45 protein-coding genes and 1 riboswitch are annotated in these 57,671 nt (G+C 71.7%); of the genes, 32 read left to right on the plus strand and 13 right to left on the minus strand.

Translation table 11 applies throughout. From position 1 onward, the window contains the following. Positions 1–115 precede the first annotated feature (115 nt). The gene (locus ACFWRV_RS26800; protein ID WP_384338292.1) at positions 116–757 is read right to left on the minus strand and encodes a hypothetical protein; all 642 of its coding nucleotides are present in this window, start codon (positions 755–757) and stop codon (positions 116–118) included. A gap of 216 nt (positions 758–973) precedes the next feature. Then, the gene (locus ACFWRV_RS26805; RefSeq protein WP_384338293.1) at positions 974–3,145 is read right to left on the minus strand and encodes a RecQ family ATP-dependent DNA helicase; all 2,172 of its coding nucleotides are present in this window, start codon (positions 3,143–3,145) and stop codon (positions 974–976) included. A 110-nt stretch (positions 3,146–3,255) separates the two neighbouring features. Here ACFWRV_RS26805 and ACFWRV_RS26810 point away from each other — a divergent pair, with 110 nt between their 5' ends. From ACFWRV_RS26810 to ACFWRV_RS26835, 6 genes are all read left to right on the plus strand, one after another. Then, a complete protein-coding gene (locus tag ACFWRV_RS26810; RefSeq protein ID WP_384338294.1) occupies positions 3,256–4,629 on the plus strand; it encodes a DUF4192 domain-containing protein in 1,374 nt (457 codons plus the stop codon). A 206-nt stretch (positions 4,630–4,835) separates the two neighbouring features. Next, complete coding sequence (locus ACFWRV_RS26815; protein ID WP_384338295.1) at positions 4,836–5,594, plus strand: NUDIX domain-containing protein; 759 nt, start codon at positions 4,836–4,838, stop codon at positions 5,592–5,594. A gap of 145 nt (positions 5,595–5,739) precedes the next feature. Continuing rightward, positions 5,740–7,476 (plus strand): ATP-binding cassette domain-containing protein, encoded by a 1,737-nt coding sequence (locus tag ACFWRV_RS26820; RefSeq protein ID WP_384338296.1) that lies wholly within the window; start codon positions 5,740–5,742, stop codon positions 7,474–7,476. A gap of 181 nt (positions 7,477–7,657) precedes the next feature. After that, the gene (locus tag ACFWRV_RS26825; RefSeq protein WP_384338337.1) at positions 7,658–8,524 is read left to right on the plus strand and encodes a FadR/GntR family transcriptional regulator; all 867 of its coding nucleotides are present in this window, start codon (positions 7,658–7,660) and stop codon (positions 8,522–8,524) included. A gap of 324 nt (positions 8,525–8,848) precedes the next feature. Then, on the plus strand, positions 8,849–10,396 hold the full coding sequence (locus ACFWRV_RS26830) for an RNA polymerase sigma factor (protein ID WP_384338297.1): 1,548 nt from the start codon (positions 8,849–8,851) through the stop codon (positions 10,394–10,396). A 165-nt stretch (positions 10,397–10,561) separates the two neighbouring features. After that, positions 10,562–11,392 carry a S1 family peptidase gene (locus ACFWRV_RS26835; RefSeq protein WP_384338298.1) on the plus strand — a complete coding sequence of 277 codons (831 nt, stop codon included), beginning with the start codon at positions 10,562–10,564 and terminating at the stop codon, positions 11,390–11,392. Between the two features lie 132 nt (positions 11,393–11,524). On the opposite strand, the gene ACFWRV_RS26840 is transcribed toward ACFWRV_RS26835, so the two are convergent. Continuing rightward, positions 11,525–11,758 carry a hypothetical protein gene (locus ACFWRV_RS26840; RefSeq protein ID WP_006128079.1) on the minus strand — a complete coding sequence of 78 codons (234 nt, stop codon included), beginning with the start codon at positions 11,756–11,758 and terminating at the stop codon, positions 11,525–11,527. A gap of 448 nt (positions 11,759–12,206) precedes the next feature. Between ACFWRV_RS26840 and ACFWRV_RS26845 the strand changes: the two genes are divergently transcribed. From ACFWRV_RS26845 to ACFWRV_RS26855, 3 genes are all read left to right on the plus strand, one after another. Further along, positions 12,207–14,333, plus strand: coding sequence for a type IIA DNA topoisomerase subunit B (locus ACFWRV_RS26845; RefSeq protein WP_384338299.1), 2,127 nt, complete (start codon positions 12,207–12,209; stop codon positions 14,331–14,333). A gap of 197 nt (positions 14,334–14,530) precedes the next feature. After that, entirely contained in the window at positions 14,531–15,007 is a 477-nt protein-coding gene (locus ACFWRV_RS26850; protein WP_384338300.1) for a DUF485 domain-containing protein, read from the plus strand. Continuing rightward, a complete protein-coding gene (locus ACFWRV_RS26855; protein WP_384338301.1) occupies positions 15,004–16,596 on the plus strand; it encodes a cation acetate symporter in 1,593 nt (530 codons plus the stop codon). The genes ACFWRV_RS26850 and ACFWRV_RS26855 overlap by 4 nt, the downstream gene beginning before the upstream one ends. Positions 16,597–16,609: 13 nt before the next feature. Here ACFWRV_RS26855 and ACFWRV_RS26860 read toward each other — a convergent pair whose 3' ends face one another. After that, on the minus strand, positions 16,610–17,281 hold the full coding sequence (locus ACFWRV_RS26860; RefSeq protein ID WP_384338302.1) for a response regulator: 672 nt from the start codon (positions 17,279–17,281) through the stop codon (positions 16,610–16,612). Then, positions 17,278–18,960, minus strand: a complete 1,683-nt coding sequence (locus ACFWRV_RS26865; RefSeq protein ID WP_384338303.1) for an ATP-binding protein — start codon at positions 18,958–18,960, stop codon at positions 17,278–17,280. The genes ACFWRV_RS26860 and ACFWRV_RS26865 overlap by 4 nt, the downstream gene beginning before the upstream one ends. Before the next feature lie 227 nt (positions 18,961–19,187). On the opposite strand from ACFWRV_RS26865, the gene ACFWRV_RS26870 reads away from it, so the two are divergent. Continuing rightward, positions 19,188–20,207: a LacI family DNA-binding transcriptional regulator gene (locus ACFWRV_RS26870; protein WP_384338304.1), complete on the plus strand. Its 1,020-nt coding sequence runs from the start codon at positions 19,188–19,190 to the stop codon at positions 20,205–20,207. Positions 20,208–20,255: 48 nt separating this feature from the next. Here the strand turns inward: ACFWRV_RS26870 and ACFWRV_RS26875 are convergent, their stop codons facing one another. Continuing rightward, positions 20,256–21,503, minus strand: a complete 1,248-nt coding sequence (locus tag ACFWRV_RS26875; RefSeq protein ID WP_384338305.1) for a citrate synthase — start codon at positions 21,501–21,503, stop codon at positions 20,256–20,258. A 124-nt stretch (positions 21,504–21,627) separates the two neighbouring features. Here ACFWRV_RS26875 and ACFWRV_RS26880 point away from each other — a divergent pair, with 124 nt between their 5' ends. Next, entirely contained in the window at positions 21,628–22,779 is a 1,152-nt protein-coding gene (locus ACFWRV_RS26880) for a citrate synthase/methylcitrate synthase (protein ID WP_384338306.1), read from the plus strand. Positions 22,780–22,802: 23 nt separating this feature from the next. Continuing rightward, the gene (locus ACFWRV_RS26885) at positions 22,803–24,017 is read left to right on the plus strand and encodes a CobW family GTP-binding protein (RefSeq protein ID WP_384338307.1); all 1,215 of its coding nucleotides are present in this window, start codon (positions 22,803–22,805) and stop codon (positions 24,015–24,017) included. Positions 24,018–24,054: 37 nt separating this feature from the next. Here the strand turns inward: ACFWRV_RS26885 and ACFWRV_RS26890 are convergent, their stop codons facing one another. Beyond that, the gene (locus ACFWRV_RS26890) at positions 24,055–26,508 is read right to left on the minus strand and encodes a DNA topoisomerase (ATP-hydrolyzing) subunit A (RefSeq protein WP_384338308.1); all 2,454 of its coding nucleotides are present in this window, start codon (positions 26,506–26,508) and stop codon (positions 24,055–24,057) included. 281 nt (positions 26,509–26,789) lie between these two features. Between ACFWRV_RS26890 and ACFWRV_RS26895 the strand changes: the two genes are divergently transcribed. The 4 genes from ACFWRV_RS26895 (at position 26,790) to ACFWRV_RS26910 (ending at position 31,675) form a co-directional block, all read left to right on the plus strand. After that, positions 26,790–28,172, plus strand: a complete 1,383-nt coding sequence (locus ACFWRV_RS26895) for a M16 family metallopeptidase (protein WP_384338309.1) — start codon at positions 26,790–26,792, stop codon at positions 28,170–28,172. 26 nt (positions 28,173–28,198) lie between these two features. Further along, on the plus strand, positions 28,199–29,569 hold the full coding sequence (locus ACFWRV_RS26900) for a M16 family metallopeptidase (protein WP_384338310.1): 1,371 nt from the start codon (positions 28,199–28,201) through the stop codon (positions 29,567–29,569). 243 nt (positions 29,570–29,812) lie between these two features. Beyond that, positions 29,813–29,980, plus strand: a riboswitch (cyclic di-AMP (ydaO/yuaA leader). 14 nt (positions 29,981–29,994) lie between these two features. After that, a complete protein-coding gene (locus ACFWRV_RS26905; RefSeq protein ID WP_384338311.1) occupies positions 29,995–30,789 on the plus strand; it encodes a M23 family metallopeptidase in 795 nt (264 codons plus the stop codon). 178 nt (positions 30,790–30,967) lie between these two features. Then, the gene (locus tag ACFWRV_RS26910) at positions 30,968–31,675 is read left to right on the plus strand and encodes a GntR family transcriptional regulator (RefSeq protein WP_384338312.1); all 708 of its coding nucleotides are present in this window, start codon (positions 30,968–30,970) and stop codon (positions 31,673–31,675) included. Between the two features lie 204 nt (positions 31,676–31,879). On the opposite strand, the gene ACFWRV_RS26915 is transcribed toward ACFWRV_RS26910, so the two are convergent. Beyond that, on the minus strand, positions 31,880–32,161 hold the full coding sequence (locus ACFWRV_RS26915; protein ID WP_007449776.1) for an HPr family phosphocarrier protein: 282 nt from the start codon (positions 32,159–32,161) through the stop codon (positions 31,880–31,882). Positions 32,162–32,319: 158 nt separating this feature from the next. Between ACFWRV_RS26915 and ACFWRV_RS26920 the strand changes: the two genes are divergently transcribed. The 10 genes from ACFWRV_RS26920 to ACFWRV_RS26965 all read left to right on the plus strand — a co-directional run bounded on the left by ACFWRV_RS26920 (position 32,320) and on the right by ACFWRV_RS26965 (position 45,595). After that, entirely contained in the window at positions 32,320–35,358 is a 3,039-nt protein-coding gene (locus ACFWRV_RS26920; protein ID WP_384338313.1) for a GNAT family N-acetyltransferase, read from the plus strand. Positions 35,359–35,427: 69 nt separating this feature from the next. Next, complete coding sequence (locus ACFWRV_RS26925) at positions 35,428–36,024, plus strand: DUF5998 family protein (protein ID WP_384338314.1); 597 nt, start codon at positions 35,428–35,430, stop codon at positions 36,022–36,024. After that, positions 36,024–37,211: an alkaline phosphatase family protein gene (locus ACFWRV_RS26930; RefSeq protein ID WP_384338315.1), complete on the plus strand. Its 1,188-nt coding sequence runs from the start codon at positions 36,024–36,026 to the stop codon at positions 37,209–37,211. Before ACFWRV_RS26925 ends, ACFWRV_RS26930 begins: the two co-directional genes overlap by 1 nt. A 42-nt stretch (positions 37,212–37,253) precedes the next feature. After that, a complete protein-coding gene (locus tag ACFWRV_RS26935) occupies positions 37,254–37,904 on the plus strand; it encodes a thymidine kinase (RefSeq protein WP_384338316.1) in 651 nt (216 codons plus the stop codon). A 158-nt stretch (positions 37,905–38,062) separates the two neighbouring features. Beyond that, positions 38,063–38,476, plus strand: a complete 414-nt coding sequence (locus ACFWRV_RS26940) for a hypothetical protein (RefSeq protein WP_384338317.1) — start codon at positions 38,063–38,065, stop codon at positions 38,474–38,476. Then, positions 38,476–39,042, plus strand: coding sequence for a hypothetical protein (locus tag ACFWRV_RS26945; RefSeq protein WP_384338318.1), 567 nt, complete (start codon positions 38,476–38,478; stop codon positions 39,040–39,042). The genes ACFWRV_RS26940 and ACFWRV_RS26945 overlap by 1 nt, the downstream gene beginning before the upstream one ends. Continuing rightward, complete coding sequence (locus ACFWRV_RS26950) at positions 39,042–43,667, plus strand: putative T7SS-secreted protein (protein ID WP_384338319.1); 4,626 nt, start codon at positions 39,042–39,044, stop codon at positions 43,665–43,667. Before ACFWRV_RS26945 ends, ACFWRV_RS26950 begins: the two co-directional genes overlap by 1 nt. A gap of 12 nt (positions 43,668–43,679) precedes the next feature. Continuing rightward, a complete protein-coding gene (locus ACFWRV_RS26955) occupies positions 43,680–44,246 on the plus strand; it encodes a hypothetical protein (protein ID WP_384338320.1) in 567 nt (188 codons plus the stop codon). After that, positions 44,243–44,872: a DUF4291 domain-containing protein gene (locus ACFWRV_RS26960; RefSeq protein ID WP_384338321.1), complete on the plus strand. Its 630-nt coding sequence runs from the start codon at positions 44,243–44,245 to the stop codon at positions 44,870–44,872. The genes ACFWRV_RS26955 and ACFWRV_RS26960 overlap by 4 nt, the downstream gene beginning before the upstream one ends. A gap of 282 nt (positions 44,873–45,154) precedes the next feature. Continuing rightward, positions 45,155–45,595: a hypothetical protein gene (locus ACFWRV_RS26965; RefSeq protein WP_384338322.1), complete on the plus strand. Its 441-nt coding sequence runs from the start codon at positions 45,155–45,157 to the stop codon at positions 45,593–45,595. Between the two features lie 14 nt (positions 45,596–45,609). Here ACFWRV_RS26965 and ACFWRV_RS26970 read toward each other — a convergent pair whose 3' ends face one another. Then, positions 45,610–46,404 (minus strand): VOC family protein, encoded by a 795-nt coding sequence (locus ACFWRV_RS26970; RefSeq protein WP_384338323.1) that lies wholly within the window; start codon positions 46,402–46,404, stop codon positions 45,610–45,612. Between the two features lie 236 nt (positions 46,405–46,640). Between ACFWRV_RS26970 and ACFWRV_RS26975 the strand changes: the two genes are divergently transcribed. Then, positions 46,641–47,471: a sulfurtransferase gene (locus ACFWRV_RS26975; RefSeq protein ID WP_384338324.1), complete on the plus strand. Its 831-nt coding sequence runs from the start codon at positions 46,641–46,643 to the stop codon at positions 47,469–47,471. An 87-nt stretch (positions 47,472–47,558) separates the two neighbouring features. Here the strand turns inward: ACFWRV_RS26975 and sepH are convergent, their stop codons facing one another. After that, entirely contained in the window at positions 47,559–48,656 is a 1,098-nt protein-coding gene (gene sepH / locus ACFWRV_RS26980) for a septation protein SepH (protein WP_384338325.1), read from the minus strand. A gap of 576 nt (positions 48,657–49,232) precedes the next feature. Here sepH and ACFWRV_RS26985 point away from each other — a divergent pair. Continuing rightward, positions 49,233–50,300 carry a hypothetical protein gene (locus tag ACFWRV_RS26985; RefSeq protein ID WP_384338326.1) on the plus strand — a complete coding sequence of 356 codons (1,068 nt, stop codon included), beginning with the start codon at positions 49,233–49,235 and terminating at the stop codon, positions 50,298–50,300. Between the two features lie 90 nt (positions 50,301–50,390). Here ACFWRV_RS26985 and ACFWRV_RS26990 read toward each other — a convergent pair whose 3' ends face one another. Both ACFWRV_RS26990 and ACFWRV_RS26995 read right to left on the minus strand, forming a co-directional pair. Then, positions 50,391–51,710 (minus strand): D-arabinono-1,4-lactone oxidase, encoded by a 1,320-nt coding sequence (locus ACFWRV_RS26990; protein ID WP_384338327.1) that lies wholly within the window; start codon positions 51,708–51,710, stop codon positions 50,391–50,393. Then, positions 51,670–52,914 (minus strand): MFS transporter, encoded by a 1,245-nt coding sequence (locus ACFWRV_RS26995; protein WP_384338328.1) that lies wholly within the window; start codon positions 52,912–52,914, stop codon positions 51,670–51,672. The genes ACFWRV_RS26990 and ACFWRV_RS26995 overlap by 41 nt, the downstream gene beginning before the upstream one ends. Positions 52,915–53,110: 196 nt before the next feature. Between ACFWRV_RS26995 and ACFWRV_RS27000 the strand changes: the two genes are divergently transcribed. Further along, positions 53,111–54,238, plus strand: a complete 1,128-nt coding sequence (locus ACFWRV_RS27000; RefSeq protein ID WP_384338329.1) for a ferrochelatase — start codon at positions 53,111–53,113, stop codon at positions 54,236–54,238. Positions 54,239–54,283: 45 nt separating this feature from the next. Further along, the gene (locus tag ACFWRV_RS27005) at positions 54,284–55,084 is read left to right on the plus strand and encodes an inositol monophosphatase family protein (protein ID WP_164614773.1); all 801 of its coding nucleotides are present in this window, start codon (positions 54,284–54,286) and stop codon (positions 55,082–55,084) included. A gap of 90 nt (positions 55,085–55,174) precedes the next feature. Here ACFWRV_RS27005 and ACFWRV_RS27010 read toward each other — a convergent pair whose 3' ends face one another. Next, the gene (locus tag ACFWRV_RS27010) at positions 55,175–55,348 is read right to left on the minus strand and encodes a hypothetical protein (RefSeq protein WP_384338330.1); all 174 of its coding nucleotides are present in this window, start codon (positions 55,346–55,348) and stop codon (positions 55,175–55,177) included. A gap of 382 nt (positions 55,349–55,730) precedes the next feature. Between ACFWRV_RS27010 and ACFWRV_RS27015 the strand changes: the two genes are divergently transcribed. Beyond that, positions 55,731–56,384, plus strand: coding sequence for a response regulator transcription factor (locus ACFWRV_RS27015; RefSeq protein ID WP_006128158.1), 654 nt, complete (start codon positions 55,731–55,733; stop codon positions 56,382–56,384). 5 nt (positions 56,385–56,389) lie between these two features. Next, complete coding sequence (locus tag ACFWRV_RS27020; RefSeq protein WP_384338331.1) at positions 56,390–57,634, plus strand: sensor histidine kinase; 1,245 nt, start codon at positions 56,390–56,392, stop codon at positions 57,632–57,634. Positions 57,635–57,671 lie beyond the last annotated feature (37 nt).

Here is a 57,671-nt window from a genome sequence, read left to right on the forward strand (position 1 = left end):
CACCACCGGTGCCGTCCGTCGCGGCCGTGACCGGGCCGATCGGTGGACGATCCGCGTCGTCCGGCAGTCGACCGCCTGGCGATCCAGCGCCGTCCGGCAGCCGACCCGCGCATGCTCAGCGGGCCGCCGTGCGACGCAGCGCCTCCACCGCACCGCCGCCCGACCGGGTCGGAGTGGTCAGGTGGTCGGCGACGGCGTCGGCCAGGAGCGAGGGCTCCGACAGCGAACTGGGCCGCCGCCCGCCCCTCCCCTCACCGAGCACCTGCCAGCCCCCGCGGGTGAGCGTGATGTAGGCGCCGCAGCGCAGGCCGTGCAGGGTGCAGGCGTCCCGGAGGCCCCACATCCACGCGCCGTCCTCCTCGGTCCACCGTTCGTCGCCGTCACGGCAGTAGAGAAGTACGGCCGTACGGACCGGAGTACGGCGGCGCAGGTCGTGCGGGATGACCCGCCGCAGTTGCGCCAGCAGGGCGTTGCGGAACTCCCAGCCGTCCGCCGCCACCGACGCCCGGCGGGCGAACGAGGCGCTCGCCGTGAGCCGTTCCTCATGATCGAGGACCGCGACCACGGCGGTGGCCGGAGTCGGCCGGTGGCGGGAGTGCAGCCCGCTGACGACCTCCCGGGGACTGCGGAGCAGGGGTATGCCCGCCGAGGCCCACTCCGCTGGTTCGAGCATCCGGGCAAGGCGGTTGTCGGAGTCTGCGGAAACCGAGGACGCCGCTGTCGAAGTGGCTGTGGACGGGGCGAATCCGAAGGTCACGGTCCTCCCTTCGCTACGCGCCCACGGTGCGGGCAGGGTCGAGTGAGGGCGCGCCGCGACACAGCCCTTCCGGGCCCGATGAGGAACTGTGCGGGGGCAGCTCCAATTCTCCCTGGCCTACCGGCAAGCGGCAACGAGCAATTGCTGTGGCTGACGGGAATCAGCCGGAATGACACTGATATCCCTGCCCAGACCCACCCTGGATGACTCCCTCTGTCACCCCTGAACCGCGAGGACCAGCGGAAACACTCCCTCTGCTCCGGCCCGTCGCAGCAGGCGCCCCGCCACGGCCAGGGTCCAGCCGGTGTCCGACAGGTCGTCCACCAGCAGAACGGGGCCGCCCGCGGCCGCCAACACCGCCGCCGGTTCCGGCTCCACGACCAGGCTCTCGTGCAACGCCCGCACCCGCTGCGCGCTGTTGGTCTGGGACATCCGCACCTCCTCGGAGCCCGGCGCGTAGGAGACCGTTCCGAGCAGCGGCATCCGGCCGATCTCGGAGATGCGCCGGCCGAGCGACTCGACCAGTTGCGGCCTGCGGCGCGAGGCGATAGTCACCACGCCGACCGGCCGCGGAGCCGCGTCCGCCGCCCCGGAGGCCCAACCGCCCGGCCCTTTCGCCCAGTCGGCGAGGACGGTGACCACGGCGTCCGTGACATCGTCGGGCACCGGTCCGTCCGGGGCCTGCGCCGCGAGCATGGGGCGCAGCCGGTTGCCCCAGCCGATGTCGGAGAGCCGGCCGAGCGCCCGTCCGGTGAAGGACAGTTCGCCCGCGGGGATACGCCCCTTGAGATCGATCCCCACGGCGGGCAGGCCGGTGGGCCACATCTTGCGGGGCTCCACCTCGACACCGGGCCGGCCCAGCTCGGTGCGCGCTCCGTCCAGGGCGGCGGTGGAGACCTTGTCGTCGAAGCGGGAGCCCGCGCAGTTGTCGCAGCGACCGCAGGGCGCGGCCTCCTCGTCGTCCAGGCGCAGCCGCAGGAACTCCATCCGGCACGCCGTCGTCGAGGCGTAGTCGCGCATGGCCTGCTGCTCGGCCTCCCGCTGGCGGGCGACCCAGGCGTAGCGCTCGGCGTCGTAGACCCAAGGGGAGCCCGTGGAGATCCAGCCGCCCTTGACGCGCTTCACCGCACCGTCGACGTCCAGCACCTTGAGCATCGTCTCCAGCCGGGTCCGGCGCAGATCGACCAGGGGCTCCAGAGCGGGGAGCGACAGGGGCCGCTCCGCGTGCGCCAGAACGTCCAGGGTGCGCCGCACCTGCTCCTCGGGAGGGAAGGCGACGGAGGCGAAGTACTGCCAGATCGCCTCGTCCTCCTTCCCGGGCAGCAGCAGCACCTCGGCGTGCTCCACTCCGCGCCCCGCACGCCCGACCTGCTGGTAGTAGGCGATGGGGGAGGAGGGCGAGCCCAGGTGCACGACGAAGCCGAGGTCGGGCTTGTCGAACCCCATGCCCAGCGCGGACGTGGCGACCAGGGCCTTGACCCGGTTGGCCAGCAGATCGTCCTCGGCCTGCTGCCGGTCGGCGTTCTCGGTCCGCCCGGTGTACGAGGCCACCGGGTGCCCGTTCTGGCGCAGATAGGCGGTGACCTCCTCGGCCGCCGCCACCGTCAGCGTATAGATGATCCCGGAGCCGGGAAGCTCGCCGAGATGGTCGCCCAGCCAGGCCAGCCGGTGCGCCGCCCCCGGCAGTCGCAGCACGCTCAGGCTCAGGCTCTCCCGGTCCAGCGGCCCGCGCAGGACCAGCGCGTCCGTGCCGGCGCCGGTGCCCAACTGCTCCGCGACGTCCGCCGTCACGCGGGCGTTGGCCGTGGCGGTGGTGGCGAGCACCGGGACGCCGGTCGGCAGATCGGCGAGCATCGTCCGCAGCCGCCGGTAGTCGGGCCGGAAGTCGTGGCCCCAGTCGGAGATGCAGTGGGCCTCGTCGACCACCAGGAGCCCGGTCGCCGCAGCCAGCTTCGGCAGCACCTGGTCGCGGAAGTCGGGGTTGTTGAGCCGCTCGGGGCTCACCAGCAGGACGTCGACCTCGCCGGCCGCCACCTCGGCCTGGACGCTCTCCCACTCCTCCGTGTTGGACGAATTGATCGTGCGGGCGCTGATCCCGGCCCGTGCCGCCGCCGCGACCTGGTTGCGCATCAGCGCCAGCAGCGGTGAGACGATCACGGTCGGGCCGCTGCCCTGCGCGCGGAGCAGCGACGTCGCCACGAAGTAGACGGCGGACTTGCCCCAGCCGGTGCGCTGCACGACCAGGGCTCTGCGCTTGTCGGCGACGAGCGCTTCGATGGCCACCCACTGGTCCTCGCGCAGCACGGCCGTACCGGTGGCATCGCCCACCAGGCGGGCGAGGACGGAATCGGCCGAAGCCCTGAGCGCTGCACGATCTGCGTTGGTCATGCCCCCATGCAACCCGATGACTACGACAAACCGCGAACGACGACGCGAGCCTGTGGATAACGTTATCCACAGGGGTCGCGGGATGCGCCGGGCTACGGGACCGTCGAGCCATGAACAAGCACCACGAATCCACCGGCCCCGCCGGGGAGCAGCAGATCACCCTGCGCGGCCCCGCCGAGCTCGCCGACGCCCTGCCGTATCTCATGGGCTTCTATCCCAACGACAGCGTCGTGATGGTCGCCCTGCACGGCGGCCGGGGACGGTTCGGCGGCCGGCTCCGCCTCGGAATTCCGCAGGCGCCCGGAGAATGGGGGCCGGTCGCCGATCAGCTGGCGGAGTGCCTGGTCTCGGGGAGCGAGCGTCGTGAAGGGCGGCCCGACGCGATCGTGCTCTTCCTCTGCCAGGACTCGCCGGACGGCGCGGGCGGCCGGCAGACCATGGAGCGGCTCAGGCCGTTCGCGCAGCGTCTGCGCACGGCGTGCGGAGCGCTCGACGTTCCCGTCCTCGAAGCCCTCTGCATCTCCGACGGCCGCTACTGGTCCTACTGCTGTCCCGACCCCCGCTGCTGCCCCGACCAGGGAAATCCCCTGGCCATGCCCGGCACCACGGTGATGGCCGCGGCCGCCACCTACGCGGGCGTCCACGTCCGGGGCACGCTGCGCGACATGGAAGCGCGGCTCCAACCCCTACGGACACCGGCAGCCGTGAGGGCGCAGGAGAAGGCCCTGGACAGGGTCGGACCGGCGCTGCTGCCGAGGCTTCTCGACGAGCGGGCCAGGCGGGAGGTCGCGGCGGAGACCCTCCGGCTGGCGCGCACGCTCATGGACCGCATCGAGGAGGCACAGCCCGCGCCGCCCGCGCTCTCGGACGCCGGGGACGACCAGTTGATCGACTCCGACGAGGCCGCCGCCGTCATCCTCGGGCTCCAGGACCGCGAGACCCGGGACAGGGCCGCCGCCTGGATGGAAGGGCCGGAAGCCCAAGCGGCCCTGCGGCTGTGGCGGACGCTGGCACGGCGCTGCGTCGGACCGTTCGGGGAGCACGCCGCGGCTCCGCTCACCCTGGCGGGCTGGGTCTCCTGGTCCACCGGCGACGAGCCGGGCGCGCGGGTCGCCCTGGCCCTGGCGCTGCGCGCCGATCCTGACTACACGTTCGCCCAACTGCTGCACCGGGCCTGCAACGAAGGGCTCGATCCGGAGGCCCTGCGCCGTTGCCTGCGCGAGGCGATCGACGACGACGCGGGCACCGGCGCCGAAGCCGCGGAGGCGGAGACCGCAGGGGACCGGGGCGCCGCCCCCCTGCACGTCCGCAAGGTCCGCCCGCTGCCCGACGGGCGCCGACGGCGAGCGCGCGCTTCCCGGCCTCCGGGCGCCGAGCGCGGGAAGGCGTCCCCCGGCTCGCCCCGTCCCCGTACCCCGGTGCCCGGGCGGCGGACGCGCGACGCCCGCCGGTACGGCCGACGCGGCAGCAGGACGCGCCGATGACCCGGGCGCGCGCCGAGGAGCCGGCCGAGGGACCGGCGAAGGCCGCTCGGCCGCCCGGTCCAGAAGGGACGCGGTTCCACTGACCGCCCGCTCCAACCCGACCGCTGCGTCCTGCGCCACGACGCGTCCCGAACCGTGAGAGACGGACTGATCACGAGCATGCTGAAGGGAGTGTTTATCGTCAGGCAGACGACTATGATCGCGGCATGCCGCCCTACGACCCGTCGACCTTCCCGCCCTTCGCAGTCACCGTCGACCTGGTCGTGCTCACGGTGCGCCGTCACGCGCTCTGCGCGCTGGTCGTCCGCCGCGGAGAGACCCCGTTCCAGGGCCGATGGGCGCTGCCCGGAGGTTTCGTCAGGCTGGACGAGGACCTGGAGTCCGCGGCAGCGCGGGAACTGGTCGAGGAGACCGGCCTCTGCGCGCACGATCCGGCGAAACCGACCGCCGGCAACGGCGCACATCTGGAGCAGCTGGCCACGTACGGCGATCCGGCACGCGATCCCCGGATGCGCGTGGTCAGCGTCGCCCACCTCGCCCTCGCACCGGACCTTCCCGCGCCCCGGGCGGGCGGCGATGCCAACAGTGCGCGCTGGGCGCCGGTCGAGGACCTGCTGCACCCCGGCACCGGGCGGGAGGGCGAGCAGGCGGCTCCGCTGGCCTTCGACCACGCGCGGATCCTGGCCGACGGGGTGGAGCGCGCCCGCTCCAAGATCGAATACTCCTCCCTGGCCACGGCGTTCTGCCCGCCGGAGTTCACGGTCGGCGAGCTGCGCCGGGTGTACGAAGCGGTGTGGGGCGTGGTCCTCGATCCCCGCAACTTCCACCGCAAGGTCACCGGAACGCCCGGATTCCTGGTGCCTTCCGGCGGGACGACCACGCGGCAGGGCGGCCGGCCGGCGCAGCTGTTCCGGGCCGGGGCGGCCACGGTGCTCAATCCGCCGATGCTGCGACCCGAGGTCTGAGTCACCGGGCGTTCCACCGCGATGGCCCCGCGGAACGCCTGTCGGCCTGCCCCTGCACCAAAAGTCTGAAATGTCGCGTTATGTTGCTGCCGTACCCCCTTGCCGCCGAGCGGTCTCACCTTCCGCGAGAGACGCGAGAGAAGCGATGCTCCAGGCCATCGGACTCACCAGCACCCCCCGTCGCGACGCTCCGCCCGCCGTGAACGATCTGACCTTCGAGGCTCCTCCCGGCCGTGTCACGGCCCTGCTGGGCGCCCCCCGCTCGGGCAAGACCACGGCCCTGCGGCTGATGCTCGAACTGGACGCCGGTCGGGGCGTCGCCTACTTCCGGGGGCGGCCACTCCACCGCATCGCCCACCCGGCACGGGAAGTGGGCGTACTGCTCGGCGACGTACCGGGGCATCCCTCCCGGACCGCCCGAGGTCAGCTCCGTATGCTCTGCGCGGCCGCGGGCGTGCCCGCCACCCGGGCCGACGAGGTGCTGGAGGTCGTCGGTCTCGCCGGGCTCGGAGACCAGCGCCTGGGCACCCTCTCGGTGGGCATGGACCGTCGGCTCGGCCTCGCCTCCGCCCTCCTCGGAGACCCGCACACCCTGATCCTGGACGAACCGGCGGAGGGGCTGTCCCCGCGGGAGAACAGCTGGCTGTACGGGCTGCTCCGTGCGCACGCGGCCCAGGGCGGCACCGTCCTCTACGCCACCGACGACCCCAAGGAGGCGGCCCGCAGCGCCGATCGCGTCGTCACCATCGGCGGCGGGCGCCTCGTCGCCGACCAGGACGTCGCCGACTTCGCCCGCACCCGGCTCCGGGCCCGGGTCGCCGTCCGCACCCCGCACGCGGCCCGGCTGGCGGCTGTGGTCAGCCGGGAGTCCCGAGCCGCCCGGCGCTCCGTCGAGGTGGTCGAGGAGGCGAGTGGCCGGCTGACGGTGTACGGCAGCAGTTGCGCGGAGATCGGCGACACCGCGTACCGGCACGGCGTCCCCGTGCACCAGCTCGCCGACGAGATCGGCGACACCGGACCCGCCACCCCGGCGGAGGCCGGGGCCGGGGAGCGCGGCGATTCGGCCGCCGCCCTGTCCGAGCTGCCGCCCCCGATCCGGGTGCGTCCCGCGCGCGGTCCCCTGCGCCCCCTCCGGTACGAACTGCGACGCTCGCTCGGCGTCAGGACGACGACCCTGATCATGGCGGCCGTTCTCTTGGTGTCCGCCGTGGTGTCCGTCCTGCTCGCCCGTACCGACGGCACCGCCCTTCCCCGCGTGCTCGCCGCCTGGCCCGCTCTGCTGCCTCTCCCGCCCGCCGCGCTCGGTGCGGGCCTGCTCGGTGCGCTGTCCTTCGGGGACGAGTTCCGTTATCCCGCGCTCGCCGCCGCTCGCGGCACCGTGCCCCGGCGGCTGGGGCTGCTGCTGGCCAAGCTCACCGTGACCGCGAGCTTCGCCCTGTTGCTCGCGGGCCTCGCCGTGGTGGGCGGGGCGCAGAGCCTCCGGCTCGTGTACGGACCGGACTTGATCGAGATCCCTTCGAACGTCATCGCGCTGAGCGTGAGTTGGGCGGGGCTGACGGTCGGCTGCGCCTGGGCGGGACTGCTGGCCGCCGGCGTCTTCCGGGTGGCCGGGGCGGGCATCGCCGCGGTGCTGGCCGTACCCGTGCTCATCGTTCCGCTGGTGCGGAAGATCTTCGCGGTGCCGTCCGCGCGTTCGGTCGCCGGGCTCCCGGGCCGACTGCGCGAACTGGCCGGGTGGCAGCTGCCGCAGGAGGCGGACCACTGGGTCCTGGCCGTCGCGCGGGTGGTGGCACAGCCCGTCGGGACCGCACTCGCCCTGTCGTTGTCAGCCCTGATCTGCGCGTATCTGTTCACCAGCCTTCGCGGAAAGGCACGTTGGTGATCGCCGCCGCCCCGCTTCGAGGGAAGGGGCCCGCAACTCCCTGAGAAATGAGTGGTTTGTGCGGATATGGCGTCAATTGCGGAGCGAGCGCCGATCACCCTTTCGTGTGCTTTTCACCAAAGACCTCAAGGGGTGGGCGAGCCGCGCCGACAAAGGATGCGTGAGTACCCTTGCGCACACCATGATGACCGCCGCCCGCACCGCCGACTCCGGCCTGGCCGGCTCGGGCGAACTCGACCGCTACCCCTATACGGAGGCGCCGGCCGGCGAGCGTGCCGCCACCCGTGCCTGGGGCGGTACCGATTCCGAGCTGGGACGGGCGAGCCGACGGGGGTCGGCCAGTCGGGGGCGCGGTCTGCACGGCCAACTCGTCCAGCAGCTGGGCCAGATGATCGTTTCCGGTGACCTCGGCGCGGACCGCCCCCTCGTTCCCGAGGAGATCGGCCAGCGGTTCGAGGTCTCCCGCACCGTCGTACGCGAATCCCTGCGTGTCCTCGAAGCCAAGGGGCTGGTCAGCGCGCGCCCCAATGTGGGTACGAGGGTCCGCCCGGTCAGCGACTGGAACCTGCTGGACCCCGACATCATCGAATGGCGGGCCTTCGGTCCGCAGCGCGACGACCAGCGTCGTGAGCTGGCCGAGCTCCGCTGGACCATCGAACCGCTCGCGGCCCGCCTCGCGGCCGGGCACGGCCGGGACGACATCCAGCAGCGGCTCGGCGACATGGTGGAGATCATGGGGCACGCGATGGGGCAGGGCGACGCGATCACCTTCTCCCGCGCCGACGCGGAGTTCCACGCCCTGCTCATCCAGGCCGCCGGCAACCGGATGCTCGAACACCTCTCCGGCATCGTCTCGGCCGCCCTCCATGTCTCCGGTGGTCCCGTCACCGGTTGTGACCGTCCCGGCGAGACCTCGCTCGCCCACCACGCGCGCATCGCCGACGCCCTGGCGTCGGGCGACGCCGGGGCCGCCGAGACGGCCATGCGTCAACTGCTCGTCGTCCACCCCGACGTCGAGCGGGTGGTCCCCGCGCCGCGCGAGCACTGACCGGGCGGATGCCGGGGTGCGCGGGCCCGATGCCGCCGGGCCGCACGGGCCCGGCGGCACAATGGAGGGGGATACAACTTTTGGTCCCGTTCGTCGCGAATGAGGTGTGACTCGGGCCACGCGGATTGGCCGTAACACTCCTCGAAGCAGCGCGATGACCTAAGAGGTGAGCGCAGCGGAAGGAATACAGCAGCCCTTGGGTGCGCTGTTTCAGTTCTGAGGCCAAACCCGCGCCGTCGACGACATCCCCAGTCGGCGGTCGTCGGTTCCAGCCCTCTCCAGGGCGGGGCCGGAAGCCGTTTCCATCGTTCCGAGAGGTTGTTCGTGTCGGCCAGCACATCCCGTACGCTCCCGCCGGAGATCGCCGAGTCCGAGTCTGTGATGGCGCTCATCGAGCGGGGAAAGGCTGATGGGCAGATCGCCGGCGATGACGTGCGTCGGGCCTTCGAGGCTGACCAGATTCCGCCAACCCAGTGGAAGAACGTTCTGCGCAGCCTCAACCAGATCCTCGAGGAAGAGGGTGTGACGCTGATGGTCAGTGCCGCGGAGTCGCCGAAGCGCGCCCGCAAGAGCGTCGCAGCGAAGAGCCCGGTCAAGCGCACCGCCACCAAGACCGTCGCGGCGAAGACCACCGTGACCAGGACCGTCGCGGCCACCCCCGCCCCGGCGGTCGAGAGTGCGGACGCGGTGGCCGACGACGCCGTCGCGGCCGCTCCCGCCAAGAAGGCAGCGGCCAAGAAGACCGCCGCCAAGAAGACCGCCGCGAAGAAGACGGCGGCCAAGAAGACCGCCACGAAGAAGTCCGGCAAGCAGGACGACGAGATCCTCGACGGCGACGAGCCGGTCGAGGAGGTCAAGGCCGGCAAGGGTGAGGAAGAGGAGGGCGAGGGCGAGAACAAGGGCTTCGTCCTCTCCGACGACGACGAGGACGACGCACCTGCCCAGCAGGTCGCCGTCGCCGGCGCGACCGCCGACCCGGTCAAGGACTACCTGAAGCAGATCGGCAAGGTTCCCCTCCTCAACGCCGAGCAGGAGGTCGAGCTCGCCAAGCGCATCGAGGCCGGTCTCTTCGCCGAGGACAAGCTGGCGAACGCCGACAAGCTCGCACCGAAGCTCAAGCGCGAGCTGGAGATCATCGCCGAGGACGGCCGACGGGCCAAGAACCACCTCCTGGAGGCCAACCTCCGCCTGGTGGTCTCCCTGGCCAAGCGCTACACCGGCCGCGGCATGCTCTTCCTGGACCTGATCCAGGAGGGCAACCTCGGTCTGATCCGCGCGGTCGAGAAGTTCGACTACACCAAGGGCTACAAGTTCTCCACGTACGCCACCTGGTGGATCCGTCAGGCGATCACCCGCGCGATGGCCGACCAGGCCCGCACCATCCGTATCCCGGTGCACATGGTCGAGGTCATCAACAAGCTCGCGCGTGTACAGCGTCAGATGCTCCAGGACCTGGGCCGCGAGCCCACCCCGGAGGAGCTGGCCAAGGAACTCGACATGACCCCCGAGAAGGTCATCGAGGTCCAGAAGTACGGTCGCGAGCCGATCTCGCTGCACACCCCGCTCGGTGAGGACGGCGACAGCGAGTTCGGCGACCTGATCGAGGACTCCGAGGCCGTCGTCCCGGCGGACGCGGTCAGCTTCACGCTCCTCCAGGAGCAGCTCCACTCGGTGCTCGACACGCTCTCCGAGCGTGAGGCCGGCGTGGTCTCGATGCGCTTCGGTCTCACCGACGGTCAGCCGAAGACGCTCGACGAGATCGGCAAGGTCTACGGGGTGACGCGTGAGCGCATCCGTCAGATCGAGTCGAAGACGATGTCGAAGCTTCGTCACCCGTCGCGCTCCCAGGTGCTGCGCGACTATCTCGACTAGATCGCCGAAGTCCGGATCGCTGAATACCGGATCGCGGAAGTTTCACCGGCCGAGGGCCCGGAACCCCCAGGGGATCCGGGCCCTCCGGCGTGTCCTCGGGGGCGGACGCGGACCGGCTGGATCACGCTGGGTGAAACGTTTATCGCCTCAGCGTCAGGAGCCTCCATGCCCCGTCCCGTCGTCCGTGCCCTGACCGGGGTGCTCGCCCTGACCGCCGCCGCGGCCGTGCTGCCCCTCGCCGCGCCCTCCGCCGCGGTCGCGGACAGCATCGTCGTCGGCGGACAGCCCGCCCCCGTGGCGGACAGCCCCTGGGCCGTGGCGCTCTCCAGCCGGGACCGGTTCGGAGGGGCGCGCTCGGGGCAGTTCTGCGGTGGCGTGGCCGTGGCGCCCACGAAGATCCTGACGGCCGCCCACTGTCTGAGTGACGAGGCGCTCGGCGGACCGGCGAAGCGGGTGAAGGACCTGCTGGTCATCGCCGGCCGCGAACGGCTGAGCGATTCCGGCGGCCGGGAGATCCCGGTCCGGTCCATCTGGGTGAACCCGGCGTACGACCCCGTCTCCAACGCCGGCGACCTCGCGGTGCTGACCCTGTCCCGCGCCCTGCCGAAGGGGGGGACCATCCCGATGGCCAGGGGAGGGGACGCCGCCTACCGGGCCGGGACCGCCGCGGACGTCTACGGGTGGGGCGACACCACGGGAAGCGGCACCTACGCCTCCGTGCTGCGCTCCGCGCGGATCCAGGTCCTGCCGGACAGCGACTGCGCGCGGGCCTACCCGGGCGGCAGGGAAGGTACGTACAGGGCCTCGGCGATGCTCTGTGCGGGCGATCCGGCCGGCGGGCGGGATGCGTGCCAGGGCGACAGCGGCGGGCCGCTGGTCGCCCGTGGGCGGGTCATCGGCCTGGTGTCCTGGGGCAGCGGCTGCGGGCGCCCGGGCAGCCCAGGGGTGTACACACGGGTGTCCGCCGCCCTGGGATGGGCCGAGGGCCGCGTCTGAGCGAGGCCGGGGCTGCGCGCGTGCCCACGCGAGCCCGGCGGCCGCGGACGAGAACGGGCGGCTCCCCCCGGTGGGGGAGCCGCCCGTCGGCCGGTCCTGGACCGGCCCTTGGCTCGTCGTGGATGCGAGGTGTCAGTGTTGGTCCTCGTCGGCAGCAGCCGTCTGCACGGCGGTGAGCCGATCCGTCTCATCCTGTATTTCCGCGGCGATCTTCTTGAGTTCCGGCTCGAACTTGCGCCCGTGGTGGGCACAGAAGAGCAGTTCACCGCCGCTGATCAGGACGACGCGCAGATAGGCCTGGGCGCCGCAACGGTCACAGCGGTCTGCTGCGGTCAGCGGGCTCGCGGGGGTCAGAACAGTAGTCACGTCGCCTCTTCTCTAGCTCGACGAGCTGTCGTACCAGGGTCAACATCCAACCAGGCCGAAAACGTTCCCGCTCGTGGCTTTTCTTCGAAACTTCTTCTCGGTGTGGCTGTCTGTTGCCGGTTGGCGGCGAATGTGCCGTATGCGGAGCGCTACGGTTTCGCATTGCTTGTCTTAGGGGTGTGTCCCGCCGGCCGGCTTGCCGGTTTGTTCATGAGGACGTGCCCGGAGCCTAAATGGTTCATGCGTCGAAGGGAACGTGATGTGCACGTCACTCCATCGAATGATCGAACATCCATGCGAGCCCGGATGAAGCTCGACTAGCATGAGGATTCCCCGAGGGTGGCGTTACAACCGCTCTACCAGGCCTCTGTAGGCTCTCAGCGGCAACCGAAGTCCGGCCCCCCTACCCACAGGGCCCCAGATGAAATTCAGCGAGGAGCGAACCCGCGTGACCGCCGAAACGTCCGTGCCGTCCACCGCGATGCTGGCCGCGGCCGGCGGCGACCGGGACAGCTCCAACTACACCGCGCGGCACCTTCTCGTCCTCGAAGGACTGGAGGCGGTCCGCAAGCGCCCCGGCATGTACATCGGGTCCACCGACAGCCGCGGCCTGATGCACTGCCTCTGGGAGATCATCGACAACTCCGTCGACGAGGCCCTCGGCGGCTACTGCGACCAGATCGAGGTCATCCTCCACGACGACGCCTCCGTGGAGGTCCGGGACAACGGCCGTGGCATCCCGGTCGACGTCGAGCCCAAGACGGGCCTCTCCGGCATCGAGGTCGTCATGACCAAGCTGCACGCCGGAGGCAAGTTCGGCGGCGGCTCCTACGCTGCCTCGGGCGGCCTCCACGGCGTCGGCGCCTCCGTCGTCAACGCCCTCTCCGCCCGCCTGGACGTCGAGGTCGACCGGAACAGCGCGACCCACTCCATCAGCTTCCGGCGCGGTGTCCCCGGCATGTTCACCGAGCAGGGGCCGGACAGCCCCTTCGACCCGGCCAACGGCCTGCGCAAGGGCAAGCGCGTCCCCAAGACCCGTACCGGTACCCGGGTGCGGTACTGGGCGGACCGGCAGATCTTCCTGAAGGACGCCAAGCTCAACCTGGACACGCTCTACCAGCGGGCCCGCCAGACGGCCTTCCTCGTCCCCGGCCTCACGATCATCGTCCGCGACGAGCGGGGGCTGGACGGCGAGGGCAAGACCGAGGAGACGTTCCGCTTCGACGGCGGCATCAGCGAGTTCTGCGAGTACCTGGCCCAGGACAAGGCCGTGTGCGACGTCCAGCGCCTCAGCGGCACGGGCACCTTCAAGGAGACCGTGCCCGTCCTCGACGACCGCGGCCACATGACCGCCACCGAGGTCACCCGCGAGCTGGCCGTCGACATCGCCCTGCGCTGGGGCACCGGCTACGACACGACCGTACGGTCGTTCGTGAACATCATCGCCACCCCCAAGGGCGGCACCCACGTCAGCGGCTTCGAGCGCTCCCTGACCAGGACCGTGAACGAGGCGCTCCGTTCCGCCAAGATGCTCCGGGTCGCCGAGGACGACGTCGTCAAGGACGACGCCCTGGAAGGCCTCACCGCCGTCGTCACCGTACGGCTCGCCGAGCCGCAGTTCGAGGGGCAGACCAAGGAGGTGCTCGGCACCTCGGCGGCCAACCGGATCGTCGCCAATGTGGTCGCCAAGGAGCTCAAGGCCTTCCTGACCTCGACGAAGCGGGACGCCAAGGCCCAGGCCAGGGCGGTGCTGGAGAAGGCCGTGGCCGCCGCCCGCACCCGGATCGCGGCCCGCCAGCACAAGGACGCCCAGCGCCGCAAGACGGCGCTGGAGTCCTCCTCCCTGCCCGCCAAGCTGGCCGACTGCCGCAGCGACGACGTCGACCGCAGCGAGTTGTTCATCGTCGAGGGCGACTCGGCGCTCGGCACCGCCAAGCTGGCCCGGAACAGCGAGTTCCAGGCGTTGCTGCCGATCCGCGGCAAGATCCTCAACGTTCAGAAGTCTTCCGTCTCCGACATGCTGAAGAACGCCGAGTGCGGCGCGATCATCCAGGTCATAGGAGCCGGGTCCGGGCGGACCTTCGACATCGACGCCGCGCGCTACGGGAAGATCGTCCTGCTGGTGGACGCCGATGTCGACGGCGCCCACATCCGCTGCCTGCTGCTGACCCTCTTCCAGCGCTACATGCGCCCGATGGTCGAGGCGGGGCGGGTCTTCGCCGCGGTTCCGCCGCTGCACCGGATCGAGCTGGTCCAGCCCAAGAAGGGCCAGGACAAGTACGTCTACACCTACTCCGACAGCGAGCTGCGCCAGACCCTCCTGGAGTTCCAGCGCAAGAACGTCCGGATCAAGGAGTCCATCCAGCGCTACAAGGGCCTGGGCGAGATGGACGCCGATCAGCTGGCCGAGACGACGATGGACCCGCGCCACCGCACGCTGCGGCGCATCAACATCGGCGACCTGGAATCCTCCGAGCAGGTCTTCGACCTGCTGATGGGCAACGAGGTCGCGCCCCGCAAGGAGTTCATCACCAGCTCCGCGGCCACCCTGGACCGCTCACGCATCGACGCCTGATCCCGGGCCCCCGCGCGGCCCCCGCTCCGGTCCCACCGGAGCGGGGGCCGCGTACGTTGCGCGGGGTTCGCGCAGCCGTCCGGGACTTCTGTCACCTGAAGGGGTGAAGTCGGGCGAATGACGCGCCCGGGATCCTCCCGAACCGCCCATGGTTGGCCGTGCGGCCGAAAAGGTCCGCGGATCAGGGGAGTTGTTCGGTGGAGAAGGAAGCAGGGCCGGAGACCGCGGGAGTGCGGCTCGACGACCCGTGGGACGACGTGCCGGTCTCCGGCTGGGGCGACCAGGACGGTACGGGAGGCGCCGCGACCCTCGACGCGTCCGGGGCGGCGGGGCCGGACCCCGCACCCGGCGCGGCCGAGATCTATCTGGAAGTGCACCGCAGCGACGCCTTCCGCGAAGTGCGCCGCCGCTACCGCCGCTTCGTGGCTCCCGCCGCCCTCGCCTTCCTCCTCTGGTATCTCGCCTACGTCGTCGCCGCGACCACCGCGCCCGAGCTGATGGCCCGCCCGGTCGCCGGAGCGGTCAATGTCGCGATGGTGGCGGGGCTCGGCCAGTTCCTCACCACGTTCCTGCTCACCTGGGCGTACGCCCGGCACGCGCGGCTGCGCAGGGACCGGGCGGCGCTCGATCTGCGCTGGGACACCCAGGAGATGACGAGAGGGCTCGGACGGTGAAAGGCGACCACCAGACCCTCGCCCTGCTGCTGTTCAGCGCGTTCATCGCGGTGACGCTCTTCATCACCACCTGGGTCGGCCGCAACCGGCAGGGCTCCGCCGAGGAGTTCTACGCCGGCGGACGCCTCTTCTCGCCCATGGAGAACGGATTCGCCATCGCCGGCGACTACATGTCGGCGGCCTCCTTCCTCGGGATCTCCGGGCTGATCGCGCTCTTCGGCTACGACGGCATGCTCTATTCCGTCGGCTTCCTGGTCGCCTGGCTGGTCGTCCTGCTGCTCGTCGCCGAACTCGTCCGCAACTGCGGCCGGTTCACGCTGGCCGACGTGGTCGCCGCGCGGATGGCGGAGCGCCCGGTGCGCACCGCGGTCGGCACCTCGTCCGTCACCGTGTGCGTGCTCTACCTGGTCGCCCAGATGGTCGGCGCGGGCAGCCTCGTGGCCCTGCTGCTCGGCGGTACGAGCGATGCCGCCCGGTCCTGGACCGTCGTCGGCGTCGGCGCGCTCATGGTGATCTACGTGTCCTTCGGCGGCATGCGCGCCACCACCTGGATCCAGATCGTCAAGGCCGTCCTGCTGATGGCCGGGGCCGTCGCGCTCACCGTGCTCGTCCTGGTCCACTTCCACGGCAACGTCAACGACCTGCTCAACGCCGCCGCCGAACGCAGCGGCCACGGCAAGGACTTCCTCGCCCCCGGCCTGCGCTACGGCGGGGACTGGACCTCACGCTTCGACTTCATCAGCCTGGGCGTGGCCCTGGTCCTCGGCACCGCGGGGCTGCCGCACATCCTGTCGCGCTTCTACACCGTGCCCACCGCCCGCGCCGCGCGCCGCTCGGTCGTCTGGTCCATCGGCCTGATCGGCAGCTTCTACCTGATGACGATCGTGCTCGGGTTCGGCGCCGCCGCCCTCGTCGGCTCCGCCGAGGTCCGCGCCTCGAACGCGGCGGGCAACACCGCGGTCCCGCTGCTGGCGCTCAACCTGGGCGGCGGCGAGGGGTCCACCGGTGGAACGATTCTCTTCGCCGTGGTCGCCGCCATCGCCTTCGCCACCATCCTGGCCGTCGTCGCGGGCATCACGCTCGCCTCGTCCGCGTCGGTCGCCCACGACCTCTACGCCTCGCTCCGCCGCCCCGGCCGCAAGAAGTACGGCGAGGTCGCCGTGGCGCGTACGGCCGCCGCCGGGATCGGTGTGGTCGCGATCGGCCTCGGGCTGCTGGCCCAGGACCTCAACGTCGCCTTCCTGGTGGGCCTCGCCTTCGCCGTCGCCGCGTCGGCGAACCTCCCGGCCCTGCTCTACTCGCTGTTCTGGCGCAACTTCACCACCCGGGGCGCGGTCTGGGCGGTGTACGGAGGCCTGATTCCGGCGGTCGTCCTGGTGCTGGTCTCGCCCGTCGTCTCGGGCAGCCCCACGTCCCTGTTCCCCGGCGTCGACTTCCAGCTCTTCCCCCTGGAGAACCCGGGCCTGGTCTCGATCCCCCTCGGCTTCCTGGCCGGCTGGATCGGTACGGTCACCTCAACCGAGCCGCCCGACGAGGCCAAGCACGCCGAGGTCGAGGTGCGGGCGCTGACAGGGGCCGGGGCGGCCTAGGGGGTGTCCGGGCTCAGGAGCCGGTCCAGGCGTAACGGTGCTCCGGGCGGCCCGTCTCGCCGTAGCGCAGCGTCAGCCGGACCTTGCCGGTGCGCTCCAGCAGCTTCAGATAGCGCTGGGCCGTCTGCCGGCTCATCCCCGCGCTGTCCGCGATCTCCTGGGCGGAGAGCGGGCCCTCGGCTCCGCGCAGGGCTCCCCGGACGAGCTCGGCGGTGGTGGGGGAGTGGCCCTTGGGAAGGTCGGGCTCGCCCGCCCACAGCGCGCCGAAGAGCCGGTCCACCTGTGCCTGCTCGGCCTCCCCGCCCCCGTCGAGCGTCTGCCGCAGGGCCGCGTACGCCTCCAGCTTCGAGCGCAGACCCGCGTACGTGAACGGCTTCACCAGGTACTGGAGCGCGCCGTGCCGCATCGCGTCCTGCACGGTCGCGACGTCCCGGGCGGCCGTCACCATGATCACGTCGACCTGGCGGCCGAGGCGGCGCAGTTCCCGCACGACGGCGAGGCCGTTGCGGTCGGGCAGGTAGTGGTCCAGCAGGATCAGGTCGACCGGCACCTCCTCGACCGTCGCCAGCGCTCCGGCCGCCGAGTGGGCCTGCGCGACCACCCGGAATCCGGGGACCTTGGCGACGTACGCCGCGTTGATCTGCGCCACGCGGACGTCGTCGTCCACGATCAGGACCTGGATCACCGTTGCTCTCCCGTCGTGGCCGGATGCGTGGACGGCGGCGTACCGTCCGGGGAGCCCGCGGGGGGCTCCGCCAGCGCCTCCGGCAGTACGACCGTGAACACCGCGCCGCCCCCGTCCGCCCCGGACACCGTCGCACTGCCCCCCTGGCGCTCCGCGAGCCTCCGTACGAGGGCGAGCCCGAGGCCGCGTTTGCCGTGTGCCGGGAGGTCCTTGGTGGACCAGCCCTCCGTGAAGATCGACGCGTGCTGGTCCGGCGGGACGCCGGGGCCGCTGTCGCGCACGCCCAGGATCACCGTACGGCCCTCGGTGCGCAGCCCGACCTCGATCCGCGCCCCGTCCGATCCGGCCGCCGCGTCCGTGGCGTTGTCGACGAGGTTGCCCACCACGGTGACCAGGCCCCGGGGGTCGACCACCCGGTCCGGCAGGAGGGTGCCGGGAGCCAGCCGCAGCGAGACACCGCGCTCGGCGGCGACCGTCGTCTTGCCGACGAGGAGGGCGGCCAGCAGCGGGTCCTGGACCTTCTCGGTGACCTGCTCGGCCGTCGCCCGGTGGACGCCCACCACCTCCGTGACGAACTCCATCGCGTCCTCGTGCATCTCCAGCTCCAGCAGCCCCAGCAGAGTGTGCAGCCGGTTCGCGTGCTCGTGGTCCTGGGCGCGCAGGGCGTCGATCAGCCCCGTGGTGGAGTCGAGCTCGCGGCCCAGGTGCTCCAGCTCGGTCCGGTCGCGCAGGGTCACCACGGCTCCGCCGTCGTCCGTGGGCATCCGGTTGGCCAGCAGCACCCGGCTGCCCCGTACCGCCAGCAGGTCGTCGCCGACCACTCGCCCGGCCAGCACATCCGTGGTCCGCCCGTCGCCCAGCACCTCCTCCAGCGGCCGGCCCGCCGCCTCCGGGCCCAGACCCAGCAGCCGTTGCGCCTCGTCGTTCAGCAGCCGGACGCGGCCGGCCCCGTCGAGGGCGACGACCCCTTCGCGGATGCCGTGCAGCATGGCCTCACGCTCGGTCAGCAGCGCGGAGATGTCGGAGAACGCCAGGTCATGGGTCTGCCGCTGGAGCCGGCGGGAGATCAGGTACGCGGCGAGCGCCCCGACGGCCAGGGCCCCGCCCGCGTACGCGAGCAGCCCCGGGATGGCCGCGAGGAGCCGGGCGCGGACGCTGTCGTAGGCGATGCCCACCGACACCGCGCCGATCACCTCGCCGGACGGGCCGAACAGCGGCACCTTGCCCCGCGCCGAGCGGCCGAGGGTGCCGCTGTCGATCTCCATCACCTCACGGCCGTGCAGCGCCTCACCGGGGTCGGTGGAGACGATCGCGCCGATCCGGTGGGTGTCGGGGTGCGACCAGCGCACCCCGCGTTGGTTCATGACGACGACGTACTCCGCTCCGGTGGCCCGCCGGACCCGCTCGGCGGCCGACTGGACGGGGCCCTCGTCCGACGGGTCCGTGCTGCTCAGGTCCACCACGATCCCCGGCTGGGCGGCGGTGGACTGGGCGATGGCCAGGGCGCGGCGCATCGCCTGGTCGTCCAGCTGGTCGCTGAGGGGGGCCAGGAACAGACCGGTGACCAGGATCGTCACACCCGTGATGATGGCCAGCTGCATCAGCAGGACCTGGGAGAAGACCCGCTGGGGCCAGCCGAACCGGCGCGGTCCCCTGCCGGGGGTCGGTGGGGCGTTCATCGTAGAGACGGTAAGGGTCGGGCGGCCGGGGCGGAAATTCGGCAGCGTATCGCCGCGTTTCCGGGCCTCCGCCGTACGCACCTCTTGCTTCACGGCGCTGTGTCTGTGAGCGTTCCGGCTGTGCCGCTCAGCGTTCTCCGCGAGCGTTCGGGCCGTGTCGGTCTGCGTTCCGGGAGAGTTCGCCTGCAACGCAATCTTCTTGCACTTCTTGCGCTAATCTTGCGCTCATGACGCGACGACTTGCTCAAGTGGCCCAGAAGGTGGGAGTCAGCGAGGCGACGGTCAGCCGGGTGCTGAACGGCAAGCCGGGTGTCTCCGACGCCACCAGGCAGGCCGTTCTCTCCGCGCTGGACGTCCTCGGCTACGAGCGCCCGACGCAACTGCGCGGCGAACGGGCCCGGCTGGTCGGTCTGGTCCTGCCCGAGCTGCAGAACCCGATCTTCCCGGCCTTCGCCGAAGTGGTCGGCGGCGCGCTCGCGCAGCAGGGGCTGACCCCGGTGCTCTGCACCCAGACCAAGGGCGGCGTCTCCGAGGCCGACTACGTCGAGCTGCTGCTCCAGCAGCAGGTCTCCGGCGTGGTCTTCGCGGGCGGCCTGTACCACCAGGCCGACGCCCCGCACGACCACTACAAGGTGCTCGCGGACCGCAAGATCCCCGTCGTGCTGATCAACGCGGCCATCGGGCATCTCGGCTTCCCCGGCGTCTCCTGCGACGACTCGGTCGCCGTCGAGCAGGCCTGGCGCCACCTCGTCTCGCTCGGCCACGAGCGCATCGGACTGGTCCTCGGCCCGTCCGACCACGTGCCCTCGCAGCGCAAGCTCGCCGCCGCCCGGGTGCTCGCCGACGAGGCGGGCACGAGCATCCCCGACGAGTGGGTGGCCCGCGCGATGTTCTCGCTGGAGGGCGGGCAGGCCGCCGCGATGCGTCTCCTCGACCGGGGCGTCACCGGCATCATCTGCGCCAGCGACCCGCTCGCGCTGGGCGCCGTCCGCGCCGCCCGCCGCCGCGGTCTCTCGGTGCCCGGCCACGTCTCGGTCGTCGGCTACGACGACTCGGCCTTCATGAACTGCACCGAGCCGCCCCTGACCACCGTCCGCCAGCCCATCGAGGCCATGGGGCGCGCGGCCGTGGAGCTGCTCTCGGTCCAGATCGGCGGGCGGACCGTGCCCTCGGACGAGCTGCTCTTCGAGCCGGAGCTGGTGGTGCGTGGGTCCACCGCCCAGCCGCCGCGCGAGAATTCCCTGTGATCCGTAGCTAATTTGCATTGCCGGGCCCTTGGTCCGGACCTGGATGCCCTAGGGCAGCGGCTGCGGCGGCCGGGGCCCCGCGTACTGCCCGCTCGGCCGGATGCGGAGCGGGCGCTCCCCGTACTCCTCCAGCGCGTGGGCGATCCAGCCCGCGGTGCGGGACACCGCGAACACGGTCTCGCCCGCGTCCGCCGGCATTCCCCGGGACACGGACAGGACGGCCAGGGCCAGGTCGATGTTGGCGTGCAGCGGAGCGTGCCGCGCCGTCGTGGCCACCACTTCACGGGCCGCCGCCAGCGCCCCGGCCGCCTGCGGCACGTCCGCCAGCAGCTCGAACAGGACGGTCGCCCGGGGGTCCTCGCCCCGGTACAGCCGGTGGCCCAGCCCCGGCACCCGCCGCCCGGTCCGCAGGTGATCGGCGACCACGGGAACCGCACTGCCGCGGTCCACCGCTTCCCCGAGCATCCGGTGCGCCAGGCCGCTCGCCGCACCGTGCAGCGGCCCCTCCAGCACGCCGAGTCCCGCCGAGACCACGGCGTACGGGTGGGCCCGCGCGGAGGCGGCCACCCGGGCGGCCAGGGTGGAGGCCGCCAGGTCGTGGTCGATCAGGAGCGCGAGCGCCGCGTCCAGCACGGCGAGAGAGGGGGCGTCGGCCGGCTCCGCGGTGAGCCGCGACCACAGCTCCCGCGCCAGACAACCCCCTTCGCCCTCCTGTTCGCCCAGCACCGGCAGGGCGCCCACCAGCGTCGGGATCAGGCTCCGGGCGCTGCTCAGCACCGCTTGTGGCGACAGGTCGAACCGCAGCGGGTCCGTGGCCGCGGCAGCGGTCACGGCCACCCGCAGCCGGTCGGTCGACCCGCTGTGCGCGGGCAGGGCACCGACCGTCCTGCGGGCCGCCGCGAGGGTCCCCGGGGACGCGGTGAACCGGGCGCCGGGCCGCAGTTCGCCCGTCCACAGCCACTCGGCCACCTCCTCGTAGCCGTACCGCCGGGCCAGCTCCGTCGCGTCGACCCCACGGAAGTAGCAGCGGTCGCCCTCGATGAGCGTGATACCGGTGCGGAACGCGAGATCGCCCCCGGCCGGTGCGGGGTCCCGCCGTCCCGAACGCCGCGCCAGCGCCCGTACCTCCTGCGCGTCGAACGTGCTGCCCCGCCCCCCGGCGGCCCGGGCGCTGCTCAGCTGGCCCCGGCTGACATAGGCGTAAACCGTCTCCGGCTTCACGCCCAGCAGCTCGGCGGCCTGTCGGGTGGTCAGCCGGGGCGCGTCGTGGCGGTCGGGCTCTGGTTGATCCGTCATAGAACCACCGTATCCACTCCGCATATGCATTGATTGAATCAACATTGACAGATCTCAAGTCAAGCATGGACAGTCAAATCAATGCTGCATGCACGGTTGCATGCGCGGAGGAGAGAGAGCAGCCATGACCACCACCCCTGTCGCCCCCGTCCCCCGCGGTCTCGCCGGCGTCGTCGTCACCGACACCGCCCTCGGCGACGTCCGTGGGCGCGAAGGCTTCTACCACTACCGCCAGTACTCGGCGATCGAGCTGGCGCGGACCCGCAGCTTCGAGGACGTCTGGTACCTGATGTTCCACGGGGAGCTGCCCGACCGGGCAGCTGCCGCCGCTTTCGCGGCCCGTACGGCGAGCCTGCGCGCGCTCCCCGCCGACGTGACCGAGGCCCTGCCCGCCATCGCCCGCGCGAGCGCCGTCTCCGGCCCGCTCGCCGGACTGCGCACCGCGCTCTCGCTGCTCGGCGCCTCGGCAGGATTCCGGCCGGTGTACGACATCGGGGCCGAGCACCGCCGCGAGGACGCGCTCGCCGCCTGCGCGGCCGTCCCCACGATCCTGACCGCCCTCCACCGCCTCGGCGAGGGCCAGGAGCCGGTCGAACCCCGGGAGGACCTGCCGCACGCCGCGAACTATCTGTACATGCTGACCGGCTCGGTGCCCGAGCCCGACCAGGTCCGGGCGATCGAGCAGTACCTCGTCTCGACTGTCGACCACGGCTTCAACGCCTCCACCTTCACCGCCCGCGTCGTCGCCTCCACCGGAGCCGACCTGGCCGCCTGCCTGGTGGCGGCGGTCGGCGCGCTCTCCGGACCGCTGCACGGCGGAGCCCCCAGCCGGGCCCTGGACACGCTGGACGCCATCGGCACCCCGGACCGCATCGACGGCTGGATCCGCGAACAGGTCCTCGCCGGCCGCCGCATCATGGGCTTCGGCCACCCCGTCTACCGCACCGAGGACCCGCGCTCCCGGATGCTCAAGTCCCTCGCCCGGGGCTTCGGCGGCCCCCTCGTCGACTTCGCGGTGGAGGTGGAGGCCCAGGTCGAGGCCATCCTCGCCGAGCTCAAGCCGGGCCGGGAGCTGCACACCAACGTGGAGTTCTACGCCGGAGTGGTCATGGAGCTGTGCGGGCTGCCGCGTGCGATGTTCACCCCCACCTTCTGTGCGGCGCGGATGGTCGGCTGGAGCGCCAATATCCTGGAGCAGGCGGAGGACTCCAAGATCATCCGCCCGGCGGCCCGCTACGTCGGCGCACCCCCGCCGCAGCCGGTCCCGGCACCCTGACGACGTCCTCAGGAAGGCTCCCGTTGACCCCGCCCCGTACCCCGCAGATCCCGGTCGTCGTCCTGGCGGGCTTCCTCGGCTCTGGCAAGACCACGCTCCTGAACCATCTGCTCCGCAACCGGGCGGGCACCCGGATCGGCGTGATCGTCAACGACTTCGGGGCCATCGAGATCGACGCCATGACCGTCTCGGGGCAGGTCGGCTCGACGGTCTCGCTGGGCAACGGCTGCCTGTGCTGCGCCGTCGACGCGAGCGAACTCGACACCTTCCTGGAGACCCTGACCCGCCCCTCCGCCCGGCTGGACGTGATCGTCATCGAGGCGAGCGGTCTCGCCGAACCCCAGGAACTGGTCCGCATGCTGCTGGCCAGCGACAACCCCCACATCCTGTACGGGGGGCTCGTCGAGGTCGTCGACGCGGCGGAGTTCGACGGCACCCGTCAGCGGCACCCGGAGCTGGACCGCCACCTGGCCGTCGCCGACCTCGTCGTCCTCAACAAGACCGACCGGGTGGGGGAGGCCGAACGGGAACGGCTGCGGGCGACGGTCGCGGAGCTGAGCGGGCGCGCCGCCGTAATCTCCGCCGTGCACGGCCGGATCGACCCCGAGTTGCTCTTCGACCCCGCGCTGCGGCCGGACCACGAGGAGATGGCGGGTCAGCTGAGCTTCGAGGACGTGCTGCGTGAGGAGGCGTGCGACGAGCACGAGGGGTGCGAGGGGCACGGGCACGGCGACCATCTCCACGCGGCGTACGAGAGCGTCGACTTCACCTCGGACGTGCCGATGGACCCGCGCCGCTTCATGGCGTTCCTCGACTCCCGGCCCGAAGGCCTCTACCGCGTCAAGGGGTTCGCCGACTTCGGCGCGGGGGACCGGGACAACACCTACGCGCTGCACGCGGTGGGCCGGTTCCTGCGCTTCGTCCCCCGGCCCTGGGCGCGCGGCGAGCAGCGTCTCACCCAGCTCGTCATGATCGGCGCGGGCATCGACGCCGACACGCTGCTGGCCGGACTCGCCGCCTGCCGCGCGGACGGTGCCGCCCCCGACGAGTACGCCGATGCCGCTGCGGTCGAACGCGGCATGTGGGGCGTGCTCCGGTACGTACGACAGGAGGCGGACCCCGTGGACGTACGAGAGGAGACGGACCCCGTGGAGGTACGGGAGGAGGCGGACTCCGTCGACGTACGCGAAGAGACGGACCCCGTGGACGCACAACAGGAAGCGGCCGCGGAGGCGTAACGCCCCCCGGCCGCTCGCCGTCGTACGAGAACGGTGCCTACAGCGGCGGTCCCGCGATCACGGCCACCTTCTCCAGCAGCGGCGTGCCCGAACCGTCCCGCCTCGGGTCCGGCTCCGGCAGCTTCGCCGGAGTGCCGTTCTGCTGCGCGGCCCGTGCCGGGGTGGGACCGGCCCAGGCGAACACAAGCACGTCCTCGCCCTTCAGGAACCGCTGGCAGCGCACTCCGCCGGTCGCCCGGCCCTTGCGCGGATACTGGTCGAACGGGGTGAGCTTGGACGTCAGCACCGAGTCGTCCAGCGTCCCGTGCGAACCGGCCACCGTGAACACGATCGCCTCGGCCGCCGGGTCCACCGCCGTGAACGACAGCACCTCGGCCCCGGCCGCCAGCTTGACGCCCGCCATGCCTCCGGCGGGCCTCCCCTGCGGGCGCACCGAAGCCGCCGGGTAGCGGAGCAACTGGGCGTCGGAGGTGATGAACACCAGGTCCTCCTCGCCCGTACGCAGCTCGATCGCGCCCACGATGCGGTCACCGTCCTTGAGGGTGATGACCTCCAACTCGTCCTTGTTGGCCGGGTAGTCCGGCACGACGCGTTTCACCACGCCCTGGAGGGTGCCGATCGCGAGACCCGGCGAGGCCTCGTCGAGCGTCGTGAGGCAGATCAGCTCCTCGTCCGCCTCCAGGCTGAGGAACTCGGAGATCTGCGCCCCGCCCGAGAGATTCGGCTCCGCATGCGTGTCCGGCAGCTGCGGCAGGTCGATCACCGAGAGCCGCAGCAGCCGGCCCGTGGAGGTCACCGCCCCGACATCGCCGCGGGCCGTCGCCGCCACCGCCGACACGATCACGTCGTGCTTGGTCCGCCGGGCGTCCTCGGAGATCTCGACCGGCTCCGCGTTCGCCGTACGCGCCAGCAGACCCGTCGACGAGAGCAGCACCCGGCACGGGTCGTCCGCCACCTCCAGCGGCACGGACGCGATCTGCGAACCGGCTGACTCCAGCAGCACCGTGCGCCGGTCCGTGCCGAACTTCTGCGCCACCACGGCCAGCTCCGAGGACACCAGCTTGCGCAGCTCCGCGTCCGACTCCAGGATCGCGGTCAGCGCCTCGATCTCGCCGTTGAGCTTGTCGCGCTCGCTCTCCAGCTCGATCCGGTCGAAACGGGTGAGCCGGCGCAGCGGCGTGTCCAGGATGTACTGCGTCTGGATCTCGCTCAGCGAGAAGTGCGCCATCAGGCGCTCCTTCGCCTGCGCGGAGTTGTCGCTGTCCCGGATGATCCGGATGACCTCGTCGATGTCGAGGAGTGCGACGATCAGGCCCTCGACCAGGTGCAGCCGGTCGCGGCGCTTGGTGCGGCGGAACTCGCTGCGCCGGCGCACCACCTCGAAGCGGTGGTCGAGATAGACCTCCAGCAGCTCCTTGAGGCCCAGGGTGAGCGGCTGGCCGTCGACCAGTGCCACGTTGTTGATGCCGAAGGACTCCTCCATCGGCGTCAGCTTGTAGAGCTGCTCCAGCACCGCTTCCGGCACGAAGCCGTTCTTGACCTCGATGACCAGCCGCAGGCCGTGCGCCCGGTCGGTGAGGTCCTTGACGTCGGCGATGCCCTGGAGCTTCTTCGCCGAGACCAGGTCCTTGATCTTGGCGATCACCTTCTCCGGGCCGACGGTGAAGGGCAGTTCGGTGACGACGAGGCCCTTGCGGCGGGCCGTCACGTTCTCCACGGCGACGGTGGCGCGGATCTTGAACGTGCCGCGGCCCGCCGTGTACGCGTCCTTGATGCCGGTGAGTCCGACGATGCGGCCGCCGGTGGGCAGGTCGGGGCCCGGGACGAAGCGCATCAGCGTCTCGACGTCGGCGCCCGGGTGCTTGATCAGGTGGCGGGCGGCGGCGATGACCTCGCCCAGGTTGTGCGGGGGCATGTTGGTCGCCATGCCCACGGCGATCCCGGAGACCCCGTTGACCAGGAGGTTGGGATAGGCGGCGGGGAGGACGACCGGCTCGCGCTCCTGGCCGTCGTAGTTCGACTGGAAATCGACGGTGTCCTCGTCGATCGCCTCGGTCATCAGCGACGTGGCGTCGGCCATCCGGCACTCGGTGTACCGCATGGCGGCCGGCGGGTCGTCGTTGCCGAGGGAGCCGAAGTTGCCGTGGCCGTCGACCAGGGGGAGACGCATCGAGAACGGCTGCGCCATGCGCACCAGGGCGTCGTAGATCGAGGCGTCGCCGTGCGGGTGCAGCTTGCCCATCACCTCGCCGACGACGCGGGCGCACTTCACGTAGCCGCGGTCGGGGCGCAGTCCCATCTCGTTCATCTGGGACACGATGCGGCGGTGCACCGGCTTCATGCCGTCGCGGGCGTCGGGCAGGGCCCTGGAGTAGATCACCGAGTACGCGTACTCGAGGAAGGAGCCCTGCATTTCGTCGACGACGTCGATGTCGAGGATCTTCTCCTCGAAGTCGTCCGGCGGCGGGGTCTTCGTGCTACGGCGGGCCATCGCGGCTGCGACTCCTTCACAGATTCTGTTCGGACAACCTGAGCTTGTTTCGGGACAACACGAGCTAGTGACGCGGTCCATTGTGGACCGCCGCACTGACAACGCCGACCTCGACCCGTCCGAAGGCCGGTCCGAAGCGGCCCGGGCAGCACGTCAGCGTCGGCGTCCACGACACCATCGACGGAAACATCCACGGAACGGGAACTTCGCCAGGTGCCGGTGCGCTTGCTTAGAGTGGCAGGTCTGGCAGGAAGTCCAGTATCGCGATCGAAGGGACGTACATGCCCATGGGTCACACGGCCACCGCACAGGCCGGCTCCGGCGGCTTGACAGCGACCGAGCACCGCCTGGCCAACGGCCTGCGTGTGGTGCTCTCCGAGGACCATCTGACCCCGGTCGCCGCGGTCTGCCTCTGGTACGACGTCGGCTCGCGCCACGAGGTCAAGGGACGCACCGGTCTGGCTCACCTCTTCGAGCACCTGATGTTCCAGGGCTCGGGCCAGGTCAAGGGGAACGGTCACTTCGAGCTCGTCCAGGGGGCCGGCGGCTCGCTCAACGGGACGACCAGCTTCGAGCGGACCAACTACTTCGAGACCATGCCCACCCACCAGGTGGAGCTGGCGCTCTGGCTGGAAGCCGACCGGATGGGCTCCCTCCTCGCCGCGCTCGACGAGGAGTCCATGGAGAACCAGCGCGACGTCGTCAAGAACGAACGCCGCCAGCGCTACGACAACGTGCCCTACGGCACCGCGTTCGAGAAGCTGACCGCCCTCTCCTACCCCGAGGGCCACCCCTACCACCACACCCCGATCGGCTCCATGGCCGACCTGGACGCGGCCACGCTGGAGGACGCCCGCGCGTTCTTCCGTACGTACTACGCGCCCAACAACGCGGTGATCTCGGTGGTCGGCGACATCGACCCCGAGCAGACCCTCGCCTGGATCGAGAAGTACTTCGGCTCGATCCCGTCCCACGACGGCAAGCAGCCGCCGCGCGACGGGACGCTGCCCGAGACCATCGGCGAGCAGCTGCGCGAAGTGGTCCACGAGGAGGTGCCGGCGCGCGCCCTGATGGCCGCCTACCGCCTCCCGCACGACGGCACCCGCGCCTGCGACGCCGCCGACCTGGCGCTCACCGTGCTCGGCGGCGGCGAATCCTCCCGGCTGCACAACCGCCTGGTCCGCCGCGACCGTACGGCGGTGGCGGCCGGCTTCGGGCTGCTGCGGCTCGCCGGAGCGCCCTCGCTGGGCTGGCTGGACGTCAAGACGTCCGGCGGCGTCGAGGTCGAGACGATCGAGGCCGCGGTCGACGAGGAGCTGGCCCGGTTCGCCGCCGAGGGGCCCACGCCCGAGGAAATGGAGCGGGCGCAGGCGCAGTTGGAGCGCGAGTGGCTCGACCGGCTCGGCACGGTCGCCGGCCGCGCCGACGAACTGTGCCGCTACGCGGTCCTGTTCGGCGACCCGCAGCTCGCCCTGACCGCCGTGGGCCGCGTCCTGGACGTCACGGCGGAGGAGGTGCGCGCGGCGGCGGAGGCTGCTCTGCGCCCCGACAACCGGGCGGTGCTGGTGTACGAGCCCATCGAGCCGGCCGACGAGGCGGACGAGGGCGACGAGGGCGAAGCAAGCGCCGAGGGCGCCGACGCGCACGAGGGGGCGGACAAGTGAGCGACGCCGCCGTGACTGGAGTAGCCATGGAGTTCCACCCGCAGCCCACCGCCGGCACGGCCCGCCCCTGGGCCTTCCCGGCTCCCGAGCGCGGCGCCCTGCCCAACGGGCTGACCGTGCTGCGCTGCCACCGCCCCGGCCAGCAGGTAGTCGCCGTGGAGATCTTCCTGGACGCGCCCCTGGAGGCCGAGCCCGACGGCCTGGACGGCGTGGCCACGATCATGTCGCGGGCGCTCTCCGAGGGCACCGACAAGCGCAGCGCCGAGGAGTTCGCCGCCGAGCTGGAGCGCTGCGGCGCCACGCTCGACGCGCACGCCGACCACCCCGGCGTCCGGGTCTCCCTGGAGGTCCCGGCCTCCCGGCTGGCCAAGGCGCTCGGTCTGGTCGCCGAGGCGCTGCGGGCCCCGGCCTTCGCCGAGAGCGAGATCGAGCGCCTGGTGGGCAACCGCCTCGACGAGATCCCGCACGAGCACGCCAACCCGTCCCGGCGGGCCGCCAAGCAGCTCTCCAAGGAGCTGTTCCCGGCCACCGCCCGGATGTCCCGCCCGCGTCTGGGCACCGAGGAGACGGTCCGGCGGATCGACGCCGTCGCCGTCCGCGCCTTCTTCGACGCCCACATCCGCCCGTCCACCGCGACGGCCGTGATCGTCGGCGACCTCACCGGCATCGACCTGGACGCGCTGCTGGCGGAGACCCTCGGAGACTGGTCGGGCAACGCGGGCCAGGCCCGCCCCGTGCCGCCCATCACGGCGAACGACACCGGCCGCGTGGTCATCGTGCACCGCCCCGGCGCGGTCCAGACCCAGCTGCTGATCGGCCGGATCGGCGCCGACCGGCACGAGCGCGTGTGGCCCGCACAGGTGCTCGGCACGTACTGCCTGGGCGGCACCCTCACCTCCCGGCTGGACCGGGTGCTGCGCGAGGAGAAGGGCTACACCTACGGGGTGCGCGCCTTCGCCCAGGTGCTGCGCTCCAGCGGCCCCGACTCGGGCGGCGCGGCGATGCTCGCGATCAGCGGCTCGGTGGACACCGAGTCCACCGGACCGGCCCTGGACGACCTCTGGAAGGTTCTGCGGAAGCTGGCCGCCGAGGGGCTGACCGACGCCGAGCGCGAGACGGCCGTTCAGAACCTGGTGGGCGTCGCCCCGCTGAAGTTCGAGACCGCCGCCTCCGTCGCGAGCACGCTGGCCGACCAGGTCGAGCAGCACCTCCCCGACGACTACCAGGCCCACCTCTACGCCCGGCTCGCCGAGACCGGCACCGTGGAGGCGACCGCCGCCGTGGTCAACGCCTTCCCGGTGGACCGGCTGGTCACGGTCCTCGTGGGGGACGCCGCGCAGATCGAGGAGCCCGTGAAGGCCCTCGGCATCGGAGAGGTGTCCGTCGTCACCGGCTGACACCGCCGCGGAACACGGCCGCCCCCGTGCGACCACTGCCGCGAACAGGACCCCGACGGAAGGGATTTCGTCGGGGTCCTGTTTGTTTGCCCGTTTAGTGCACTTCACCCATTTTTGGGGGAGAGGTTGCCTGTCTGCCCTGTGGGATGCGCGACAAATCCCCTTGTCCGTTTGGTGGGGGGAAGTCGCCCCGCCTAGCGTCGGCTCGGCTGTCCGTCACCCGTATGCCGCAACCGCGGCGCCGGGCAGTCATCGCCGAGTCCCCGTCAGGCGCGAGCCTAGGGGAGCCGGGGACCCACGCAGTCCCTGGGGTGAATCGGAGGCCCGTGCCGCGAACCGGCGCGGGAATCCGTAGGAGACCTTCCTGCTCCGAACCCGTCAGCTAACCCGGTAGGCGAGAAGGAAGGAAAGGAACCAGCCCCTCCATGGCGTTCACCCGTGCCACCGGGAAGCACCGTGCCCCGAGCCGCCTCACGCGTCGGAGCGCCCAGGTCGCCGGCATCGCGGCCCTGGCCACCACCGGAGTCATCGGCTCGCTGTCCTCCCCGGCTCTCGCCGCGGACACCGAGGCCGCCAAGTCCGCCGACACCGGCCTCACCCAGGCCGTCTCCCTCGAAGCCACCCTCGCCGAGCGGATCGACGCGCAGGCGAGCGCCCAGAAGCAGCAGGCCGACGCGATCGCCGAGGCGAAGGCCAAGGCAAAGGCCGAGGCCCGTGCGAAGGCGGCGGCCGAGCGAAAGGCCGAGGCCCGCGCCAAGGAGGTCCGCGAGGAGAAGGCCCGGGCCGCCCGCGCCGCCGAGCGCGCCCGGCTGAACGCCTTCCACCTCCCGGTCGCCGGCTCCCACGTCACCACCGGGTACAACACCGGCGGCTCGCTCTGGTCCTCCGGCAGTCACTCCGGCGTGGACTTCCAGGCCGCCTCCGGCAGTTCCGTCGTCGCGGTCGGCGCCGGCACGGTCGTCGAGGCCGGCTGGGGCGGCGCGTACGGCAACAACATCGTGCTCCGGATGAAGGACGGCACGTACACCCAGTACGGCCACCTCTCCTCGATCGGCGTCTCCGTCGGCCAGAGCGTCTCCTCCGGCCAGCAGATCGGCCTCTCCGGCTCCACCGGCAACTCCACCGGCCCGCACCTGCACTTCGAGGCCCGCACCACCCCCGACTACGGCTCCGACATGGACCCCGTCGGCTACCTGCGCTCGCACGGTCTGAACGTCTGACGCACCCCGCGTGACCCCCGTCCGAAGGCCCCGGCGCCCGCCGGGGCCTTCAGCAATTCCGGCGTGAAGATATCCATGGATTCCGGCCTGCCATCGGAAATTCCGGCGGATTGCCATAGAGTCACGGAACAGACGTCGGGCGGCCGCGTTTCGCGGGGATCAAGGCGGAGGTTCGGACATGCGCATTCCCGCGCATTCGGTATGCACGGCAATCCGTGACGACATCGTCTCCGGTGTCTACGAGCGAGGCAGCCGCCTCACCGAGGAGCTGCTGGCCCGCCGCTACGGGGTCTCCCGGGTCCCGGTCCGCGAGGCGCTGCGCACCCTGGAGTCCGAGGGGTTCGTGGTCACCCGCAGGCACGCCGGCGCCTGTGTCGCGGAGCCCACCGTGCAGGAGGCGGCCGACCTCCTGGAGGTCCGGACGCTCCTGGAGCCACTGGGTGCGGCACGCGCCGCGCAGCGCCGCACGGAAGCCCATCTGAAGGTGCTCCGGGGCCTGGTCAGGCTGGGCCAGGAGCGGGCCCGCCGGGGCGAGGGCGAGGATCTGCGCTCGCTGGGCGGCTGGTTCCACGAGACCCTCGCCCAGGCCTCCGGCAGCCCCGGGCTCATCGCGCTGCTCACCCAGCTCCGGCACAAGATCGCCTGGATGTACGCGGTCGAGCAGGAGTCCCGCCCGGTCGATTCCTGGGCCGAGCGCGGCGCGATCGTGGACGCCGTGGCGCGCGGCGACGCGGAACGGGCGAGGGCGCTGACCGCCCAGCACGCGGAACGCTTCACCGCCGCCCACCGGCTCCGCCGCCCGGATCTCCCCGGGCGGCGCGCCGCCCCCGTCCCCCCGGTGAGAAGTTCGCAACACGGCGTAAACACCGCGGGCGTCCGTCATTAACAGAAGAGCCGTATACAAAGAGAAGCGATTTCGGATGCGTCATTGACGCTGCCTGAATGCGTCATTCGCGATGCCCAAATGCGCCCTTCGCGCTGCCCGAATTATCGAGGCGCGATTCTTTCGTGAAAGCGAAAGAGCCGTGATCCCTTTACGGGGTCACGGCTCTCGCACGGGTCGAATCCGGACGGGCCGGAGTCGGAGGGGTCAGACGGTCTCCGGAAGCTCTTCCAGACCCTCGGCGACCAGCTTGGCCAGCCGGTCCAGAGCGGCCTCGGCGTCGTCCGCGTCGGACGCGAGCACGATCTCCTCGCCACCCTGGGCGCCCAGGCCGAGCACGGCGAGCATGGAGGCGGCGTTCACCGGGTTGCCGTCGGCCTTGGCGATCGTCACGGGGACGCCGGAGGCCGTGGCGGCACGGACGAAGATGGAAGCGGGGCGGGCGTGCAGGCCCTCGGCCCAACCGACGTTTACGCGGCGCTCAGCCATGGTTCTGCCCTTCACATATCAACGGTTGTCTAGACCAGTCTCTCATGCAGTGCGTGGTGCTGTGCCCGGCCTCCCGTCCGGCTGCCCGGTCCGGGCCCCCTCAGACTGCCCCGGCACCGATCCCTCCGCGACCGGGCTCCCCGCCGTACGCTTTGGCCATGGAGCCCACGCCGGAACAGAGTCCGCATCACGCGTACCCCGACCACTGGGAAGCGGACGTGGTGCTCCGCGACGGTGGCACCGCGCGCATCAGGCCGATCACCACGGACGACGCCGAGCGACTGGTCAGCTTCTACGAGCAGGTGTCCGACGAGTCGAAGTACTACCGGTTCTTCGCCCCGTATCCGCGGCTATCCGACCGGGACGTGCACCGCTTCACCCATCACGACTACGTCGACCGGGTGGGACTGGCCGTCACGATCGGCGGCGAGTTCATCGGGACCGTCCGCTACGACCGCATCAACGACCAGGGCCGCCCCGCCTCCGCGCCCGCCGACGAGGCCGAGGTCGCCTTCCTCGTCCAGGACGCCCACCAGGGCCGCGGAGTCGCCTCGGCGCTGCTCGAACACATCGCCGCGGTCGCCCGCGAGCGCGGCATCCGGCGCTTCGCCGCCGAGGTGCTCCCCGCCAACAACAAAATGATCAAGGTGTTCCGGGACGGCGGCTACAGCCAGCGCCGCAGCTTCGAGGACGGCTCCGTCCACCTCACCCTCGACCTCGAACCCACCGAGAAGTCCCTCGCCGTCCAGCGCGGCCGCGAACAGCGCGCCGAGGCCCGCTCGGTGCAGCGCCTCCTCGCCCCCGGCTCCGTCGCGGTCATCGGCACCGGCCGCACCCCCGGCGGTGTGGGCCGCACGGTGCTGCGCAACCTCCTCGCCGCCGGCTACACCGGCCGCACCTACGCGGTGAACCGCGCCTTCGACGAGGGCCTGGCCACGCTCGACGGGGTCCCCGCCCACCGCTCGCTCGGCGAGATCGACGAGCAGGTCGACCTCGCCGTCATCGCCGTCCCCGCCCACCGCGTCCCCGAGGCCGTCGCCGACTGCGGCGAGCACGGCGTCCAGGGCCTGGTCGTCCTCTCCGCCGGATACGCCGAGCGGGGCGCCGAGGGCCGGGAGCTCCAGCGCGAACTGGTCCGCCAGGCCCGCTCGTACGGCATGCGGATCATCGGCCCCAACGCCTTCGGCATCATCAACACCGCCGAGACCGTCCGGCTGAACGCCTCGCTCGCCCCCGAGTCGCCCGCCCGCGGCCGGATCGGCCTGTTCACCCAGTCCGGCGCCATCGGCATCGCCCTCCTCTCCGGCCTCCACCGGCGCGGCGCGGGCCTGTCCTCGTTCATCTCGGCGGGCAACCGGGCCGATGTCTCCGGCAACGACTTCCTCCAGTACTCCTTCGAGGACCCCGACACCGACGTCGCCCTGCTCTACCTCGAATCGCTCGGCAACCCCCGCAAGTTCACCCGCCTCGCCCGCCGCACCGCCGCCGTGAAGCCCGTCGTCGTGGTGAAGGGCGCCCGGCACAGCGGCACCAACCCGCCCGGCCACGCGGTCCCGGTCAGCCGCATCCCCGACGCCACGGTCTCCGCGCTGATGCGCCAGGCCGGCGTCATCCGGGTCGACACCGTGACCGAGATGGTCGACGCCGGACTCCTGCTGGCGGGCCAGCCCCTCCCGGCCGGCCCCCGGGTCGCCATCCTCGGCAACTCCGAATCCCTCGGCCTCCTGACGTACGACGCCTGCCTCGCCGAGGGTCTGCGCCCGCGCCCGCCGATCGACCTCACCACCGCCGCCTCCCCGCAGGACTTCCGCGACGCGCTGGCCGATGCGCTGGCGGACGGCACCTGCGACGCCGTGATCGTCACCGCCATCCCGTGGGTGGGGGAGAACGGCGAGGCCGAGACCGGCGACGGCCAGGTGCTGGCCGCCGCCCTGCACAAGGCGGTGGCCGGGGGCTCGGCCAAGCCGGTGGCCGTCGTCCACGTCGAGATCGGCGGCCTCGCCGAGGCCCTGGCCGCGGCGAGCAGCACGGCCGCCCCCCGCCCCCGTACCGCCGCGCCCCGGACCGCGGCCCCGGACGCGAGCACGGCCGGGGGCCCGAGCACGGCCGCGGCAACGAGCACCGACCGGGCGGCGACCACGGACCGGACAGGCACCACCACCCCGGCGTCCGCCACTCCCGCAGCGGCGGCCCCAGCCCCCGAGAACGCCTCCGGCACCGGCCAGCCCACCGCCCCTGGAAGGCCTGCCGCACCGACCGACCCGCCCGCCCCCGGAACGGCGACCTCCGAAACACCCGCCCCCGAGACCCCGCCCCGCCCCGGCCGCATCCCCGCCTACCCCGCCGCCGAACGCGCCGTGCGCGCCCTCGCCGAGGCCGTGAAGTACGCCCAGTGGCGACGCCAGGCGGCCGTGCCCGGCAAGATCCCCGAGTTCCTCGACGACACCATCGACGAGCCCGGGGCCGCCGCCCTCATCGAGGCGCAGCTCGCCACCGCCCCCGACCCGCGCGGACGCCCCCTCACCCACGACGAGGCCCGCGAACTGCTCGGCCGCTACGGCATCGACGTCCGCCCCACCCTGCCCGCCCCCGACCCCGAGGCGGCCGTCGCCGCGGCGGCCCGGCTCGGCTACCCCGTCGCCCTCAAGACCACCGCGCCCCACCTGCGCCACCGCGCCGACCTCGGCGGGGTCCGCCTCGACGTCGCCGACGAGGAGGCGCTGCGCCGGGGCTACGGAGATCTGACCGACCTCCTCGGCAAGCCCGCCGAACTGCTCCCCGTCGTCCAGGCGATGGCCCCGCGCGGCGTGGACACCGTCGTGCGGGCCTCCATCGACGCGGCCGCCGGGGCCGTCCTGTCCTTCGGCCTCGCGGGAGCCCCCTCAGAACTGCTCGGCGACACCGCACACCGACTGGTTCCGGCCACCGACCGGGACGCCGCCGAGCTGATCCGGTCCATCAGGGCGGCCCCGGTGCTGTTCGGCTGGCGCGGCTCGGCCCCGGTCGACACGGCCGCCCTCGAAGAGCTGCTGCTGCGGCTGTCCCGCCTGGTCGACGACCACCCCGAGGTGGTCTCCGTCGCCCTCGAACCGGTCGTCGTCGCCCCGCAGGGACTGACCGTGCTCGGCGCGAGCGTCCGGCTGGCCCCGCCGCCCGCCCGGAGCGACCTCGGCCCCCGCCGCCTTCCGAACTACTGAGACCCACCGGACCGCCGGTGGCCACACGGGCGTCCCCGGCAGTCACCCGCCCGCCGTAGGATGGTGCTCATGGCAAAGACCGGTACGACGACCCAGGGGCTGCGCGCGGCGATCGAGCGCAGCGGCTACTACCCGGCCCTCGTGGCCGAGGCGGTGGAGGCCGCCGTCGGCGGGGAACCGGTCGCTTCGTACCTGGTGCACCAGGAGACCACGTTCGACTCCAACGAGGTCCGCCGTCATGTGACGGTCCTCGTCCTGACCGAGCACCGGTTCATCGTCAGCCACACCGACGAGCAGGCCGCCGACACCAGTTCCCCGACGCCGTACGCCACCACCTCCACCGAGTCCGTGAAGCTGGAGCGGATCTCCTCCGTCGTGGTCAGCCGCGTGGTGGCCAACCCGGAGAAGTACGTCCCGGGCACCCTGCCCCGCGAGGTCGTCCTCACCATCGGCTGGGGCGCGGTCTCCCGGATCGACCTGGAGCCCGCCGCCTGCGGCGACTCCAACTGCGACGCCGACCACGGCTACACCGGCAGCTCGACCGCCGACGACCTGAGCCTGCGGGTCAGCGAGGCCGGAGACGGCCCCGACGCCGTGCGCCAGACCCTCGCCTTCGCCCAGTCGCTCTCCGAGGCCACGGCCGCCACCGCGGCGACCGGCCGCTGATGGCCCAGCCCGCCTGGCAGGACCCCGTTCCGCTGTCCCTCGACACCGCGCCCGTGCCCGCGTACGGCAGCGGCTCGCTCGCCGACCTGCTGCCGACGCTCGTCGCCGGACAGGAGGTGCCGGGGTTCACCGCCGCGATCCCCGAGCTGACCCCGGCCGACCGCAACTGCGTCTTCCTGATCGACGGTCTCGGCTGGGAGCAGATCAAGGCCCACCCGGACGAGGCCCCCTTCCTGCACTCGCTCCTCCCCACCTCGCGCGGCGGCACCGGCCGCCCGCTCACCGCGGGCTTCCCCTCCACCACCGCCACTTCACTGGCCTCCGTCGGTACGGGGCTGCCGCCCGGCGAGCACGGCCTGCCCGGCTACACCGCGCGGAATCCGGAGACCGGCGAGCTGATGAACCAGCTCCGCTGGAGGCCGTGGACCGCGCCCAAGGTCTGGCAGCCCTATCCCACGGTCTTCCAGCTCGCCGACGCCGCGGGCGTGCACACCGCGCAAGTCTCCGCGCCGACGTTCGAGCAGACGCCCCTCACCAAGGTCGCGCTCAGCGGCGGCTCCTTCCTCGGCCGGCTCTCCGGAGAGGACCGGATGGACGTCGCCGCCCAGCGCCTGGCCGCCGGCGACCGCTCGCTCGTCTACACGTACTACAGCGAGGTCGACGGCAAGGGCCACCGTTTCGGCATCGACTCCGACGCCTGGCGCGGTCAGCTGATGTACGTCGACGGGCTCGCCCGCCGCCTGGCCGAGCAGCTTCCGCCGCGCTCCGCGCTCTACATCACCGCCGACCACGGCATGATCGACATCCCGTTCGACGAGCAGTCCCGGATCGACTTCGACGAGGACTGGGAGCTGGGCGCGGGCGTCGCCCTCCTGGGCGGCGAGGGCCGCGCCCGCCACGTCTACGCGGTGCCGGGCGCCCAGGCCGACGTCCTGGCCGTATGGCGCGAGGTGCTCGGCGAGCAGTTCTGGATCGCGAGCCGGGACGAGGCCGTCGCGGCCGGCTGGTTCGGTCCGACGATCGACGAGCGGGTGTACGGACGGATCGGCGACGTGGTCGCCGCCGCCCACGACGACGTGATCATCACGGCCACCGTCAACGAGCCGCACGAGTCGGCGATGGTGGGCGTCCACGGCTCCCTGACCCCCGTGGAACAGCTCGTCCCCCTCCTCGAAGTACGCTCGTAACCCCTTCCGCCGTGCCCCCCTCCGAAAGGTGCTCGACCCCTCATGCCCGAGCTGGTGTTCTTCTCCGGAACCATGGACTGCGGAAAGAGCACACTGGCCCTGCAGATCGGTCACAACCGCTCGGCACGCGGCCTCCAGGGCGTGATCTTCACCCGGGACGACCGCGCGGGGGAGGGCAAGCTCTCCTCCCGGCTCGGCCTGGTGACGGAAGCGGTCGAGGCCGGCGAGGACATGGATCTCTACGCCTATCTGGTCGCGCAGCTCTCGAAGGGCGGCAAGGCGGACTACGTGATCGTGGACGAGGCCCAGTTCCTGGCCCCGGCCCAGATCGACCAGCTCGCCCGGATCGTGGACGACCTCGACATGGACGTCTTCGCCTTCGGCATCACCACCGACTTCCGCACCAAGCTCTTCCCCGGCTCGCAGCGCCTGGTCGAGCTCGCGGACCGGGTCGAGCAGCTCCAGGTCGAGGCCCCGTGCTGGTGCGGCGCCCGCGCCACGCACAACGCCCGCACGGCAGACGGCGAGATGGTGGTGGAGGGCGCCCAGGTCGTGGTCGGCGACGTGAACCGCCCGGCGGAGGAGATCGGCTACGAGGTCCTCTGCCGCCGCCACCACCGCAGGCGCATGACGAGCGCCGCTGCCCACGCGGGCGCCCTCTCCCCGGACGTCCTCCCGGTCAACCACGCCTGACCGCCGGGTCGTAGTGACCCGGACCGTCCCCGTCCGATGGCCGGTCCGCCCGCAGAGGCCGACCACCGGCAGGGGGGAACCGTTCAAGCCCCTGTGCGTCTCTTAGTAGCGTGTGCGAAGCGGGGGCTGCCGGCTGTCCCCGGGGACGGGAGCATGGGATGGGACTGACCGAGGAAATTGTCGCGATGCGCGATGGATCGGGGCATTCCGGTCGTTTGCTCGGTGAATTCCGCCGCACCGCACTGCTGGTGCCGCTGTCGGGGGACCAGGACGGCGGTCTCATGTCCGGATGGCAGGGCGGCGTCCGCTGGATTTACGCGTTCACGGATGAGGAGGCGCTGGCCCGTTTCGCGGAGGCGCGCGGTGCCGGGGCCGGTGCCCGTGAGTGGGAGTTCCTCTCGATCCTGGGCGCCCGTCTGGTCGATGCGGTGATTCCCACGGTCGACGGTCCGACCGGGGTGGTCGTCGACGTCGCGGACGAGGACGCCTCGATGCTGTTCCCTCCCGTCGTGGGCATCGTCCCCGACCGGTGCGCGGTGGATGCGGACGATGAGCTTGCGGGTGCCCTCTGATGGCGGGCGCCGGAGACCTGGAGGTCTCGCCTGTCGCCGTCAAGAACATCCGGAACGGTCTGCGCAAAGCCATCGCCGAGCTGCGTGAGACGGGTGACGCGGCGGGCGCATCCATGGGTTCGGGATTCGAAGACCTGTCGATGACGGGGATGGAGGCCGGGCACATGGGTCTGGCCACCGACTTCGAGGATTTCTGCGAACGCTGGGAGTGGGGCGTGCGCAGTCTTGTGCAGAACGCCAGCGCCTTGGCCGGGAACCTCGGCATCGCGGCGGGCACGGTGTGGGAGGAAGAGCAGTACCTGGAGGGCGCGTTCAAGGTCGCGGCGAACTCGGCGTACGGCAATCCGCACGCGAGTGAGGACGAGATCGAGAAGAAGGGCTGGGACGACATCTGGCGGGCTGACGTCTACAAGCCGGACTACAGCGCGGAGTCCTTCGAGAAGAGTCGGCAGGACATCAAGCAGACCTGGTCGGACACGGGGGACAAGCTGACCTCCAGCGGAAGGATCGGCTCGATCAAGGACCTGCTGGACCAGGCCGACCAAGCCGACCGGGGCGGCAACTGATGGGCTGGAAGGACTTCGTACCGGACCCCGTGGAAGGCTGGGTCGAGGACCGGACCGAGGACGTCGGCGACGCGATCGAATGGACCGGGGACAAGGTCGCCGACGTGGCCGAGGACGTCGGGCTCGACGAGGCCGGGGACTGGATCCGCGACAAGAGCCGCTCCGCCGCCAACCGGCTCGGGGCGGACGTCTCGGAGCTGGAGCTCGGGCAGACCGAAGACCCCAAGAAACTGGTCTACGGCAGCGTGTCGAAAATCCGTGCCCAGGTCTCGCACCTGAAGGACTTCACGTCCTCCTTCACCATGGTCGGCAACGGGCTGAAGGGGCTGGAGGGCGACGGTCTGAAGGGCGCGTCGGCGGACGCGTTCCGGAAGGCGATAGCCAAGGAGCCGCCGCGCTGGTTCAAGGCGGCGGAGGCCTTCGGCAAAGCCGCGGACGCGATGAACCGATTCGCGGAGACCGTGGAGTGGGCGCAGGTTCAGGCCAAGGAGGCCCTGGAGGAGTACAACAGGGCCAAGAAGGTCTCACAGGACGCGCGCACCGCCCACAACAAGTCGGTCACCGAGTACAACGCCGCGGTCGAAGCGAAGAAGGACACTCTGCCGCCGAGGCCGTCAGAGAATTTCACCGATCCCGCCGGACCGCTGATCAAGGCCGCTCAGGACAGACTGGACACCGCCCGGACCCAGCGCAACGACGTCGCCGAGACGGCACGAACAGCGGTTCGCGCGGCGCGTGACGCCGCCCCGCCCAAGCCCTCGTACGCGGAACAGCTCAAGGACGGGATGGACTACCTGGAGCTGGCGCAGACCCATCTCGCCGGCGGTCTCGTCAAGGGCACCGCGGGCCTCAACAACTTCGTCCGCTCGGTCAACCCGATGGACCCGTACAACCTGACCCACCCCGCCGAGTACCTGACCAGCCTCAATTCGACGGTCGCCGGGCTGACCGTGGCCGTCAACGACCCCCTGGGCGCCGGCAAGCAGATGCTCAACGAGTTCATGAAGGACCCCAGCGAGGGCATCGGCAAACTCATCCCGGAACTCGTCGGCACCAAAGGCCTCGGCGCACTCAAGAAGGGCGCCACGGTCGCCAGGCACGCCGACGACCTCAAAGGCCCCGCCCGTGCCCACCTGGAGGGCGAGGGCCCCGGACCGGCCTCGCGTACGGCAAAGGACACGACCTGTGTCGAGGACCCCGTCGACGTGGCGACCGGACGGATGGTCCTGCCCCAGACCGATCTCATCCTCCCCGGATCGCTGCCGCTGCTGTTCACCCGTACCTTCGAGTCCTCCTACCAGGCAGGCAGGTGGTTCGGCCGCCGCTGGGCGAGCACCGTCGACCAGCGCCTGGAAATCGATTCCGTCGGCATCGTCCTCGTCGGTGAGGACGGTAGCTTCCTGTCCTATCCGCACCCGGCACCCGGGCTGCCGGTCCTGCCGTCGCACGGCCGCCGATGGCCCCTCTCCGTCATGCCCGAGGGGGAGTACACGGTCGCGAACCCCGAGACGGGAAGCGTTCTGCGCTTCACGGCCGAGGGCGTGCTCGTCCAGTCGGAGGACCGCTGCGGGGCGTGGATCGCGTACGACTACGACGCGGACGGCGCGCCGACGGGCATCAGCCACAGTGGCGGCTACCACATCCGGCTCGCCACCTCCGGGGGGCGGATCACCTCGCTCTCCCTGGCCGACGGCACGAAGGTGATCGACTACGGCTACACCGACGGTGAGCTCACCGAGGTGGTCAACTCCTGCGGCCGCCCGCTGTCGTTCGGGCTGGACGAGCGGGCTCGCATTGTCTCCTGGACCGACACCAACGGCCGTCGTTTCACCTACGCGTACGACGACCAGGACCGCTGCACCGCCCAGTCAGGCGCGGACGGGCATGTGGACTCCCGCTTCACGTACGAGGACGGCCTGACGACGGTCACCGGAGCTCTGGGGCACCACCGCCGCTACGTCGTGGACGACAGGTCGCTCGTCGTCGCCGAGACCGATGAGAACGGTGCCACGACCCGGTTCGAATGGGGACCGTTCAACCGGTTGCTGAGCCGCGTCGACCCGCTGGGGCGGGCCACCCGCATGACGTACGACGACCAGGGTTTCGTCACCTCCGTCGAACGACCTGACGGCCGCGTGACGACCATCCGGTACAACGCGCTCGGCCTTCCCGAACGCGTCAAGCGTCCGGACGACACCTCGGTCCGCCGCACGTACGACGAGCGCGGCAACACGCTCGCCGTGATCGATGCCGCCGGTGCGGAGTCCCGGTTCACCTACGACGTCCGCGGCCACGTCTCCTCGGTGGTGAACGCCCTCGGTGAGATGTCGGTGATCCGCTGCGACGCGGCGGGGCGTGTCGTGGAATCGACCGATCCCCTTGGGGCCACGACCTGGTACGCGTACGACGCCTTCGGCCGCCCGGCCACCATCACGGATCCGCTCGGCGGCACAGTCCGGCTGACGTGGAGCGTCGAGGGCAAGTTGCTGAGCCGGATCGAACCGGACGGCACCGGCCAGTCGTGGACCTACGACGGCGAGGGGAACTGCCTGAGCCACACGGATGCGAACGGCGCCCGGTCGGTCTACGAGTTCGGAGACTTCGACTCGCTTGCCGCGCGCACCGGTCCGGACGGAGCGCGCTACACGTTCGCGCACGACCTCGAACTGCGGCTGACGGAGGTCACCAACCCGCGGGGGCTCACGTGGACGTACGAGTACGATCCCGCGGGCAGGGTCATCGCGGAGACAGACTTCGACGGCCGTACGCTCCACTATGCGTACGATGCGGCCGGCCAGCTGTCCGCCCGTACGAACGCCCTAGGGGAGCAGGTCCGGTACACGTACGACGCGCTCGGGCGTACGGTGCTCAAGGACGCTGGCGGAGCCGTCACCACATTCGAGTACGACCATGCCGACCAGCTGGCGCGGGCCGTGGGCCCGGACGTGACGCTGACGCGTGTCCGCAACCGCGAGGGGTTGCTGCACTCGGAGACGGTGGATGGCCGGACCACGGTCTACGCCTACGACGCGCTGGGGCGCACCACGCGGCGCACCACGCCGAGCGGAGCGGTCAGCGAGTGGTCCTACGACGCCGCCGGCCGCCGTGCGAGTCTGACGGCCTCGGGCCGGACGCAGACCTTCGAGTATGACGCGGCGGGCCGCGAAACCGTCCGGCGTGGCCCGGCGGGCGTCGGACACTCGTACGGCTTCGACGAACTGGGCCGGCTCACCGGCCAGCACCTGACGGGCGCTGACGGACGGACCCTGCGACGGCGCGGCTACAGCTACCGGCCCGACGGACATCTGGTCGCTGTCGACGATGCTTCGGGCGGAGCGCGCACCTTCACCTTGGACGCCGCCGCACGCGTCACGGCAGTGGATGCGGGTACGTGGACGGAGCGCTACACCTACGACGAGTCCGGCAACCAGACTTCGGCCTCCTGGCCCGCTCCGGACCCGGACGCCGGATCGGCCACGGGGCCGCGCGTCTACGACGGCAACCGCATGGTCGGCGCCGGTGGTGTGAGCTACGCGTACGACGCTCAGGGCCGTGTCGTTACGAAGCGGACGAAGCGTCTCTCCCGCAAGCCGGACACCTGGAACTACGCCTGGGACGTGGAAGACAGACTGGTCGGGGTGACGACCCCGGACGGCACCGTCTGGCGCTATCTGTTCGACCCCTTGGGCCGGAGGACTGCCAAGCGGCGCCTTTCGCAGGCCGGTGAAGTCGTTGAGGAGGTGCTCTTCACCTGGGAGGGCGCGAGCCTCGTGGAGCAGACTGCGTACGCGGCGGAGCTTCCCCACCCGGTGGCTGTGACCTGGGACTACCGCGGATTGCACCCCCTGGCCCAGACGGAGCGCGTCCTCGGGGCCTCCAGGGACGAGATCGACAGCCGGTTCTTCTCGATCGTCACGGACCTGGTCGGTACGCCCACGGAACTCGTCGACGAGCAGGGCGAGGTCGCCTGGCACACCCGGTCGACCCTGTGGGGGAAGACCGAGTGGAACCGCGGAGCCTCGGTCTACATGCCGTTGCGTTTTCCCGGACAGTACTTCGACCCGGAATCGGGTCTGCACTACAACGTCTTCCGTACGTACGACCCGGAGACGGCCCGCTATCTCAGCCCGGATCCGCTGGGTCTGGCCCCGGCGCCGAACCCGATGGCCTACGTCCACAACCCCCACACCTGGTCGGACCACCTGGGCCTGGCACCGGACGAGTGCACGATCACGGTGTACCGCAAGCAGACGGACCATCCGCTCAGTCAGAGAGTCCACGTCGACGAGAGCGGCAACGTCAGGATCGACGGCAACAACCACCTGTACGTCAACATGAGCGGAGAACTGCGGCACACTCTGGAATTCCGGGGGGACAGCGGGCAGATCGTCGCCTTCGACGTGCCGAAGAGCTTTGTCGATGACCTCCGGGCGAGAGCGGTGCCGCAGGAACAGCCGGACGAATGGGGATTCACCAAACATGAATGGAGGCAGGTGAAACAGATCTATCCGGAAATATCTGACCCCACGAGGGGGACGGACCTCTACGGACTGCCCGGCGAGGTACTCGATCAGATGCGAAAGGTCATCATTCCCGGCTCCGGTAGGATCATCCAGGATCATTAGGAGGAATGCGAGATGCTGCATCCGATCGAAGACCTCGGCATCGAGAGGTCCCGAGTGGCAGGCAGGCCGGAAAACGAATCCGCGCCCCCTGTCCTCGCCTACTTCGAACTGGCCGTGGACGGGGATCCGGACCGTTACGCGGCCAGGCTGCGCGCGGTCCTGGACGCCGTGCTGGAGATCGCCGCCACGGAGTCCTTCGAGGACGAACTGCCCGTCGACACGATCCCCGCATGGTTCCGCGGCATCTGCCGCGACGGCTTCCCGCAGGCCCCGGCGGAGCCCTTCGCGGTCGCTGGGCGCGACCGCTACGCGGAGCGGACAGGCGGCGCCATGCCGTGGGATCTGCAGAACTGGCTGGATCGCTTCGATCCCGACCTGGAGGTCCGGGGCTGGGCCTGGTGGGACTTGACGGCCTCGCCGGAGGAGGGCGCAGAACTGCGTCTGTGGGCGGACACCTGGGGTGAGCCCTTCTTTGCGTGGGAGGACCTGCGCTGGCTGCTCTACGCGGCCGGGGCGCGTACGGTGGCGGATCCCGTGCTCGTGAAGCCCGAGGTCTGGGCGGACGAGGATTCCGTATGACGCAGGACGCGACGGAGGGTATGGCCACCGGTGTGGCGGGCGGAGCAGCCCGTCAAATCCGGGCACGGTTCGACGAGACGACCGTGACGGTCTATCAAGCCTATGCCGACCGGATCGCCGGACCGGCGCTGGCCGCGGGAACTTTCGTGGACCCTTTCAAACGCGGTCGTATGACGTGGATCAAGCCTTCTTTTCTCTGGATGATGTACCGCTGCGGATGGGGTGCGAAGACGGATCAGGAACGCGTCCTGGCCGTCGACATCACGCGCGAAGGATTCGAATGGGCCCTTTCTCGGGCCTGTCTCAGTCATTTTGACAACAGGAGATTCGCAGTAAAGCAGGATTGGCAGGAGGCCGTCAGGTCGAGCCCGGTCCGCGTTCAATGGGATCCCGATCGGGACCTCTCCCTGAGTCCTCTTCCCCACCGTGCGATCCAGATCGGACTGTCCGGCCCGGCCGTCGAGCGGTACGTCGACGGATGGATCACGGGGATCAGGGACGTGACCCCTCTGGCGCACGAAGTCCACGCGGCGGTACAGGCCGATGACTTGACGGCGGCCCGTAGCCTGCTGCCGGCGGAGCACCTGTACCCGCTCCCGGCGGCCATCGCCGAGCGCGTCGCGTGACAACCGCGGTGACAAGTGGAGCCGCGTCCTGTGGGGGTGTTCGGCTCGCGGGCTCCAGGGCGGCCGGGGTCGACTATGTGATCGTCGACGAGACACAGTTCCTCGCCCTCGGCCGGACCGATCGAGGGCCCGCGTGGTCGACGGTCTGGGGCCCGACGTCTTCGTCTTCGGCTGTCACCGTGGACTTCCGCGCCAAGTCGTTCCCGGGCTCCCAGAGCGCTGCGCCAAGATCAACAAAGAGGACGGCGACGATCACCTGTCCTACGAGAACGGTGGCCGAGGATGACCGACGAACAGAGCGGGAGCGCGCCGGCGCCGCAGCCGGCGAAGGCCGGGCTGGAGGCTGTGACGCAGGCCGTCGCCGAGGAACTGCCCTCGTACGCGCGGGCCTTCAAGGCCGTCGTCAACGTCGAGGTGGCCCCGCAGGCCACCGTGGCGCGCTCGGCGCCGGGGGCGACGGCGGAGGCCGACCGGCTGTGGCTGGAGCACGCGCGGGCCGCCGCCGTCATCGACGACGAGGGCTGCTTCCTGGTCCGGGGGGCCGATCGTGACTGGGTCCGGGTGCGCCGCACCTCGCACACCGCGCTCTCCGCCGCCCTCGTACCCGGGGCGGGCTCCCTGGTCTTCGCGATGTCCCCGGACGGCCGACGGCTGTGCGCCCTCACCGAGGAGGACGACGACTACTGGATCGTCGTGCACCACTTCGAGGACCGTCCCGTGTGACCCGGGGCGGAACGCTAGGGGCTGTCCGCGGATTCGCTCCCGGCGGACCTGATGACCGTGAACACGGCCCCCTCCGGGTCCGCGACCGTCGCCAGCCGGCCGCTCGCCCCCTCGCGCGGTGGCTGCAGCACCCGTCCGCCCAGCTCCACCACCCGGGCCGCGGCCCGGTCGGTGTCGGCGACCTCGAAGTACGTCATCCAGTGCGGCCCCCGGTCGCGCGGCAGCGCGTGGCCGACCCCGTGCAGGGCCGCCACCGCCACGCCGTCCAGGTGCAGCGTCTGGTAGTCGAAGTCGGCCGAGAGCACCGCCTCCGTCTCGTAGCCGAAGACCGTCTGGTAGAACTTCGCGACCATCGAGGTCTCCCGGGTCACCAGCTCGTTCCAGACGGGGGTGCCGGGCACGCCCGCCGTCATCGTGCCGATGTGCTCCGAGCCCTGCCAGATACCGAAGACCGCCCCGCTCGGGTCCGAGGCGATGGCGAGCCGCCCGGCCTCGCCCGCGTCCAGCGGGCCGACCGCGACCGTCCCGCCGCAGGAGCGGATGGCCTCCGCTGTGACGTCGGCGTCGTCCGTGGCGAGGTAGGTGGTCCAGGCGATCGGGAGATGCCGGTCGGGCGGCAGCTGGCCGATGCCCGCGACCTCGTCGCCGCGCAGCAGCCCGCGTACGTAGGGGCCCAGCTGTTCGGGCCCCGGCTGGAACTCCCAGTCGAACAGGGCCCCGTAGAACTCCTGGGTCGTGGTCAGGCCGTGCACGATCAGACTCACCCAGCAAGGTGTTCCGGGCGTACGCCGGGCGGCAGCCTCGGTCATCGTCTTCTCTCTCCTCGGACCGTTGTGGTGGCCGTGCGGGGGAACGGCACGGGGACGCCGTCCCGGGTAGGGAAGCGGTCCGCGTGCCCCGTGCAGATGCTTGCACCCCCCGGCGCGGGAGGCGCACCGGCCGCGCCGCGTCGTCCCGGTTCTCGACGAAGGACGGCCGGATTCCCGCCGGCCGTCCCCTTCGACGCTGTTACGGGCGCCTGCCCCGCTGCGCGAGGATGGCACCCATGAAGCCCATCATCACCGCATCCGAATGCGCGAGCGAGTCGGCCGGGTCCCGGCCCCCGGTGCTCCTGGACGTCCGCTGGCAGCTCGGCGGCCCGAACGGCCGCCCCGACTACGAGGCCGGCCATCTGCCCGGCGCGGTCTTCGTCGACCTCGACGAGGAGCTGGCCGGCCCGGCGGGCGACGGCGGCCGCCACCCGCTCCCGGACCCGGAGGCCTTCGGGGCCACGATGCGCCGGGCCGGGGTCGGCCACGACACCCCCGTCGTGGTGTACGACGGCGGCCAGGGCTGGGCCGCGGCGCGGGCCTGGTGGCTGCTGCGCTGGACGGGACACGGGAACGTGCGGGTCCTGGACGGGGGCCTCGCCGCCTGGACGGGCGACCTCTCCACCGAGACCCCGCACCCCGCCGAGGGCGATTTCCGGCCGAAGCCGGGGGCCCTCCCCACCCTGGACGCGGAAAGTGCCGCGGCTTTCGCCCGGTCGGGTCTGCTGCTGGACGCCCGGGCGGCGGAGCGCTACCGGGGCGACGTGGAGCCGATCGACCGCGTCGGCGGCCATATCCCCGGCGCCGTCTCGGCGCCGACCACGGAGAACGTCGACGCGGACGGGCGCTACCTCCCGGCCGATCGGCTCGCCGCGCGGTTCGCCGGCCTCGGGGCGGAGGGCAGCACCCGAGGCGTGGGCGTCTACTGCGGATCCGGGGTCTCCGGCGCGCACCAGGTGCTGGCCCTGGAGATCGCCGGCCTCACCGGTGTCCTGTACCCGGGATCCTGGTCCGAGTGGTCCTCGGACCCTTCCCGGCCGGTCGCCACGGGGCCCGAGCCCCAGTAGTCCCGCCGCACGACAGGCGAACGACAGGGGAGCGGGGTCCGTACGCGACTGCGTACGGACCCCGCTCCCACCGGTCGTCATTCCCGGTCAGTCCTGCTTCTTGCGCCGGGTGCCGAAGACGATCTCGTCCCAGCTCGGCACGGCGGCACGGCGGCCCGGCCTGACTCCGTCCGCCTCGGCCTGACGGTCCGTCGTCCCGGTCAGCCGGTCCCGGTGACCGGCCACCGCCCGGGGCATCAGCACGTCCGCGTACGCGGACCCCGCACCCGCCGAAGCGGCGGCGGCCGGCGGCTCGTCCGCCTCCGCCTCCTCCGCCGTCTCCAGCGCGGGCGGCTCGGGCTGCGTGGGCCGCTCGGGCACGACCATGTCGCCCCGGAAGCTCGGCACCGCCTCCAGCAGGCTGGTCAGCGAGTCGCGCTCACCGGCCGAGGCGCTGCTCACGTACTCCTCGGGCTCGGCGACCGGCGCGGGCCGCTCGATCTGCCGGTCCAGGGCCCGGTCCAGCGGGCGGTCGCGGTCGATCTGCCGGTCGAGGCTCCGGTCCAGCGGCCGGTCGCGCGGCAGCCGGGCGATCCGGGGCACGAACGGGAAACTGGGCTCGGGCGCGGCGACGTCGTCGGTCTCGCCGATCAGCGAGCGCGCCTCGTCGTCCAGCGCCTGGACCAGTCGCCTGGGCGGGTCGTACGTCCAGCTCGCCGCGTGCGGTTCGCCCGCGACCCGGTAGACGAGCAGGACTTCCCAGGTGCCGTCGTCACGGCGCCACGAGTCCCACTGGACGGTTTCCTTGTCGGCGCCGCGCAGCAGGAGACGCTCCTGCACCGCCTCGCCGAGCTGGGGGCCGGTGTTCTCGCCGGGACGGCGCACAGGAGTCTTCCGGGCCCGCTCGGCCATGAAGGCGCGCTCCGCGAGCACGGGGCCCTCGAAGCGGCGTACACGGTCGACGGGGATGCCCGCGAACTGGGCGACCTCCTCCGCGGAGGCGCCGGCCCGTATGCGGGCCTGGATGTCGCGGGGACGGAGGTGGCTCTCCACCTCGATCTCGATCTGGCCGAGCCGGGCGCGGTCGTTGCGCACGGCGGCGCGCAGCCGCTCATCGATCGGAAGCGTGTACTCCGTGCTGTCCGCAGCCTTGAGCACCAGTCGTGTGCCGTCGTTGGAGACGGCCACGACACGCAGTTCGGGCATGGGGACCTCCCGGGTGGTGCCTGCCGACGTCACGTGCGTCGCTGCTTCCGCTAGTCGAGTGTGACCTGCCCGGGTGCAGCCTGCCACAACCTTGCCAAGTTGCCCGGCGTGTCGGGCGCTCGTCCTGGTGCGCCACCATGACACGGTTACCCATTGCGACCCAAAGTGACCGATTTGGCCGCTCTGTGCAGCACGTACCCGTGTGATGCTTCGACGCCGCCGCCTCAGGTGCCGCCGTCGGCCCCCTCCGGTGACTGCGGATTCCCACGTCGGAGTCCGCCCCAGGGCTCGTCACAGTACTCCATTCGGGCCACCGGGGTGGACCGGCGCGCCGCCGAAGTTCTCGCGAGGTGCGGGAGTTGAGGTACCCAGTTCTCCGCGAAATGCCCCTGATGCGTGTTGTCCTTCACACAATCACCTGAATCGGAACTATCTACTTCGCTCATTTGTCCCTTCCTGTTGCATGGTGGGAGAGATGTCAAGCAGGGGCTGGTAATGGTTCAGAAGCCGGAAAGTGACGCAGAACGCAAGGAAAGGCGCATAGATCTGAGTCTCCCGCAGGTCGCCGGGAGTGCCGTGGCGGCCGTCGCGGCAGCGGTGCTGGCCTCGCAGTTGGGCGTGTACGGCACGATCGCCGGCGCGGGCGTGATGAGCGTCGTCGCCACCTGCGGCGGCTCGGTCTTCCAGCACTTCTTCCGCCGCACCGGCGAGCAGATCCGTGAGGTGACGGTCCAGGTGACCCACCCGGAGGGCCGCCAGGTGACGGTGCACACCAAGGAGACGACGCCCGCCGGGCGGAGAGCCGCCGCGGAGCGGACCGATCCGGAGCCGACGGACGACGCCACCACGGTGCTGCCCACGGTCGACCCGGGCACGGTCCCGGAAGTGATCCCGGACGCGGAGAGCACCCAGGTGCTGAAGCCGCTCGACACGGACCGGACGCAGTTGCTGGACCTCGGCGACGCGCGGACCCGGATGCTCCGCGTCCCGCCGGCCGCAGGCCCCGCAGCCGGAGCCGACGCCGACCGTACGCAGCTGATCCCGCGGGCCGACGACCGTACGCAGCTGATCCCGAAGACCGGAGCGCACCGGGCGGCCGTCTCCGACGACGCGTTCGGCGAGGGCGTCACGCACGGCACCCGGCTGCGCGGCTGGAAGCGCCCCGCCCTCGCGGCCGCCGCGGTCTTCGCCGTCTCCATGGCCGGGATCACCGCGTTCGAGATGATCTCGGGCAACGACCTCAGCGGCGGCCAGGGCACCACCCTCAGCTCCGTCGTGCGCGGCGGCGGCGATCGGGACTCCGGACCGGCCGACCCCACCCCATCCGGCGACACCGGCCGGGACGGGGGAGCGGACGAGCAGAGCCCGAACCCGGGTGACGGCACCGGTTCCGCCCCCGCCACGGACGGCGGCGACGGCACCGGCACGAGCCCGGACCCCGGTACGGGCACGGGCGGTGAGAACCCGGACACCGGGCCCACCCCCACCCCGACGCCCTCCGGATCCGCCGGCGAGTCCACGCCGGACCCGACGCCGCCCACCCCTTCGAACCCAGGCGACACCGGAACCGGCGCGCCCTCGACCGGCACGGGCGTCGCGCCCGGGCAGGGCGAGCAGGCCCCGCCCGGCGCCGACGCCGAGTGACCCACCGGCGTACCGCGCACAGCACATCGGCCCCGGCCCCTCCGCACGGGAGAGGACCGGGGCCGACGGCGTACCGGGACGATGCCGGGCTCAGTCGCCGAGGACGCGCCGCAGGTAGTCGTTGCCGAACAGGCGGTCCGGGTCCAGCCGGTCGCGCACCGCGGTGAACTCGCCGAAGCGCGGGTAGACCTCGGACAGGTAGGCCGCGTCCCGGGTGTGGATCTTGCCCCAGTGCGGGCGGCCGGCGTGCGCCGTCATGATCCGCTCGACCGCGGTGAAGTACGAGCGGTGGGGCGTGCCCTTGTAGAGGTGGACGGCGATGTACGCGGTGTCGCGGCCCGAGGCGGTCGACAGGGCCATGTCGTCGGCCGGAGCGGTGCGCACCTCGACCGGGAAGCTGATCTTCAGCGGTGACCGCTCGACCATGGCCTTCAGCTCCCGCAGCACCGCCACCGCCCGCTCGCGCGGCACGGCGTACTCCATCTCCACGAACCGCACCCGGCGCGGGCTGGTGAACACCTTGTACGGGATGTCGGTGTACGTACGCGCCGACAGCGCCCGGCTGGAGAGCCTGGCGATCGAGGGGATCGTCGCCGGGACCGCGCGGCCGAGCGAACAGGCGACCTGGAAGACCCCGTTGGACAGCAGCTCGTCATCGATCCAGCTGCTCACCCGGCCGGGCGGGGCGGCCGGACCGGCGCTGCGGTTGTTGCGCTTGGTGTTGCAGTTCCCGGTGTGCGGGAACCAGTAGAACTCGAAGTGCTCGTTCTCGATGACCAGGGAATCGAACTCCGCGGTGACCCGGTCGAAGCTCATCGGCTCCTCACGGGCCGTCAGCAGGAAGATCGGCTCCACGGCGAGGGTGACGGCGGTGATCACCCCTAGGGCGCCGATCCCGACCCGGGCCGCGGCGAAGATCTCCGGATGGTCCACGGCCGAGCAGACCAGGACGCTCCCGTCGGCGGTGACCAGCTCCAGCGCCCGGATCTGCGCGGATATGGACGCCGAGTCGCGGCCCGTGCCGTGCGTTCCGGTGGAGGTCGCCCCGGCGACCGTCTGCTCCATGATGTCGCCCATGTTCGTGAGCGACAGACCCTCGCGGGCGAGCGCGGTGTTGAGCCGCTTCAGCGGGGTACCGGCCTCCACCGTCACGGTCATCGCCTCACGGTCGATGTCCCGGATCCCGGTGAGCAGGTCGGGGCGGATCAGCACCCCGTCCGTGGCGGCCGCCGCCGTGAAGGAGTGGCCCGAACCGACCGGCTTCACCCTCAGGCCGTCCGCGTGCGCCCGGCGCAGCACGTCCGCGAGCTCGTCCACGGACGCGGGTGACTCGGTGCGGGCGGGCCGGGCGGTGACGGTGCCCGCCCAGTTACGCCACGCGCTCGTCGTCCGTGCGTAGGTCTCGGTCATCTTCCCCGCGCCCTCCCGTCGCAGCCGGCCCGGCCAGCCGGCGATAACCCAGGAACGCCACCGCCGCCGCGAGCGCTCCCGCCACGGCGGGCACCGCGTACCCCGCCTTCGCCCCGGCGGCGTCGACCACCCAGCCGGCGGCCGAGGAGCCGAGCGCCACTCCGACCGCGAGCCCGGTACTGGTCCAGGTCATGCCCTCGGTCAGCTTGGTGCGCGGTACGTGCGCTTCGACGAGGGCCATGGTGGTGACCATCGTCGGTGCGATGGCGAGGCCCGCGACAAAGAGCGCCACGGCCAGCAACGGAAGGTTCCCGGCCAGTAGGAGGGGGATCATACTCACGGCCATCGCGCAGACGCCCACCAGCCACCTGGTCCCGGGGTTCCCCTTGAGGTGCAGCAGCCCGAACACGGCCCCCGCGAGACACGAGCCCAGCGCGTAGACGGCCAGCACCAGCGAGGCCGCGGCCTTGTGGCCGCGCTCCTCGGCGAAGGCCACGGTCACCACGTCCACGCCCCCGAAGATCGCGCCGGTCGCCACGAAGGTGGCCACCAGGACCTGGAGCCCCCGCGAGCGCAGGGCCGAGCCCCCGGTGTGCTGCGACTTCGGGTGCGGCACCGGCTCGGTCGCGCGCTGCCCGGTCAGCCAGAAGACGCCGACCAGCAGGAAGCCGGCGGCGATCAGCGGCCCCGCCTCCGGGAACCACGCGGTGGACAGACCGATGGAGATGATCGGGCCGAAGATGAAGCACACCTCGTCGACGATCGACTCCCAGGAGTACGCGGTGTGCAGGTCCCGGCTGGAGCCCCGGTAGATCTCCGCCCAGCGGGACCGGACCATCGACCCCACGCTCGGCACACAGCCCGCGCCCACCGCGAAGACGAACAGCGTCCACTCCGGCGCCCCCTGCTGGGCGCAGACCAGCAGACCCGCCACCGCCGCCACGGCCACCAGCGTGACCGGACGCAGCACCCGGCGCTGCCCGTGGCGGTCGACCAGCCGGGAGACCTGGGGGCCGCAGACCGCCGCCGACATCGCCAGCGTCGCCGACAGCGCCCCGGCCAGCCCGTAGCGGCCGGTGAGCTGGGAGATCATCGTCACGACGCCGATGCCCATCATGGACAGGGGCATCCGGCCGAAGAAGCCTGCGGCGGAGAACCTCTTGGAGCCGGGGGCGGAGAAGATGGCGCGGTAGGGGCTGGGCAAGGGGTACTCCGGTCGTGCCTGTCATGCGTGTAGCTGGCCGATACAGCTTACGGGTGGACGGACGCCCCGGACACCGAATTCCGGACGGACCGGGGAGTGGTTCCGGCGTGCTCCCCGCCAAGGGTTCCGCGCTTTCCCGACGGGGCGTCGGATGTCGGTTGCCGCCCGTTCGGAGGCGGGTGGCAGGATCGATGTCATGTCCGATCTGCGCGATCCCGCTCCCTATGACGCCCTGCTGCTGCTCTCCTTCGGTGGACCCGAGGGTCCGGACGACGTCGTCCCGTTCCTGGCGAACGTCACCCGCGGCCGCGGTATCCCCGAGGAACGCCTCAAGGAGGTCGGCAAGCACTACTTCCTGTTCGGCGGGGTCAGCCCGATCAACGCCCAGAACCGCGCCCTGCTCGACGCGCTCCGCAAGGACTTCGCCGGCCACGGCCTGGATCTCCCGGTCTACTGGGGCAACCGCAACTGGGCCCCGTACCTGACCGACGTCCTGCGCGAGATGACCGCCGACGGACACCGCCGGATCGCCGTCCTCGCCACCAGCGCGTACGCCTCCTACTCCGGCTGCCGCCAGTACCGCGAGAACCTCGCCGACTCGCTGGCCGCCCTGGAGGCCGAGGGGCTGCCCGTGCCCCGGGTCGACAAGCTGCGGCACTACTTCAACCACCCCGGCTTCGTCGGCCCCATGGCCGACGGCGTCCTCGCCTCCCTCGCCGACCTCCCCGAGGACGTCCGCGCGGGCGCGCACATCGCGTTCACCACCCACTCCATCCCGACCGCCGCCGCCGACGCCTCGGGCCCCGCCGACGCGCACGGCGAGGGCGGCGCGTACGTCGCCGAGCACCTCGACGTGGCCCGGCTCATCGTCGAGGCCGTGCGCGCCGCGACCGGCGTCGAGCACCCCTGGCAGCTCGTCTACCAGTCCCGCAGCGGCGCCCCGCACATCCCGTGGCTGGAGCCCGACATCTGCGACCACCTGGAGACCCTGCACGGCGAGGGCGTCCCCGCCGTCGTGATGGCGCCCATCGGCTTCGTCTCGGACCACATGGAGGTGCTGTACGACCTCGACACCGAGGCCGAGGCGAAGGCCGCCGAACTCGGTCTGCCGGTCCGCCGCTCCGCCACGGTGGGCGACGACCCGCGCTTCGCCGCCGCCGTACGGGACCTGTTCCTGGAGCGCGCCGCGAGCGAGCGCGGCCGGGCGGTGGAGCGCTGCGCCCTGGGGTCGCTCGGGCCCTCCCACGACCTCTGTCCCGTCGGCTGCTGTCCCGCCAGGGCCCCGAAGCCCGCCGCGGCCGGCGCCGACAGCCCGTACGCGTAGCCCGCACCACCACCCGACCGTGCGCACCGATCACCTGGGAGCACCGTGACCGACCCCGCCCTGTCCGAACTGCTCGACCTCGCCCTGGAGGCCGCCCGCCGCGCCGGAGCCCTGCTGCGCGACGGCCGCCCGGCCGACCTGGGGGTGGCCGCGACCAAGTCCAGCCCCATCGACGTCGTCACCGAGATGGACATCGCCGCCGAGAAGCTGATCACCGGCTACCTCACCGACTTCCGCCCCGACGACGGCTTCCTCGGCGAGGAGGGCGCCAGCTCCCCGGGCAGCACCGGCATCCGCTGGGTCATCGACCCGCTCGACGGCACGGTGAACTATCTCTACGGCCTGCCCACCTGGGCCGTCTCCATCGCCGCCGAACGCGACGGCGAGCGGGTCGTGGGCGTCGTCGAGGCCCCGATGCGCCGGGAGACGTACCAGGCGGTCCTCGGCGGCGGTGCGTTCGCGAACGGCGAAGCGCTGCGCTGCCGTCCCGCCCCGCCGCTGGACCAGGCCCTCGTCTCCACCGGTTTCAACTACGTCGCCCACGTCCGCGCCCACCAGGCGGACGTCGCCCAGCAGCTGATCCCCAGGCTCCGGGACATCCGGCGCGGCGGCTCGGCCGCCGTCGACCTCTGCGATGTGGCGGCGGGCCGTCTCGACGGCTACTACGAGCGCGGGCTGCACCCCTGGGACCTGGCCGCGGGCGACCTCATCGCCCGGGAGGCGGGCGCGCTGACCGGCGGCCGCCCCGGGCTGCCCGCCGACGGCGACCTGACGGTGGCCGCCACCCCCGGCGTCTTCGAGCCGCTGCAGGCCGCACTCGACGAGCTGGGCGCCTGGCACGACTGACCCGAAGTCCCTGGTGGGACCCTGAGGGGTCCACGGCACAGCAGAGGGCCCCGGATGCCTGGACAGCATCCGGGGCCCTCCACGTACGGCTCAGACGCCGGCGGCGCCGACCTCCACGCCGTGCTCGGCGGCGAGACGGTGCAGATCGTCCAGCTCGCCCTGCTCGACGTCCGCGAGGAAGTCGTCGCCGTCCTCGCGCGCCCGCGTGAGGTCGGACTCGGTCGTCTTGATGCGTTGCAGCAGACCTGCGGTGAAAGCGTCCATGATGCGCCCCCTCATCGTGGGTCGGTGGCACGGGGGTGTGCCCGGGATCCCCCCGGCCGGGGAGCCGGAGGAGCGGGTGATCTCGCCGCCGCTCCGGGGAAAACGGGCGGGCCGTGGCGTGCCACGGGACAGGCGTGATCGCGGGTGTGAACCCCTCTTCCCCATGCCGCGGCTCAGAGAAACCTCAACTGGTCCACAAACCCACCGGTTTCCCGGCGGGAGTCCGCGAGAAGGTCCGGCCCGCCGCCGTCTTACCGCCGGTTTATACGCGTTGCGGGCAGGATGGAGGCACACGGTCGGCACGGCTGCCCGTGTCCGAGCGGCCCCGTGTGGGCCGCTCGCTCCGTGAATCCGTCGAAGGACCCGAAGGAAGGACTGCGCCGTGCGCGTACTCGTCGTCGAGGACGAGCAGCTGCTCGCCGATGCGGTGGCCACCGGATTGCGCCGGGAGGCCATGGCCGTCGACGTCGTCTACGACGGTGCCGCGGCCCTGGAGCGCATCGGGGTCAACGACTACGACGTCGTGGTGCTGGACCGGGACCTCCCGGTGGTGCACGGGGACGACGTCTGCCGCAAGATCGTCGAGCTCGGCATGCCGACCCGGGTGCTCATGCTCACCGCGTCCGGCGACGTCAGCGACCGGGTCGAGGGCCTGGAGCTGGGCGCGGACGACTATCTGCCCAAGCCCTTCGCCTTCAGCGAGCTGACCGCCCGGGTCCGCGCGCTGGGCCGCCGTACGACGGTGGCGCTGCCGCCCGTCCTGGAGCGCGCCGGCATCAAGCTCGACCCGAACCGCCGCGAGGTCTTCCGCGACGAGGTGGAGATCCAGCTCGCTCCGAAGGAGTTCGCGGTGCTGGAGGTCCTGATGCGCAGCGAGGGCGCCGTCGTCTCGGCGGAACAGCTGCTGGAGAAGGCCTGGGACGAGAACACCGATCCCTTCACCAACGTGGTGCGGGTCACGGTCATGACGCTCCGCCGCAAGCTCGGTGAACCGCCCGTGATCGTCACCGTGCCGGGCTCCGGATACCGGATCTGAGGACCATGGCCACCACCCCGGAGCAGCCCCCCGCGGCGCCGCCGAAGCCCACCTGGGAGCCGAAGCAGCAGGAGCCCCCGTACCCCTGGCTGCGCCCGACCATCCGGATACGGCTCACGCTGCTGTACGGCGGGATGTTCCTGATCGCGGGCATCGTGCTGCTGTCGATCATCTACATGCTGGCCGCGCAGGCCCTCCACGACGCCGGAAGCGTGGCCTTCCGGGTCGCCGGGACCAATGTCCAGATCACCAGCGACACCTGCCCGCAGCTCGGCGCCGCGCTCAACAACGACCAGCTGAACGAGGCCATCAAGGCCTGTACGTCGGCCCAGCGGCAGCAGGCGCTGGACAGCCTGCTGAACCGGGCCCTCCTCGCTCTGGTCGGCCTGAGCGTGATGGCCTTCGCCTTCGGTTACGCCATGGCCGGACGCGTCCTGTCCCCGCTCGGCCGGATCACCCGGACCGCGCGCCGGGTGGCCGGCACCGACCTCAGCCGGCGGATCGAGCTGGACGGCCCGGACGACGAGCTGAAGGAGCTGGCGGACACCTTCGACGACATGCTGGACCGGCTGGAGCGGGCCTTCACCGCGCAGCAGCGGTTCGTCGGCAACGCCTCGCACGAGCTGCGCACCCCGCTGGCGATCAACCGCACCCTGCTGGAGGTCCATCTCTCCGACCCCGGGGCCCCACCGGAGCTCCATCAGCTCGGGAAGACCCTCCTGGCCACCAACGAGCGCAGCGAGCAACTGGTCGAGGGCCTGCTGCTGCTGGCCCGCAGCGACAACCAGATCGTCGAGCGCAAACCGGTCGACCTCGCCGAGGTCGCCGAGCGCGCCATCGACCAGACCCGGGCGGAGGCGCTGGCCAGGAAGGTCGAGATCCGCGGTGAGCGAGCCTCGGCCGCGGTGCAGGGCAACGGGGTCCTGCTGGAGCGGATCGCCCTGAACCTCGTGCAGAACGCCGTGCGCTACAACGTGCCCGAGGACGGCTGGGTGGAGGTCACCACCGAGGTGCGGGACGGGCAGGCCCTGCTCGTCGTCTCGAACACCGGCCCGGTGGTCCCCGCCTACGAGATCGACAACCTCTTCGAACCCTTCAGGCGGCTGCGAACGGAGCGCACGGGCAGCGACAAGGGGGTCGGTCTCGGCCTGTCGATCGCCCGGTCCGTCGCGCGGGCCCACGGAGGCCGTATCATCGCGGAGCCCCGCGAGGGCGGTGGTCTCGTGATGCGCGTCACTCTGCCGGTCTGAGAGGCTGCACGATGTGACTCCGCACCGAATCTTCCTG

It is taken from the genome of Streptomyces sp. NPDC058576 (genome assembly GCF_042718715.1).
In the GTDB taxonomy this organism is placed as follows: Bacteria; Actinomycetota; Actinomycetes; order Streptomycetales; family Streptomycetaceae; genus Streptomyces.

Coding starts and splice junctions, on each gene's coding strand:
- ACFWRV_RS26805 (WP_384338293.1), bottom strand. CDS start 3,145: ATGACCAACGCAGATCGTGCAGCGCTCAGGGCTTCGGCCGATTCCGTC.
- ACFWRV_RS26810 (WP_384338294.1), top strand. CDS start 3,256: ATGAACAAGCACCACGAATCCACCGGCCCCGCCGGGGAGCAGCAGATC.
- ACFWRV_RS26815 (WP_384338295.1), top strand. CDS start 4,836: ATGCCGCCCTACGACCCGTCGACCTTCCCGCCCTTCGCAGTCACCGTC.
- ACFWRV_RS26820 (WP_384338296.1), top strand. CDS start 5,740: ATGCTCCAGGCCATCGGACTCACCAGCACCCCCCGTCGCGACGCTCCG.
- ACFWRV_RS26825 (WP_384338337.1), top strand. CDS start 7,658: ATGATGACCGCCGCCCGCACCGCCGACTCCGGCCTGGCCGGCTCGGGC.
- ACFWRV_RS26835 (WP_384338298.1), top strand. CDS start 10,562: ATGCCCCGTCCCGTCGTCCGTGCCCTGACCGGGGTGCTCGCCCTGACC.
- ACFWRV_RS26865 (WP_384338303.1), bottom strand. CDS start 18,960: ATGAACGCCCCACCGACCCCCGGCAGGGGACCGCGCCGGTTCGGCTGG.
- ACFWRV_RS26870 (WP_384338304.1), top strand. CDS start 19,188: ATGACGCGACGACTTGCTCAAGTGGCCCAGAAGGTGGGAGTCAGCGAG.
- ACFWRV_RS26875 (WP_384338305.1), bottom strand. CDS start 21,503: ATGACGGATCAACCAGAGCCCGACCGCCACGACGCGCCCCGGCTGACC.
- ACFWRV_RS26880 (WP_384338306.1), top strand. CDS start 21,628: ATGACCACCACCCCTGTCGCCCCCGTCCCCCGCGGTCTCGCCGGCGTC.
- ACFWRV_RS26890 (WP_384338308.1), bottom strand. CDS start 26,508: ATGGCCCGCCGTAGCACGAAGACCCCGCCGCCGGACGACTTCGAGGAG.
- ACFWRV_RS26895 (WP_384338309.1), top strand. CDS start 26,790: ATGCCCATGGGTCACACGGCCACCGCACAGGCCGGCTCCGGCGGCTTG.
- ACFWRV_RS26900 (WP_384338310.1), top strand. CDS start 28,199: ATGGAGTTCCACCCGCAGCCCACCGCCGGCACGGCCCGCCCCTGGGCC.
- ACFWRV_RS26905 (WP_384338311.1), top strand. CDS start 29,995: ATGGCGTTCACCCGTGCCACCGGGAAGCACCGTGCCCCGAGCCGCCTC.
- ACFWRV_RS26910 (WP_384338312.1), top strand. CDS start 30,968: ATGCGCATTCCCGCGCATTCGGTATGCACGGCAATCCGTGACGACATC.
- ACFWRV_RS26915 (WP_007449776.1), bottom strand. CDS start 32,161: ATGGCTGAGCGCCGCGTAAACGTCGGTTGGGCCGAGGGCCTGCACGCC.
- ACFWRV_RS26920 (WP_384338313.1), top strand. CDS start 32,320: ATGGAGCCCACGCCGGAACAGAGTCCGCATCACGCGTACCCCGACCAC.
- ACFWRV_RS26925 (WP_384338314.1), top strand. CDS start 35,428: ATGGCAAAGACCGGTACGACGACCCAGGGGCTGCGCGCGGCGATCGAG.
- ACFWRV_RS26930 (WP_384338315.1), top strand. CDS start 36,024: ATGGCCCAGCCCGCCTGGCAGGACCCCGTTCCGCTGTCCCTCGACACC.
- ACFWRV_RS26935 (WP_384338316.1), top strand. CDS start 37,254: ATGCCCGAGCTGGTGTTCTTCTCCGGAACCATGGACTGCGGAAAGAGC.
- ACFWRV_RS26940 (WP_384338317.1), top strand. CDS start 38,063: ATGGGACTGACCGAGGAAATTGTCGCGATGCGCGATGGATCGGGGCAT.
- ACFWRV_RS26945 (WP_384338318.1), top strand. CDS start 38,476: ATGGCGGGCGCCGGAGACCTGGAGGTCTCGCCTGTCGCCGTCAAGAAC.
- ACFWRV_RS26950 (WP_384338319.1), top strand. CDS start 39,042: ATGGGCTGGAAGGACTTCGTACCGGACCCCGTGGAAGGCTGGGTCGAG.
- ACFWRV_RS26955 (WP_384338320.1), top strand. CDS start 43,680: ATGCTGCATCCGATCGAAGACCTCGGCATCGAGAGGTCCCGAGTGGCA.
- ACFWRV_RS26960 (WP_384338321.1), top strand. CDS start 44,243: ATGACGCAGGACGCGACGGAGGGTATGGCCACCGGTGTGGCGGGCGGA.
- ACFWRV_RS26965 (WP_384338322.1), top strand. CDS start 45,155: ATGACCGACGAACAGAGCGGGAGCGCGCCGGCGCCGCAGCCGGCGAAG.
- ACFWRV_RS26970 (WP_384338323.1), bottom strand. CDS start 46,404: ATGACCGAGGCTGCCGCCCGGCGTACGCCCGGAACACCTTGCTGGGTG.
- ACFWRV_RS26975 (WP_384338324.1), top strand. CDS start 46,641: ATGAAGCCCATCATCACCGCATCCGAATGCGCGAGCGAGTCGGCCGGG.
- sepH (WP_384338325.1), bottom strand. CDS start 48,656: ATGCCCGAACTGCGTGTCGTGGCCGTCTCCAACGACGGCACACGACTG.
- ACFWRV_RS26990 (WP_384338327.1), bottom strand. CDS start 51,710: ATGACCGAGACCTACGCACGGACGACGAGCGCGTGGCGTAACTGGGCG.
- ACFWRV_RS27000 (WP_384338329.1), top strand. CDS start 53,111: ATGTCCGATCTGCGCGATCCCGCTCCCTATGACGCCCTGCTGCTGCTC.
- ACFWRV_RS27010 (WP_384338330.1), bottom strand. CDS start 55,348: ATGGACGCTTTCACCGCAGGTCTGCTGCAACGCATCAAGACGACCGAG.
- ACFWRV_RS27020 (WP_384338331.1), top strand. CDS start 56,390: ATGGCCACCACCCCGGAGCAGCCCCCCGCGGCGCCGCCGAAGCCCACC.